The 46987-nt window shown below is 66.9% G+C and carries 50 protein-coding genes and 1 pseudogene; 33 read left to right on the top strand and 18 right to left on the bottom strand.

The genetic code is table 11. The features are described 5' to 3' along the window. Nucleotides 1-356, top strand: a pseudogene (locus GORHZ_RS06705) (PrsW family intramembrane metalloprotease); the annotation flags it as partial. Here GORHZ_RS06705 and GORHZ_RS30760 read toward each other — a convergent pair. After that, entirely contained in the window at nt 357-494 is a 138-nt protein-coding gene (locus GORHZ_RS30760; RefSeq protein ID WP_157205093.1) for a hypothetical protein, read from the bottom strand. A 265-nt stretch (nt 495-759) separates the two neighbouring features. On the opposite strand from GORHZ_RS30760, the gene GORHZ_RS06700 reads away from it, so the two are divergent. Further along, the gene (locus tag GORHZ_RS06700) at nt 760-2502 is read left to right on the top strand and encodes a SulP family inorganic anion transporter (protein WP_006331445.1); all 1743 of its coding nucleotides are present in this window, start codon (nt 760-762) and stop codon (nt 2500-2502) included. Nucleotides 2503-2681: 179 nt separating this feature from the next. Further along, nucleotides 2682-3182, top strand: a complete 501-nt coding sequence (locus GORHZ_RS06695) for a nitroreductase/quinone reductase family protein (RefSeq protein WP_083877208.1) — start codon at nt 2682-2684, stop codon at nt 3180-3182. Between the two features lie 105 nt (nt 3183-3287). Here the strand turns inward: GORHZ_RS06695 and GORHZ_RS06690 are convergent, their stop codons facing one another. After that, a complete protein-coding gene (locus GORHZ_RS06690; RefSeq protein ID WP_006331443.1) occupies nt 3288-3965 on the bottom strand; it encodes a TIGR00266 family protein in 678 nt (225 codons plus the stop codon). 115 nt (nt 3966-4080) lie between these two features. Next, nucleotides 4081-4695 carry a dihydrofolate reductase family protein gene (locus GORHZ_RS06685; RefSeq protein ID WP_006331442.1) on the bottom strand — a complete coding sequence of 205 codons (615 nt, stop codon included), beginning with the start codon at nt 4693-4695 and terminating at the stop codon, nt 4081-4083. 200 nt (nt 4696-4895) lie between these two features. Here GORHZ_RS06685 and GORHZ_RS06680 point away from each other — a divergent pair, with 200 nt between their 5' ends. The 3 genes from GORHZ_RS06680 (at nt 4896) to GORHZ_RS06670 (ending at nt 7482) form a co-directional block, all read left to right on the top strand. Then, nucleotides 4896-5165 (top strand): type II toxin-antitoxin system Phd/YefM family antitoxin, encoded by a 270-nt coding sequence (locus GORHZ_RS06680; protein ID WP_006331441.1) that lies wholly within the window; start codon nt 4896-4898, stop codon nt 5163-5165. Further along, the gene (locus GORHZ_RS06675; protein WP_006331440.1) at nt 5155-5589 is read left to right on the top strand and encodes a type II toxin-antitoxin system VapC family toxin; all 435 of its coding nucleotides are present in this window, start codon (nt 5155-5157) and stop codon (nt 5587-5589) included. Before GORHZ_RS06680 ends, GORHZ_RS06675 begins: the two co-directional genes overlap by 11 nt. Before the next feature lie 231 nt (nt 5590-5820). Continuing rightward, a complete protein-coding gene (locus GORHZ_RS06670) occupies nt 5821-7482 on the top strand; it encodes an alkaline phosphatase D family protein (protein ID WP_006331439.1) in 1662 nt (553 codons plus the stop codon). Nucleotides 7483-7508: 26 nt separating this feature from the next. Here GORHZ_RS06670 and GORHZ_RS06665 read toward each other — a convergent pair whose 3' ends face one another. Beyond that, nucleotides 7509-7679: a hypothetical protein gene (locus tag GORHZ_RS06665; RefSeq protein ID WP_006331438.1), complete on the bottom strand. Its 171-nt coding sequence runs from the start codon at nt 7677-7679 to the stop codon at nt 7509-7511. Here GORHZ_RS06665 and map point away from each other — a divergent pair, their 5' ends adjacent. From map to GORHZ_RS06645, 4 genes are all read left to right on the top strand, one after another. Beyond that, entirely contained in the window at nt 7680-8450 is a 771-nt protein-coding gene (map, locus tag GORHZ_RS06660) for a type I methionyl aminopeptidase (protein ID WP_006331437.1), read from the top strand. 167 nt (nt 8451-8617) lie between these two features. Continuing rightward, nucleotides 8618-8893 carry an SHOCT domain-containing protein gene (locus GORHZ_RS06655; RefSeq protein WP_006331436.1) on the top strand — a complete coding sequence of 92 codons (276 nt, stop codon included), beginning with the start codon at nt 8618-8620 and terminating at the stop codon, nt 8891-8893. Continuing rightward, complete coding sequence (locus tag GORHZ_RS06650; protein WP_040530466.1) at nt 8890-10353, top strand: multicopper oxidase family protein; 1464 nt, start codon at nt 8890-8892, stop codon at nt 10351-10353. The genes GORHZ_RS06655 and GORHZ_RS06650 overlap by 4 nt, the downstream gene beginning before the upstream one ends. A gap of 47 nt (nt 10354-10400) precedes the next feature. Then, nucleotides 10401-11642 carry a wax ester/triacylglycerol synthase domain-containing protein gene (locus GORHZ_RS06645; RefSeq protein WP_169330661.1) on the top strand — a complete coding sequence of 414 codons (1242 nt, stop codon included), beginning with the start codon at nt 10401-10403 and terminating at the stop codon, nt 11640-11642. Nucleotides 11643-11679: 37 nt separating this feature from the next. On the opposite strand, the gene GORHZ_RS06640 is transcribed toward GORHZ_RS06645, so the two are convergent. Further along, the gene (locus GORHZ_RS06640) at nt 11680-12195 is read right to left on the bottom strand and encodes a putative immunity protein (RefSeq protein WP_006331433.1); all 516 of its coding nucleotides are present in this window, start codon (nt 12193-12195) and stop codon (nt 11680-11682) included. 367 nt (nt 12196-12562) lie between these two features. Here GORHZ_RS06640 and GORHZ_RS06635 point away from each other — a divergent pair, with 367 nt between their 5' ends. Beyond that, nucleotides 12563-14218: a DUF6777 domain-containing protein gene (locus GORHZ_RS06635; protein ID WP_006331432.1), complete on the top strand. Its 1656-nt coding sequence runs from the start codon at nt 12563-12565 to the stop codon at nt 14216-14218. A gap of 66 nt (nt 14219-14284) precedes the next feature. On the opposite strand, the gene GORHZ_RS32190 is transcribed toward GORHZ_RS06635, so the two are convergent. The 5 genes from GORHZ_RS32190 to GORHZ_RS06615 form a co-directional block, all read right to left on the bottom strand. Beyond that, nucleotides 14285-14827 carry a hypothetical protein gene (locus GORHZ_RS32190; protein ID WP_006331431.1) on the bottom strand — a complete coding sequence of 181 codons (543 nt, stop codon included), beginning with the start codon at nt 14825-14827 and terminating at the stop codon, nt 14285-14287. Further along, entirely contained in the window at nt 14824-15300 is a 477-nt protein-coding gene (locus tag GORHZ_RS32185) for a bile acid:sodium symporter (RefSeq protein ID WP_006331430.1), read from the bottom strand. The genes GORHZ_RS32190 and GORHZ_RS32185 overlap by 4 nt, the downstream gene beginning before the upstream one ends. Before the next feature lie 8 nt (nt 15301-15308). Then, nucleotides 15309-16034, bottom strand: coding sequence for a cation efflux transmembrane domain-containing protein (locus GORHZ_RS06625; RefSeq protein WP_051998778.1), 726 nt, complete (start codon nt 16032-16034; stop codon nt 15309-15311). Between the two features lie 86 nt (nt 16035-16120). Beyond that, complete coding sequence (locus tag GORHZ_RS06620; RefSeq protein ID WP_006331428.1) at nt 16121-16642, bottom strand: hypothetical protein; 522 nt, start codon at nt 16640-16642, stop codon at nt 16121-16123. A gap of 154 nt (nt 16643-16796) precedes the next feature. Next, on the bottom strand, nt 16797-19367 hold the full coding sequence (locus GORHZ_RS06615; RefSeq protein WP_006331427.1) for an ATP-binding protein: 2571 nt from the start codon (nt 19365-19367) through the stop codon (nt 16797-16799). Nucleotides 19368-19500: 133 nt separating this feature from the next. Between GORHZ_RS06615 and GORHZ_RS06610 the strand changes: the two genes are divergently transcribed. Then, nucleotides 19501-19776: a DUF4242 domain-containing protein gene (locus GORHZ_RS06610; protein ID WP_006331426.1), complete on the top strand. Its 276-nt coding sequence runs from the start codon at nt 19501-19503 to the stop codon at nt 19774-19776. A gap of 118 nt (nt 19777-19894) precedes the next feature. Next, the gene (ilvD, locus tag GORHZ_RS06605) at nt 19895-21637 is read left to right on the top strand and encodes a dihydroxy-acid dehydratase (protein WP_006331425.1); all 1743 of its coding nucleotides are present in this window, start codon (nt 19895-19897) and stop codon (nt 21635-21637) included. 39 nt (nt 21638-21676) lie between these two features. Here ilvD and GORHZ_RS06600 read toward each other — a convergent pair whose 3' ends face one another. Then, nucleotides 21677-22108 (bottom strand): PPOX class F420-dependent oxidoreductase, encoded by a 432-nt coding sequence (locus GORHZ_RS06600; RefSeq protein ID WP_006331424.1) that lies wholly within the window; start codon nt 22106-22108, stop codon nt 21677-21679. A 238-nt stretch (nt 22109-22346) separates the two neighbouring features. Between GORHZ_RS06600 and GORHZ_RS06595 the strand changes: the two genes are divergently transcribed. The 3 genes from GORHZ_RS06595 to GORHZ_RS06585 all read left to right on the top strand — a co-directional run bounded on the left by GORHZ_RS06595 (nt 22347) and on the right by GORHZ_RS06585 (nt 23788). Then, nucleotides 22347-22658, top strand: a complete 312-nt coding sequence (locus tag GORHZ_RS06595; RefSeq protein ID WP_006331423.1) for a DUF3303 domain-containing protein — start codon at nt 22347-22349, stop codon at nt 22656-22658. A 94-nt stretch (nt 22659-22752) separates the two neighbouring features. Then, on the top strand, nt 22753-23112 hold the full coding sequence (locus GORHZ_RS06590) for a hypothetical protein (RefSeq protein WP_157205092.1): 360 nt from the start codon (nt 22753-22755) through the stop codon (nt 23110-23112). A 91-nt stretch (nt 23113-23203) separates the two neighbouring features. Continuing rightward, entirely contained in the window at nt 23204-23788 is a 585-nt protein-coding gene (locus GORHZ_RS06585; protein WP_040530462.1) for an FKBP-type peptidyl-prolyl cis-trans isomerase, read from the top strand. A 6-nt stretch (nt 23789-23794) separates the two neighbouring features. Here GORHZ_RS06585 and GORHZ_RS06580 read toward each other — a convergent pair whose 3' ends face one another. Together GORHZ_RS06580 and GORHZ_RS06575 are read right to left on the bottom strand one after the other, a co-directional pair. Continuing rightward, nucleotides 23795-24232 (bottom strand): VOC family protein, encoded by a 438-nt coding sequence (locus GORHZ_RS06580; RefSeq protein ID WP_006331420.1) that lies wholly within the window; start codon nt 24230-24232, stop codon nt 23795-23797. Between the two features lie 53 nt (nt 24233-24285). Next, nucleotides 24286-25509: an oxygenase MpaB family protein gene (locus GORHZ_RS06575; protein ID WP_040530460.1), complete on the bottom strand. Its 1224-nt coding sequence runs from the start codon at nt 25507-25509 to the stop codon at nt 24286-24288. A gap of 160 nt (nt 25510-25669) precedes the next feature. Here GORHZ_RS06575 and GORHZ_RS06570 point away from each other — a divergent pair, with 160 nt between their 5' ends. Genes GORHZ_RS06570 through GORHZ_RS06550 form a run of 5 tightly spaced genes read left to right on the top strand, consistent with a single transcriptional unit; the run spans nt 25670 to nt 29778 of the window. Beyond that, nucleotides 25670-26335 carry a TetR/AcrR family transcriptional regulator gene (locus GORHZ_RS06570; RefSeq protein ID WP_006331418.1) on the top strand — a complete coding sequence of 222 codons (666 nt, stop codon included), beginning with the start codon at nt 25670-25672 and terminating at the stop codon, nt 26333-26335. 47 nt (nt 26336-26382) lie between these two features. Further along, complete coding sequence (locus tag GORHZ_RS06565; protein WP_040530458.1) at nt 26383-27444, top strand: ABC transporter permease; 1062 nt, start codon at nt 26383-26385, stop codon at nt 27442-27444. Continuing rightward, complete coding sequence (locus GORHZ_RS06560) at nt 27441-28283, top strand: ABC transporter ATP-binding protein (RefSeq protein WP_006331416.1); 843 nt, start codon at nt 27441-27443, stop codon at nt 28281-28283. Before GORHZ_RS06565 ends, GORHZ_RS06560 begins: the two co-directional genes overlap by 4 nt. Next, nucleotides 28280-29146 carry an ABC transporter ATP-binding protein gene (locus GORHZ_RS06555; protein WP_006331415.1) on the top strand — a complete coding sequence of 289 codons (867 nt, stop codon included), beginning with the start codon at nt 28280-28282 and terminating at the stop codon, nt 29144-29146. Before GORHZ_RS06560 ends, GORHZ_RS06555 begins: the two co-directional genes overlap by 4 nt. Beyond that, nucleotides 29146-29778, top strand: a complete 633-nt coding sequence (locus GORHZ_RS06550; RefSeq protein ID WP_040530477.1) for a TetR/AcrR family transcriptional regulator — start codon at nt 29146-29148, stop codon at nt 29776-29778. The genes GORHZ_RS06555 and GORHZ_RS06550 overlap by 1 nt, the downstream gene beginning before the upstream one ends. Before the next feature lie 23 nt (nt 29779-29801). On the opposite strand, the gene GORHZ_RS06545 is transcribed toward GORHZ_RS06550, so the two are convergent. After that, nucleotides 29802-30926 (bottom strand): LuxR C-terminal-related transcriptional regulator, encoded by a 1125-nt coding sequence (locus GORHZ_RS06545; RefSeq protein ID WP_006331413.1) that lies wholly within the window; start codon nt 30924-30926, stop codon nt 29802-29804. Between the two features lie 119 nt (nt 30927-31045). On the opposite strand from GORHZ_RS06545, the gene GORHZ_RS06540 reads away from it, so the two are divergent. Then, the gene (locus GORHZ_RS06540) at nt 31046-32071 is read left to right on the top strand and encodes a methyltransferase (protein ID WP_051998775.1); all 1026 of its coding nucleotides are present in this window, start codon (nt 31046-31048) and stop codon (nt 32069-32071) included. Here GORHZ_RS06540 and GORHZ_RS06535 read toward each other — a convergent pair. Next, on the bottom strand, nt 32046-33011 hold the full coding sequence (locus tag GORHZ_RS06535; protein ID WP_006331411.1) for a hypothetical protein: 966 nt from the start codon (nt 33009-33011) through the stop codon (nt 32046-32048). The two genes, GORHZ_RS06540 and GORHZ_RS06535, sit on opposite strands and share 26 nt — an antisense overlap. A gap of 93 nt (nt 33012-33104) precedes the next feature. On the opposite strand from GORHZ_RS06535, the gene GORHZ_RS06530 reads away from it, so the two are divergent. From GORHZ_RS06530 to katG, 5 genes are all read left to right on the top strand, one after another. Beyond that, nucleotides 33105-33719, top strand: a complete 615-nt coding sequence (locus tag GORHZ_RS06530) for a LysE family transporter (protein WP_245551360.1) — start codon at nt 33105-33107, stop codon at nt 33717-33719. A gap of 44 nt (nt 33720-33763) precedes the next feature. Then, complete coding sequence (locus GORHZ_RS06525) at nt 33764-34651, top strand: MBL fold metallo-hydrolase (RefSeq protein WP_040530456.1); 888 nt, start codon at nt 33764-33766, stop codon at nt 34649-34651. A gap of 91 nt (nt 34652-34742) precedes the next feature. After that, complete coding sequence (locus GORHZ_RS06520) at nt 34743-34967, top strand: dodecin (RefSeq protein ID WP_006331408.1); 225 nt, start codon at nt 34743-34745, stop codon at nt 34965-34967. A 79-nt stretch (nt 34968-35046) separates the two neighbouring features. Beyond that, nucleotides 35047-35490, top strand: coding sequence for a Fur family transcriptional regulator (locus tag GORHZ_RS06515; protein WP_040530454.1), 444 nt, complete (start codon nt 35047-35049; stop codon nt 35488-35490). Between the two features lie 35 nt (nt 35491-35525). After that, nucleotides 35526-37760, top strand: coding sequence for a catalase/peroxidase HPI (gene katG / locus GORHZ_RS06510; RefSeq protein WP_006331406.1), 2235 nt, complete (start codon nt 35526-35528; stop codon nt 37758-37760). Between the two features lie 90 nt (nt 37761-37850). Here the strand turns inward: katG and GORHZ_RS06505 are convergent, their stop codons facing one another. Continuing rightward, on the bottom strand, nt 37851-38393 hold the full coding sequence (locus GORHZ_RS06505) for a dihydrofolate reductase family protein (protein WP_006331405.1): 543 nt from the start codon (nt 38391-38393) through the stop codon (nt 37851-37853). Nucleotides 38394-38642: 249 nt separating this feature from the next. Here GORHZ_RS06505 and GORHZ_RS06500 point away from each other — a divergent pair, with 249 nt between their 5' ends. From GORHZ_RS06500 to upp, 3 genes are read left to right on the top strand one after another with little or no spacing between them, the layout of a single operon-like run. After that, nucleotides 38643-39926, top strand: a complete 1284-nt coding sequence (locus GORHZ_RS06500; RefSeq protein ID WP_006331404.1) for a GTP cyclohydrolase II — start codon at nt 38643-38645, stop codon at nt 39924-39926. Further along, nucleotides 39923-41176, top strand: coding sequence for a URC4/urg3 family protein (locus tag GORHZ_RS06495; protein ID WP_006331403.1), 1254 nt, complete (start codon nt 39923-39925; stop codon nt 41174-41176). Before GORHZ_RS06500 ends, GORHZ_RS06495 begins: the two co-directional genes overlap by 4 nt. 18 nt (nt 41177-41194) lie before the next feature. Continuing rightward, entirely contained in the window at nt 41195-41824 is a 630-nt protein-coding gene (gene upp / locus GORHZ_RS06490) for a uracil phosphoribosyltransferase (RefSeq protein ID WP_006331402.1), read from the top strand. Between the two features lie 19 nt (nt 41825-41843). On the opposite strand, the gene GORHZ_RS06485 is transcribed toward upp, so the two are convergent. Both GORHZ_RS06485 and GORHZ_RS06480 read right to left on the bottom strand, forming a co-directional pair. Then, complete coding sequence (locus GORHZ_RS06485) at nt 41844-42551, bottom strand: CPBP family intramembrane glutamic endopeptidase (RefSeq protein ID WP_006331401.1); 708 nt, start codon at nt 42549-42551, stop codon at nt 41844-41846. Nucleotides 42552-42609: 58 nt separating this feature from the next. After that, nucleotides 42610-43344, bottom strand: coding sequence for a glucose 1-dehydrogenase (locus tag GORHZ_RS06480; RefSeq protein ID WP_006331400.1), 735 nt, complete (start codon nt 43342-43344; stop codon nt 42610-42612). A gap of 127 nt (nt 43345-43471) precedes the next feature. Between GORHZ_RS06480 and GORHZ_RS06475 the strand changes: the two genes are divergently transcribed. The 3 genes from GORHZ_RS06475 to GORHZ_RS06465 form a co-directional block, all read left to right on the top strand. Beyond that, entirely contained in the window at nt 43472-44548 is a 1077-nt protein-coding gene (locus GORHZ_RS06475) for an NAD(P)H-dependent amine dehydrogenase family protein (RefSeq protein ID WP_006331399.1), read from the top strand. Nucleotides 44549-44689: 141 nt separating this feature from the next. After that, a complete protein-coding gene (locus tag GORHZ_RS06470; RefSeq protein ID WP_006331398.1) occupies nt 44690-46483 on the top strand; it encodes an alpha/beta hydrolase in 1794 nt (597 codons plus the stop codon). Between the two features lie 19 nt (nt 46484-46502). Continuing rightward, a partial coding sequence (locus GORHZ_RS06465) for a helix-turn-helix transcriptional regulator (protein ID WP_006331397.1) occupies nt 46503-46987 on the top strand: 485 nt, incomplete at its 3' end.

Here is a 46987-nt window from a genome sequence, read left to right as displayed (position 1 = left end):
GCATCCAGTTCGGTGTCGGACCAGTCCTCTTCGTCCTGTTCATCGTCGAGATCATCGCGATCGTCATCGCCTACCGCTGGACCGTTGGGCGCGAACGCGGCTGGCTGCGCGACATGCTCGCTCCCGAGGTCGATGCCGGGGTGATCACCCCTGAGGAGTTGAACGCTCTCGCAGGATCACGCAGGCAACGCCGGAAATACATCAAGTCAAAGGACAACAACCTGACGAAAAAGCAGGCGAAGAGCGTCTTCGTCGCGACGACGGACCTCGCAGAGGCGATCGCCAAATCCGGGGCGACCGAGACCGAGGACGTCGGTTTCGCGCGGTCGGAGATCGCGAGAGTGCGAACCATATAGTCAGGGAACGAGTCGACGCACCGCCGCCACCCGATCCTGGGTGGCCTGAACGTCGACGGCCGCGCCGACGGGTGTGGCCCCGATGCCGATCAGGTGATCACCGGCCAGGTGGCGAGAATCGAGGCGATGCGCGAGCATTGTCCGACAAGACAGTAGCGATCCTGGCAGATCAGGGGGTCCGACCGTGGCCGAGCATCTCGCTAATCGGAAAGACGGGAACGCACGTCGATCCATACTTGCCGCTGTCGAGGGCGCGTCGACTCCGTGGCCGGCTTCATCGAGCCGGCCGACCGCATCGCGTTGTTCGACAACGACGGCACCACCCAAACCCAGCGGCACCCCTGGGACCTGACCTGAGCCACGAACCGCTCGAGCGGCAACAACGACTACCGGGGGATGCTCGATGACCGACAGCGACGACAAACACGACGGCGACGGTCGGGTGCGCGCACTCGCTCGGTCGGTCACGGTATTGGAAGGCATCCGGCCGTATCAGCGGTCGCGGTTGACCGGGGACGTGATCGCGGGCATCACGCTCGCGGCGCTCGCCATCCCTGAGGTCATGGGCTACACGCAGATCGCGGGCACACCTGTCATCACCGGCTTGTACACGATCCTCATCCCGGCCGTGGTGTTCGCGCTGCTCGGGTCGTCCCGGCATCTCGTCGTCGGGGGTGACTCTGCAACCGCCGCCATCCTGTTCGCCGGCATAGCCGGGCTCGGAATCTCGGGCCTGAACCCGGGTACCGACGAGTGGGTCGCGTTCGCGGGCCTGGCCGCGCTCATCACCGGCGGGTTGTTGTTGCTGGCGCGCGTCGCGCGGCTCGGCTTCCTCGCCGACTTCATCTCCCGCACGGTGCTCGTCGGATTCCTCACCGGCGTCGGCATCCAGGTCGCCCTGGGACAGTTCGCGGGGATGCTCGGCGTGGCCTCGCCGAAGGTCGACCTCGACCAGGTGAGTGGCACCGTGATCAAGTTCTACGACACACTCAAGGAGATCCCCGACGCGTCGGGTGCCACCGTCGCAGTGTCCGTGGCGGTCATCGCGATCCTCGTCGTCTTCGAACGGTGGATCCCGATGATCCCCGGTGGGCTCGTAGCCGTGGTCGGGTTGATCGCCGTCAGCTGGGGGTTCGATCTCGCATCGCACGGCGTGTCGACGCTCGGGTCGGTACCCAGTGGCCTGCCGCCCCTCGGTCTGCCGAGCGGAGTCGGCGCCGATGACGTCATTCCGCTGCTGGCCACGTGCGTCTCGATGTTCCTCGTCATCCTCGCCCAGAGCGCGGCGACCTCGCGGGCCTACGCCGTGAAGTACAAGGAGCATTTCGTCGAGAACACCGACCTCGTCGGTCTTGGTGCTGCCAACCTGACGGCGGGCCTCAGCGGCGCCTTCGTCGTCAACGGGAGCCCGACCAAGACCAAGATGGCCGAGGAGGCCAAGGCCACAAGCCAGATCGCGATGCTCGCCATGGCCGCAACCGTCGCCATCGTTCTCCTCTTCCTCACCAAGCCACTGCAGTACATGCCGAACGCGGTGCTCTCGGCGGTCGTGTTCGTCATCGGCATCAAGCTCATCGACGTCGCCGACATGCGCGCGATCTACCGGCTCCGCCGCAACGAGTTCTGGATCGCCGCCCTCACCGCCGCCGTCGTCGTCGGGGTCGGTGTGGAACAGGGCATCATCCTCGCTATCGTGCTGTCGGTGCTCCTGCACGTGAAACGCCATTACAGCCCCAACGACGCTGTCGTGTCCCGGGACGCACAAGGACATCCGGTCCTCTCGCCACCGACATCGGGCACCGTCAGCGAACCCGGTCTGGTCGTGTACCGCTTCAGCGTCGGCCTCTTCTACGCAAACGCCGCCCGGTTCGCCGAAGAGATACTCGCCCTCGTGGACACCGCTGAACCACCGAGGTGGCTGATCCTGCTCGCTGACGGCATCGACGACATCGACTACACCGGCGGCAAGACCGTCCTCGAGACCGCCGACCAACTCGCACAACGAGGCATCACCTTCGCCATCACCGACGCGACCGACCACATCCGCCACGAACTCGACCGCTTCGGTGTCACCGCCAAGATCGGCGAGGGCCGCTACTACCAATCCCTCGACGACGCCTTCACCGCATTCCACACCGCCACTTAGGCTTTCGACGTCGGCTTGTCAACGGCCCACTGATGTGGTCGGCTCGTCATGATGAGCGAACTGCCGATCGCTCGATCGCAATCGATAGGGGAACTCGTCGCGGTCGCTCCTCGCGTCGCCGGACATAGAATCCACACGGGCTACCCTGGTCGCAACCCCACTCCTGGAACCGGAACGCGATGACGAGCGGAGACCACGACGTGAACAGCGAGACTCCGTCCAAACCGCCACGGCTGCCACCACGCTGGTTCATCCGAACAGCCTGGGCGACACATCGTGGCCTTTACCGCCTCAGCAGAGGCCGACTAGGTTTGCGGCGCCCGCGCCCGGACCGTTGGGGAATGATGTCGCTGACCTGCACCGGTCGTCGCACGGGACGGCGCCGGACGGTGATACTCGCCTACTTCGAGGACGGCCCCAACATCATCACGATGGCGATGAACGGCTGGGCGGCGCCCGAACCGGCGTGGTGGCTCAACCTGCAGGCGAATCCGGAAGCCGTTGTGCAGTTGCCTGATCGCCAGGTCTCCGTCCACGCACGCTCTGCCAAAGGTGATGAGCGCGAACGCCTGTGGGGACTGTGGCGCGAGGTCGGCGATTCTGTCGACGAGTACGCGAAGCGCCGCCCGGAGGAGACGGCGGTCGTCGTGCTCGAGCCGATTCCGAGTCAAGCTCGGTAGAAGCACACCGGACAACTCCGCCCGGGGCGCGTCGGCACAGGAGAGGTCGTCGCAGGCGTACAACCGACGTTGGCCACCGCGGACAGTGGTCAACAGCAACCACAATCAGGAGTTGGAGCGCTGCGGGTTGACCTCCCTGATCCACTCGATCAGGTCGTTGCTCGACCGGGTCTGCAGCCACACACGTCCGGGACCGTGGAAGTCGGTCACGAGGCCCTCGCCACCGAGCAGCGTCGACTTCCAGCTGCCCGCCTTCCGCACCTTGTACTGCACCGCCTCGTCGAAGGCCACCACGTGGCCGGTATCAAGCGTCAGCGTCTCCCCCGCGGCGAGTTCGGTGGCCACGATCGCCCCGTAGGACGACAACAACAACCCACCCGCACCGGTGCAGCGAAGCAGAATCAACCCCTCACCGCTGAAAAACGACTTGTGCCCGCCCCACTTCGAATCGACGTCGACGCTAGGGTCCGACGCGATCCAGGATCCGGACTGCACCAGCAGCGGCATCCTCGCGTCGAGGCTGAGCGAGGTCATGTCCCCCGGCAGGGTGGCGGCGACGCCGACTTGCCCCCCGGAGCCGGAGTGGAAGTCGTTGACAAAGAAACTCTCCCCGCCAAGGCTTCGACGCAGCCCCTTGAAAAAGCCGCCCCGGGTCGAGGTTTCGATTTGTATGTCGCCGCGGGTCATCGCCATCGCCCCGGCCTCGACCCGGACCGAGCCCCCGGGCGGAACGGTGATCGTGCCCATGGCAAAGGCAGGTCCGGCACTGATGGCAACATCCATGACGTTCTCCTCGACTTCCGACTGTCTACGACGCTTCCGGGCATCCACAGTATCCACAACGGCCCCAGGAATGCCGAACGCCGCGCCCCGGGGCACACTGCCTACGGTCACCACGTCATCGAACGACTCGGTAGCGCAGGTGCGCAACACTTGGGGCCTCGAGCACCCGGACCAGTTCGAGTGCGGGCTTTCCCGCCTCGAACCCGTCGAACAGCCGCTCACCCGAACCGAGTATCACCGGACTGATCTGCAGATCGATCTCATCGACCACGCCCGCCGCGATCGCCTGCCGGGCGCACGAGGCTCCACCGGCGATCGAGATGTCGCCTCCACCCGCAACCGCCTGGGCCTGGGCATAGGCCGACTCGATCCCGCCGGTCACGAAGTGAAACGTGGTCCCGCCCTGCATCTCGATCGGGTCGTGTGGGTAGTGCGTCAAAACGAACACCGGGCAGTGGTAGGGCGGGTCGTCGCCCCACCAGCCCCGCCAGTTCGAGTCCCCCCATTCGCCTCGAATTGGGCCGAACATGTTGCGGCCCATGATCGTCGCCGCGATGCCGTCCATCATGTCGGAGGCCACCTGCCGATTGACGGGATGGTCCTTGGCGGGGCCAAGGTGCCAATGATGAAGCGCCTCGCCGCCGGCGCCGAGTGGCTGCTCCTCGCTCTGGTCGGGCCCGGCCACGTAGCCGTCGGCAGAGATCGACATCGAGAGATTGGTTCTGGACATCCGTCCTCCATCCGGTGCGGTCACACGAATTGCATCAATGCAGACTGCCGTGACCGGCAAGACTCATCGTTGACCCCACAAGTCGAGGACTACGCGGGGTTCCGCATCGACTCTTCACATCGTGTCATCCCACGCACCTCGGGGCACGCGACCAGTTTGGGCGTTCTATCGCGCGGGAACACAGTGCTACCATGTAGCACATGAGCGCTCAACGCGAGGTCAGCCAGCGGGACCTTCGCATGCGGTCGAAGGAAATCATGGATGCCGTCGAGCGCGGCGACTCATTCGCCGTCACCCGCGACGGGCATCAGATCGGCGAACTGATCCCCCTCCGGCGTCGACGTCGTTTCGTTTCACGCGCCGATTTCGCGCAAGGATCGCAATTGGCACCGTTGGTCGACATCGACACCTTCCGAGCTGACCAGGACGCCGCCTACCATCACGCGCTCTTCGACCCGTATGACCGTTGACCCGACTCGCGGCCTGCTCGACACGAACATCGTCATCCTGCGGCACGCCATCAACCCTGATGAACTCCCCGACGAAATGGCCATCAGCGCCATCACCCTGGCCGAGTTGTCAGCAGGCGTACACCTCGTCCGGGGCGACGATGCCGGTGCCATCGAGGAGCGAGCACGACGTGCCGATGTGCTGCAGCGAACTGAGAACGAGTTCGACCCCATTCCGTTCGAAACGGAATCCGCGCGAGCATTCGGGCGAATCAGCGCCGCAGTCCAGGCTCGGGGCCGGACTCCCCGACGTCGGATTGCCGACCTCATGATCGCATCGATTGCCGCCGCTGCAGAATTGCCGTTGTACACCTCAAACCCGGCAGATTTCGGAGGGTTGGAGAGGATTGTCCGGATCGTTCCAGTAACACGTCCAGCCTTGTGACAATCGCGCGCCTGCGACAGTCCGTGGATGGGACGACATGTAGAAATCGTCACTGCGAACGACAGGACTGACCCCATCGCAGTTGCACTGCCCGCGTCAGCGGTGGGTTTCAGCCTGTTGGCGACCGCGCGCAGCTTGCTGCGGTTGGCCAATGGGTAGGACAGCACGCCCACCAGGTTCCGACCCGAGCCGCGGCCGGTCGTTCACAGCAACGGCACCTACGCTGGTCCGATGTCTCTCGTTCTCGGGCCGGTACTCCGCCACGTCGACGACACTTCGGCAGTCATCTGGGTACAGACCGAACACGCCGCCGAGGTGGAGGTGCTCGGCAGCCGCGCCGGCACCTTCGAGGTGCACGGCTGTCACTACGCGCTCGTGACGGTTCGCGGGCTGGCCCCGGACTCGACGACGCCGTACCAGGTCAGCATCGACGGCTCACCGGTGTGGCCGCAGCCGGACTCACCGTTTCCGGCCAGCGTCATCCGCACCCGTGGCCCGGCAGGCACCGATCAGACCCGAGTCGTGTTCGGATCGTGCCGTTTTCCCCGATCCGACGATCCCGATCTGGATGCCAAACTGGGTGTCGACGCACTTGACTCCTACGCCGTGCGGTTGGCAACGCTGCCGCACGCCGAGTGGCCTGACGCGCTGTTCCTGCTCGGTGATCAGGTATACGCCGACGAACTCACCCCACGCGCCCGCCGCAACCTCGCCGGGCGACGACGCTCGGCCGATCACCCCGCCGACGAGGTGGTCAGCTTCGACGAGTACGAGAGCCTCTACCGACATGCGTGGGGCGACCCCGAGATCCGCTGGATCCTCTCCACGGTTCCCACCGCGATGATCTTCGACGACCACGACATCCGTGACGACTGGAACACCTCCGCCGCGTGGTGCGAAGAGATCAACCGCAAACCGTGGTGGCGCGAGCGGATCCGAGCCGGTCTCGTCTCGTACTGGGTGTACCAGCACCTCGGCAACCTGAGTCCCGCCGTGCTGGCGGACGAACCCGACTACCAGGCGGCCCTCGCCGCCGATGGCGATCGGTGGCCATACCTGGTCGATCTCGCCGACCGCGCCGACACCGAGGTCGACGGACGTAAGGGGCTGAGGTTCAGCTTCCGCTGGGACCTCGGACGTAGCCGGTTGATCATGATCGACAGCCGAAATGGTCGCGTGTTCGCCGATGGCGACCGGAAGATGCTGAGCGACAACGAGTTCGACTGGGTGGCCGGGCAACTTGAGAACGCTGCCGCCGAGGTGGACCATCTGATGCTCGGATCATCACTCCCCTGGCTGCTACCACCAGTCCTCGGCAATGCCGAGACTGTCAACGAGATCGCCGCCGGTCGCGCCGGACGGCGCGCATGGCTGGCCGAACGGATCCGGCAGGCCGCCGACCTCGAACACTGGGCAGCGTTCGGCGACTCGTTCCTGCGGCTCAGCACACTCATCCGGGAGGTGGCGACTCAACCGTCGCCCGGGCCGGCGACCGTGACCGTGCTGTCGGGCGATGTCCATCACAGCTATGCCGCACGGGCCGACTTCGGAGCCTGCACGAACTCCGTTGTGTACCAACTCGTGTGCTCGCCGGTGCACAACCACGTGCCGGCGTTCGTCAAACCCCTGTTCGTCTTCGGATGGTCCCCCCTGCTGGGGCGTCTGACGGGCCGGTGGGCACGGCATCGGGGTGCCGCGCCGTTGCCGATGTCGTGGACGAGGTCTGCCGGCCCACTATTCGGGAACACCATCGCCACTCTCGAACTGACGGGGCGCAACGCCCGAGTGCTCTTCGAACAACCCCGGGACGGCGCAGCGCTCGCGATCGTCGCGGACCTGTCGCTGACCGGACACACCACCGCAACGTCGTCGGCGGCCCGCCCAACACACTGACCAGCAAACAAAGCTGTGACAACCCACTATCCGGTCCGTTGTAGGTTCAGCTCGGGAATACAGATCTGGGCGAGGTCCTCGAGGGGCACCTCCAGCACGGCTGCCAGAGCGGCGACCGTGGTGAAGGCGGGCGTCGCCAGGCGCCCGGTCTGGATCTTGCGGTATACCGGATCGCCGATCGAGCGAAGGATGGACACGTGGTGGAGTTGAAGACACCGAAGGAGATCGAGGCGATGGGCACCACCGGCGACTTCATCGCCGAACTGCTCGACGACCTACATGCGCGCGCGTTGGTGGGCGTCAATCTGCTCGACCTCGAACACCGTGCCCGGCAACTGATCGCGGAGCGCGGTGCGGTGTCGTGCTATTGGGATTATGCACCGTCGTTCGGTCGCGGCCCGTTCCGCAACGTCATCTGTCTGTCGGTCAACGATGCGGTGCTTCATGGCCTGCCGCACGATTACGTTCTGCGCGAAGGGGATCTGCTGAGCATGGACATCGCGGTCTCCATCGACGGATGGGTGGCGGACTCGGCCCGCAGTCTCATCGTCGGCACCCCTCGACCCGAAGATCAGCGGTTGATCGAGGCCACCGAACGGGCCCTCGCCGCCGGTATCGATGCCGCACGTCCCGGCCGACACCTCGGCGACATCTCCGCCGCGATCGGCGGTGTCGCCGCCGACTACGGCTACCCGGTCAATACCGAATTCGGCGGGCACGGTCTCGGCCGAACCATGCACGAGGACCCGCACGTCCCCAATCTCGGGCGGGCCGGACAGGGCATGCGGCTGAGACCGGGCCTGACCCTCGCGCTCGAGCCCTGGCTTGCCGGAGGTACCAACCAGATCGTCTACGACCCCGACGGCTGGACCATCCGATCCGCCGACGGCTCGCGAACCGCCCACAGCGAACACACGATCGCCGTCACCGACGACGAACCCCTCATCCTGACTCAGCGCGCATGCTGACCCCGGTCACCGGGCTGAGACGGCGCCGGCGGACGGGTCACCACCCCGACGATCGGTGGTTCCCGGGCGTGAACACCTCGACGCGTACGATGACCCGTATACCCCTATAGGTATCGACAAGGGTGCGCAGTGAGGCGTGAAGCACCAGGAGAGGTGGGTGACGACGAATGATGGGGAGTTCGGACGGGACGGGATCCGGCCTGGGCTGGCTCTGGATGGTGTTTCTGATCGTCGGGATAGGCCTGCTCGTCTATGTCGCGGTCCGACTCGCCATGCGCCGCAACTCAGGATCGACGGCCGCCCCGGAACCTCCACCGACCGGCCTTTCGCCGGCACCGGACGCCGGAGAGTCGGCGCGCCGGATTCTCGAGGAACGGTATGCGCGCGGTGAGATCGACACCGAGGAGTTCAACACCCGCATGCGTATTCTGCAGGGCCGATGACCAAAGAATTCTCGCGACGGCAGGCCTTGACCCTCGGGGCGCTCGGCGTCGGCGCGGTCGCGGTCGGTACAACGGGGCTCGTCGTCGGGTCGCGCTCCTCGACGTCGTCGTCATCGAACTCATCGTCGGGCAGCTCGGGCACGACCTGGACCGAGCCACCGGTGCTCAGCTCCGAAAACGGCGTCCTCGAACTCGATCTGCGATTGGGTGCGACCGACGTGACCATCGACGGCACGACGGTGCGCATGCTGAGCTACAACGGGTCGGTGCCGGGTCCGACCCTGCACGTACGCCCGGGCGACAGTCTGCGAATCCACCTGCACAACGGGCTCGACGAACCCACCAACCTCCATACCCACGGGCTGGTCGTCTCCGCGGTGGGCAACAGCGACAACCCGTTCCTGCGGATCGCCCCCGGCGAGACGTTCGACTACGAGATCGACCTGCCCGACGACCACCCGGCCGGGGTCTGCTGGTATCACCCCCACCACCACGGCATGGTTGCCGACCAACTGTTCGCCGGGCTGTACGGGGCGATCATCGTCGACGAGGACGACTGGGCCACAGTGCCTCCGCGGGTCGTCGTGGTCTCAGATGTCACCGTCGTCGACGGGCAGGTCGCCGGCGTCTCCGGAGTGGAACGGATGCTGGGACGCACCGGCCAGACGCTGCTGACCAACGGGCAGGTCACTCCCGCGCTGCGCGCCCCGGCTGGTGGGCGTGAACGACTGCTGGTGGTCAACGCCTGCTCGAGTCGGTATCTCGACCTGGAGCTCGCCGGTCTGGATGCCCAGCTGCGCGGCCGAGATTCGGTCCGGTTGGCGCAGCCACGGTCGACGCAGCGGGTGGTGCTCACGCCCGGTAACCGGGCTGATCTCGTGATCACGGTGCCGTCATCGCCGGTCGAGCTGACCGCCGCCGCCTACGACCGCGGTCAGGCGGGGATGGGCATGATGGGTGGACAATCGGCCGTCTCCCCCGAGGCCACGGTGCTGTCGATCGTGCCCGATGCCGAGGCACCGGCCTCGGTCGTCGCCGACGCATCAACCACGCCGCGACCGGACCTGCGCGTCGCCGCGGTGGACGCCACTCGCACCCTGACGATGACCATGGGCGGCATGGGAGGTGGGGGCGGGATGCGGTTCCTGATCGACGGTCGCGCGTTCGACCCCAATCGCGTCGACCAGACGGTGCGCGTCGGCACCGTCGAGGAGTGGACGATCGTCAACCAGTCCCCGATGAATCATCCATTCCACCTGCACATCTGGCCGATGCAGGTGGTCCGCGGAGCGGATTCCGAGGTGCAGACCGTCGACGTCCGCGATGTCGTCGACGTCCCCGCCCGCCAGTCGGTCACCGTCCGCATCTCCTTCGACCGGTTCCCCGGAAACACCCTGTACCACTGCCACATCCTCGACCACGAGGACCTGGGGATGATGGGCGTGATCCAGGCCCGATAACGACGATCGCCCGCCGAAGATCGTCCGTGTCGGCGCACAATGAGACCGTGACCGCCATACGTCGTCCCGACGACGAGATCATCGCGCCGACCGACGTCGCGAACCTGGTATTCGACTCCGCGGACCGGGTGAACGCCTTTGTATTGGCCGGGCACCTGGGGCCCGGCGGGTTCGTCCGGCCCGACGGCAGCATCGATCTCGACCGGGCACGGACGGTACTCCTCCCCCGCGCCGCGGCCGTACCGCGTTTTCGACAGCGGGCCGACACGTCTGAACGCGTGTGGCGCTGGCGGGAGGCCGCCGTCGACCCCGCTCGCCACATCCGGGTGGTCGAGGCGGCCAGCCTGGAGGAGTTGTGCGCAGGTCTGTTGACCACTCGGCTCGACCACGCGTATCCGTTGTGGGAGATCGTGTTGGTTCCGCGTCTCGGCTCGGGCGGCGCCGGGATCGTCATCCGCATCCACCATGCCGTGGCGGACGGACTCGCCTCGGCCGTACTTGTTGCCGCACTTGCTGATACGGCACCCGTCGCCGCGGGTACCGGCGCGAGACACCTCGAGCATGTCGGGGCCGTCCGCGCACGAGTCGGGCAGTTCCGGCGCGTGGTCGCCGGTCCCAAGGTGCCGCCGAGTGCACTGCTCGGCCCGACCGGCGGGCCTCGTTCGGTACGGTTTGTCGACGTCGATCTCACGGCCTTCCGGGCCGGCGTCGCCGAGGCCGGCGGCACGGTCAACGACGGGGTCCTCGCCGCGGTGGCCGGTGCGGTGGTCACGACACTGAGCTCGCTCGGCGAGAACCCGCCCGACTCGGTCGCGGTGTCCGTTCCGGTGGGCCTCAAGCGGCGCCGTGGCGAGGGCAATGCGATCGGGGCCGCGCTCGTGCCACTGCCGCTCGGTATCGATGATCGTGTCGAGCGCATTCGCGCAATCCACGCCAGTGCCGGACCAGCGATCACCGATGCTCGGCATGCCGGCACGTTCCCTCCGATGCGCAGCCGATGGATGATGCGCCGTTTCGACCGCTACAGCCGGAGCCAGCGCACGATCGGCCTCGTCACGAGCAACGTCCCAGGACCGGACAGCAGGATCGTGTTCGACACAGCGCCTCTTCTCGACATGCACGGGGTTGGGACGCTCGGCGGCAACGTCCGCATCAGTATCGTCGCTGCGTCGTACGCCGGTGTGCTCGGCTTGGGCATCAATACGGCGGCCGCGATCCCCGCCGACACGCTGGCCGACGCGCTGACGAAAGAACTGACCGCGATCGCGGCGCCGGACACGCACGGCTGAGCGACCGTCGCTCGAGTGGGTTCTGCGCACACGGTGATCAGACGTCGAAGACCGACCAGCAGATGTCGTTGCGCAGGCGCTGATCATCGAGCACGAGGTCACGGATCGCGTCGGGGAGCTGGTCGCGCTGCCACTGACACTCCCGACGTCCGGCGCTGTCACCGTCGCCCGGTGGTGCCGCGGCGCGGGCGGCCTTGATGGCGTAGGCGGCCGCGCCGAGCTCGTGCGCCGCGACGTGGGCGACGGCCCCTGCCTGTCCGGCGGCGTAGGCGGCGAAACGAGGTGCCCCACGCAGATCCCGGGCCGCACCCATCGCATGACCGCCCGCCGCCCGGGCGTCCATCATCATGACCTCCCCGCGCACCCAGCCGCGGATCTGCTCAATCGCGCGACGCGGGCGCGGATCCTCCGGTTGTGCCTGTTCGAACAAGCCCAGGACATGCTCGGCGCAAACGGCCGCCCACACGGCGAGCAACCGATGGTCGGAATCGGTGAGAGTCCCTCCGCGGCGGATCGTGATGAAGCGCGGATCACGCTCCCGCGGCAAAATCATCGACGTCGCCCCTGGGTCGTATACCGGGCCTGTGGCGACCCCCGGTTCGGGTGCTCTTCCCCGGTGGTTCGCTTTATCGAACTCACTCGTTACGGCCGTGTAGTCCGAACGGGTGGTTTTGCGCCGCGCACCCCTTTTGTGCTGGTCATGGCTTGCCGGAGGTCGATGGCCACCAGAATACTCGTCACCGGTGGCACCCCCGGATCTCGTCGTCACCGTTTCACCCGCCTGGCGTCCACAGAATGCCCCGTAGGAGCGTGACCGATGTCCGTACTACCCACCCGGCCCCCCAACCTATCCGTCGGGGTCCTTCGGCGCGTTCCCCCCACCGCCCCAACCGAAGAACCGTCGCCCACTGACCATCGCGTTGGCCGCGATCGTTCTCGTCCTGGCGCTGATCGTGGCCACGGGTGTGGTGTTGGTGGTCAAGGCCCGCAACGGCGACATCAGGATTCCCGGTCTGACGCTGAACGCGGCGAACGATCCCGGCGACGACCCGTTCACCGCGCCGGTCCTGGTGACCAACGCGGATCTCCCCGACGCCAACCGCCTCCCCGCCCAGGTCGGCGCACCCGACAACGGTGCGCGGACCGTCAATGGCACCCAGGCAGGCCTGTACGCGTCCACCGGGAGCGCCACCTGCGACACCGCGGCCCTGAGCAACCGGCTGATGTCCTCCCCGGACACCGCGCGGGCGTGGGCCGGCGTGTTCGGTATCAGCCCGGCGTCGATCCCGTATTACCTGAACACGCTGACACCGGTGGTGCTGACCGCCGACACCTGGGTCACCAACCACACCTACGGCGGCGGTGGCGCGCACCCGTTCCAGTCCGTTCTGCAGGCGGGTACCTCGGTCTACGTCGACGGGGCCGGTGTGCCGCGTGCGGTGTGTAGCTGCGGCAACCCGCTGGCGCCGCCGGCCGCCGCACCGATCGGTGGGTACCGGGTCATCGGGTCACCCTGGCGCGGTTATCGCAGCACCACCGTGACCCGAGTGGCGTACGAGAATCAGCACGTGACCGTCGTCAACAACACGACGACCGTCGTGCCCGCCGCGCCCACTCCCGCCGCGGGCACACCGAACACCGCACTGCTCACGCTGGTCAACCTGTTCACCAGTCAGCTCACCGAGCAACGCATCGGCGGCGGCCTCAATCTGACCGGCGTTCCGCCGCTGACCGAACAGCTGCCGACTGCGGCCGCACTGAACACTGCATACACACCCGACAGCGAGGACGACGCCACCGCCAACGGCCTCGAACGCGCGGGCAGCACGCAAGCGGCCGCCGAGGTCGACGAACGTGCGGTCGCGAACAACGGTGTGCCCGAGGGTGCACCGGAGTCCTCGGCGGTCCGGTCAGCGGCGGCCGAGTCAGCAGCGGCCGAGTCGCCGTCCACGCCCGGCGACGTGCCGTCCTCGGTCATGGCCGCGCCGCCGTCGACGCCGGCCGCGGAATCCACCTCGGCCGTACCGGGCACCACGACGACAGAGACTTCGGAGAGTTCCGAGACGTCACAGCCACCGTCGCCGACCTCGTTCAGCGGTGTCGGTGATCGCATCGGCAGCTTCGGTTTCGATCGCGACGGCAGTTCGGTGTCGTGCACCGTGCCCGCCACGCCCGACGCCTCGCTCCTGCAGCTGAGCTGCAGCGACAGCGTCTCGCGGTCGGTGTCCGCCGGGTCGCTGACCCGCAGCGCGGTCACGTCGGCAACCGACGCGCACGGTGTCTGGGTGCTGTCGCTCACCGAAGCCGGCGGGTCGAAGACGGTGGCGGTCAGCAGCGCGATGTGGGAGACCATCCCGACGTCCACGGTTCCGACGACCACTGTGCCGACGACCACCGAGATCCCGACCACCACGGAGGTCCCGACCACCGAGGCTCCGACGACCACAACCGAGGAACCCACCACGACGACCGAGATCCCGACGACCACCGAGGAACTCGTCCCGCCGGCACCGGCACAGCCCGAGGCCGGCCTCGAGTTGCCGTCGACGACAACGACGACGACACCGACGAGCTGAACCGGTCGCCGCGACCATTCGCCTTCGCCTCTGGTGGGGCGGATGGTCGCTGCGGCGTCCGTCGCGTCACCGACGAGTATCAGGCCCCTGGGCACTCGGCTGCGGAAGCAACCGCGGGACGAGACGCACATACACAACCATCCCGATGACCTCCACCAGGGTTTGGGTCACCACGACCGCGGCTGCGAGTTCGAGCCCGGCCGGCAGCGCCAGGGCCAACGGCAACACCACCAGCGAGTTGCGTGTCGCCCCGGAGAAGACCACCGCGCGACGAGCGGGAGTCGCGAGTCCGAACATACGCCCGACCCCGATGCCGGCGACCGGCATGATCGCCAGGAAGAGCACATAGAACGGCACCACGGCTGCCACCTCGGACAGGCTGTCGTCGACCTTGGGGAACTGGGAGGCCACCACGAGCGTCAGGACCAGCATCATCAGCGGCACCATCGTGGTGGACGCGCGCAGGGAGAATCGTTGCCCGGCCGGATGTCTCGCCGACCACCACTGGGTCAGCCATGCGAGAGTGAGCGGGATGACGATCAGCACGACAAATGCCTCGACGAACGGGCCCACCTCGACGATGTCGGCCAGCTCCGAACCCAGAATCAATACCAGGAACAGCGCGGCAGCACTGCCATCTGGAGCAACAGCAGCGCAGGGGTGGCCGCCAGCAGACGATGGTTGTCGCCACCGGCCAATCCGGAGAAGACGATCACGTAGTCGACACACGGGCACAACAACACCAAGAGCACCCCGATGCGGACCGCCTGATCGGACGGCAGGAACCCGAACATGGCCGCCACCACGACCGGCACCACCACGAAATTGACGGTCAGCACCGCCGCCATGAACCGGACGTCGCGCACCGCCGCCACCAGGGTGCGCGCCGGAACCTGCAGGAACGTGACGTACAACAAGGCCGCCAGCGCTGGGTTGATGGCATGCTCGAGAACCGTTGCACCACCGGGGATCCCCAGCCCGATCACGGCGCCGGCACCGATGGCTGCCACGTAGAGCACGACCTGATGACGCTCCAGCACCGCCGCCACCGACGACACCCGATCCCCCGGCCCCGACTGCATCGGGTCAGTCACTCTGATGCGCAGTGCCCGTGCGAGTCACCGTCGCAGCACCGACCCGCATCGTCTGTGGTCGTGACAGCCGACGGCGCACAACAGGCGTCGCCCTTCCATGCGTTGACGCCCTCGCGCACTGCGACGGCCGCAATCACCAGCGCCGCAATGGGATCGGCCCACGACCAGTCCAGCCAGCTGTTGAGGACCAAGCCCACCAGCAGTACCGCCGACAGGTACGTGCACAGCAGTGTCTGTTTGGAATCCGCGACCGCGGACAGCGAACCGAGTTCTCGACCGGCACGACGCTCGGTCCACGACAGCACCGGCATCACGATCAGGCTGACAGCGGCCAACGTGATTCCGATCGTCGAATGCCGCGCCTGCTCCCCCAGCCCCATCAGCGATCGGATCGCCTCCACGCTCACATACAGCGCCAGCGCGAAGAAGGAGAACGCGATGAAACGCAGCGCCGCCTTCTCCCGGCGTTCCGGATCGGCACCGGCGAATTGCCAGGCAACCGCGGCCGCCGAGGACACCTCGATCACTGAATCAAGCCCGAATCCGATCAGCGCTCCCGACGACACGCGCGCGCCCTCACCGATCGCGATCGCAGCCTCGACGACGTTGTAGCCGATCGTTGCCGCTACCAGCCACCGGATACGTCGCTGCAGGATCTGCCGGCGCTCGACCGACGTCGGCCCACGGCCGATCGGTCCGGTGTCTCGATGACCGGCGAGCATATCCATAGCGCTGACAGTACGGCGACTGATCGGTTCAGGGGAACCGCGCCCATGCCATGCCCCTCTACACGGGCACGTGCGCCGCGTCAGTAGTTTCTCGCCACGACCGGGCTCGTCGCATACCGGTCCCCGCCCTGCGCGTAGTTGAGGTGCACCTGGGCGTAGATCTCGTCGGTGTCGTCGAACGGATTGTGGTCCTCGTCCATGTACTCCCGCGGAACGAGCATGATCTTCAGGTAGTGCAGTCCCTCGTCGGTGGCGAGGAGGTGACCGCCCGGCATGGTCCCGGTGCCGGTGACGTAGCGCTCGAACACCACCGCGTCGTTGGCACCCGGGTCGTCGGCGCGCAGGGTGTACGTCACTCCCCCGGCGCGTTGGTCGTTCATGTACTTGATGACGGTGTCCGCGTCGATCCGGCTCATCGGGAAGACGCCTTCGATGGTGACCCTGATGTTGGAGGTGTCGGGTGCATAGACCATCAGGCGGGCGCCCGTCGCCGGCGGGGCGGCCACCGCCGACCCGACGGACGTGGCGGTCGCCAATCCGGCGGCGATGGCGACGGCGGCGATCGTCGCGCCGGCTCGTCGGATGCGGGATGTGTGACTCATGATCTGCTCCTGGCGTGGAATTGATGATGCGAACCCGAGCTGTTCCGGGGACGTGTCATCAGCATCCGGTCGGTGGGCACCTTCCCGAATCGGGAAAACCTCCCCACGTTGCGGCACCATCGCCACGCGCCACGTATGGGGAGTCGTCGTCGGATCAGCCGATCAGACCGAACTCGCGTCCGCGACGCACCGCCTCACGACGGTTCGGCACCTCGAGTCGGGTCAGGATCGCCGACACGTGATGGTCGACCGTCTTCGCCGAGAGGTAGAGGCGTTCGGCGAGTTCCGCGTTCGTGAGGCCCTCGCCCATCAGCGCGAGAACCTCGATCTGGCGTCGGGTCAGTCCAGCGGCGTTGGCCATCGTCGAAGGTCGCCGTCGCGCCGGGACCGCAGACATCCCGGCCACCCGCAGGTCGCGACGGATCTTTGCGGCTGTCGCGTGCGCGCCCAGCCGATCGAGGGTCTCCAGTCCCCTGCCGACATCTGCTGGGTCAGCGGTCTCGGTACATGCCACCGCCGCGTCGAAGGTCAGACCCAGTTCGGCAAGCTGCTGTGCGGCCGCACCGACATCACCCGCGAGCCACGCCGCGCACGGCGCCGCAATGCCCACGGTCGCCACATCGATACCAATCCGCTTCAGCCAGACGGCCAGGTCTCCTCTCGCCCACTGCAATCCGTCTCCGTCGTCGTCGGCGAGCCGCGCGAACTCGGCGATCCGGTCATCCGGAGACCCGGTCAGCCACATCTGCTCCACGAGTGCGGCCGCCGCCGGAACCAATCGCAACGATTCCCCGTACCGGACGGCCAACGCCCAGGCACTATCCAGATCGTCACGGCCGCCACTGTTCGATCGCAGCTCGACGAGTCCGCGGATCAGGAGCGGCGATGGTCGCGCCAGCGGAGCCGACGGACCGTCGAGCACCGTCGTGGAATCGTCCAGAGCCTCCTCCCAACGGCCGCTCAGGAATTCGAGTCGCCCGCGCGTGGCGACCTGCCAGACCCGGCAGACCGGGAGATCGCTGTCGACGGTCATGTCGATACTGGTGGACAGCAGGTCGGCTGCCGCCGCCAATCGTCGGTGCTCGACATCGAAATAGGCCAGGTTGCTGTAGCCGCTCGAATGGACCTCGTCGAGGTGTTCGGGGGCACGCGCCAGCACGTCCAGGATGTGCCGACGCCCGGCGGAGTCACCGGAGGCGACGTCGCAGAGTCCGTCGACGATGGCGATGCGTGCCCGCAGTGTCGGGTCGTCGACGATCTCCGACACCCGCCGGGCCTGCCCGACGTATTGCCGAGCCTCCTGGACCGATGCCGACTGCACTGCCAGGAACGCACGCATCGCGTAGGCGTGGCCGAGTGGCGGCCCGATGCGGTCGACCGCGTCATACACGCTGATCGCCTGGGCGACATGCCGATCCGCGGCAGCACGGTCGGCGTTGTACCACTCGTAGATGGCCAGCGCGTTGTGGTCGGCGCTCACGCCGTCCACATCGTCGGCGCGCCGGCGTAGCTCGAGTGCCGATTCGCACGCGTCGATCGCCTCGTCCAGGCGATCGATCAAATAGAACTCCGCCGCGAGCGACTCCAGCAGCTCGGTGTCGTCGGCGTCGTTTCCGCGGCCGGCGGCCAGCGCCGTCCGGAAGAACTCGGCGCTCTGCTGATGCGCACCCGAACGTGCTGCGACGCGACCGGCCGCGGCCGCGGCCGCACGGACCCGAGCGCGGTCCCCGGCACCCTGCGCGTGGTGGACGATCGTGGCATGGTCGCCGTCGCCGACGGCGTCGTAGGCGGCGATCATCCGGCGGTGGAGCGACGTCTCGGCCCCGGGCGGGATCACATCCGCGACGGCGAGCCGGCACAGGTCATGCCAGAACGCGACACCCCGCGCCGTACGGCGCACCAGATGCGCCCCGCCCAGCCGCCCCAGGGCGTCTGCCGAGGCACCCAGCTCGGCCATCACCGGACCCGGCACCGATCCGGGCGAACACGCCAGCAGGTTCAGCACGTCCCAGCACGCGGCGTCCAGCCCGACGGTGCGGGCCAGGATCGCATCGCGCACGGTCGCCGGCAGGTCGTCGCCATCGTGGTCGAGCAGTTCGGTCACAAAGAAGGCGTTACCGCCGCTGAGGTTGTGCAGGGCCACCGGATCCAGGGGCCGGTCACCGACGAGCCGGGCCACCGCGTCGACCGAGAGTGGCTGCACGGCAATCGATGTGGCCGACGAGGATCGTGCGACGTCACCCAGGAGAATCCGCACCGGGTCCGCGGGACCGGGTGATTCGTCGCGCCGGGCGATGATCACCACCAGGGTCGTGCTGTCGCGGATACGCCGCATCAGGTGCCGGAGGAAGTCGGTGGTCCCCTGATCGGCCCAGTGTGCATCGTCGATGACGAGCAGTGTTGGCGTGGACGCGAGATCGGCGCTCACCGCGTCGAAGATGTCATAGGAGTGTTCGGCGCGGTACAGCGTGCTGCGAGTCTCCGGAGACAGAGCATCGACGACGTCGAACAGCGGGCCCAGCGGGCGCGGCGTGACCAGCGGATCGCAGGCCCCCCACAGCACCCGGAACCCGCCGGAGGACTGGCGCACGAACTCTTCGACGACGACCGTCTTCCCCGCTCCTGCCTCACCGGTCACCATCACGACGCAACCTTCACCCGCACGCGCCCGGTCGGCGTGTGCCACGAGCGCCGCCAGCTCTTCGTCGCGCTCGATCAGAGCCACACCAGACGATAGGCACCAACTCGAGCGGCACACAAGGGCAGCGAAGATGGGTGGCTTCTCCCGATGTCGGTGGTGTGCGCGACGAGCGACGCTGGTCAGGCACACCCACTCCCCGAGAAAAGGAGAATCCGTCATGAAAACCTTCGTCATCGAACGTGACTTCCCCGGCGCCAAGGAACTCGACGCGACCGCGCTCGCCGAGATCGCACGCGTCTCCAACGCAACCGCGGAATCTCTCGGTGTCCCGTACAACTGGGTCACCAGCTATGCCGCGGGCGACAAGGTCTACTGCGTCCACCAGACCGCGGACGAGGCGACCGTGCGCGAGCATTCCCGGCGAGCCGGTTTCCCGTGCACGACGGTCACCGAGGTCGCATCCGAGTTCGGCCCGCAGACCGCGGGCGACTGATCGCGTCGGCGAACCCACACTCCGGGGTGGCCCAGCCAGTCACCCCGGAGTGTGGTTCGCGTTGGCCGATTCCGCGTCACAACGGACGAACCCCCCCTCGTGGACCTAGTGTGACTTCATGGGGTCTGACTTCATGGACATCAGAACAGGTTCGGCGCCGGTTGCGGACACCGAGATCGACGTCAAGCCTCGCAGCCGCGATGTCACCGACGGACTGGAGAAGACCGCGGCCCGCGGCATGCTCCGCGCGGTCGGCATGGGCGACGACGACTGGGACAAGCCCCAGATCGGCGTCGGGTCGTCGTGGAACGAGATCACGCCCTGCAACCTGTCTCTGGACCGCCTGGCCAAGGCGGTCAAGGACGGCGTCTTCGAGGCCGGCGGCTACCCGCTCGAGTTCGGCACGATCTCGGTCTCCGACGGCATCTCGATGGGACACGAGGGCATGCATTTCTCGCTGGTGTCGCGTGAGGTGATCGCCGACAGCGTCGAGACGGTGATGAGCGCCGAACGGCTCGACGGCTCGGTCCTGCTGGCCGGCTGTGACAAGTCGCTGCCGGGCATGCTCATGGCTGCGGCGCGGCTCGATCTCGCCAATGTCTTCCTCTATGCGGGCTCGACGATGCCCGGCTACGCCACCCTGTCGGACGGATCCGAACACCAGGTGACGATCATCGACGCCTTCGAGGCGGTCGGCGCCTGCGCGCGCGGCCTGATGAGCCGCGCGGATGTGGACACGATCGAACGCGCGATCTGCCCGGGCGAGGGCGCGTGCGGTGGCATGTACACCGCCAACACCATGGCCAGTGCCGCGGAGGCGCTCGGCATGTCCCTGCCCGGCAGCGCCGCACCCCCCGCCGCGGACCGGCGCCGCGACCGATACGCCCGCCAGAGCGGTGCCGCGGTCGTCGGACTGCTGCGACACGGGATCACCGCCCGCGACATCTTGACGAAGGCGGCGTTCGAAAATGCCATCGCGGTGGTGATGGCATTCGGCGGATCGACCAACGCCGTCCTGCACCTGCTCGCGATCGCCCACGAGGCCGATGTCGATCTCTCCCTCGACGACTTCTCCCGCATCGGCGCCCGCGTTCCCCATCTCGCCGATGTCAAACCCTTCGGCAAACATGTGATGACCGATGTCGATCGCATCGGCGGGGTACCCGTGATCATGAAGGCCCTCCTCGACGCCGGACTCCTACACGGCGACTGCCTGACCGTGACCGGAAAGACGGTGGCGGAGAACCTCTCCGAAATCGCCCCACCCGACCCCGACGGTCGCGTGCTGCGTGCGACGACCGCACCCATCCACCCGACCGGAGGGATCACGATCCTCAAGGGTTCACTCGCCCCGGAAGGGGCCGTGGTGAAGTCCGCGGGGTTCGACTCCGACGTCTTCGAGGGCGTCGCACGGGTTTTCGATCGCGAGCGCGCCGCCATGGATGCCCTCGAGGACGGCACGATCACGGCCGGCGACGTCGTCGTGATCCGTTATGAGGGTCCGAAGGGTGGCCCCGGTATGCGCGAGATGCTGGCCATCACCGGGGCGATCAAGGGCGCCGGGCTCGGCAAGGACGTCCTGCTGATGACCGATGGGCGCTTCTCCGGCGGCACCACCGGCCTCTGCGTCGGGCACGTGGCGCCCGAGGCCGTCGACGGCGGCCCGATCGCATTTGTTCGCGACGGAGACCGGATCCGCCTCGACGTCGGTTCAGGCACACTCGACCTACTGGTCGACGAGTCCGAATTGCGCACGCGTGCAGAGGGTTTCAGTCCGCTTCCGCCCCGATACACGCGCGGGGTGCTCGCCAAGTACACGAAGCTGGTGACCTCGGCGTCACGGGGAGCGGTCTGCGGGTAGGTCACCGACCATCCGGGTCGACCGACGTCACGATCCTCCTCACCTCAGTTTGGCACCGTAGACGTGCTCGATGCGTAGCGCCATCAGGACCCGACGATCGGCAACCATGACCTGTCGGTACTCGTCCCAGTCGGGATGTTCGCCTGCCGCTCGTCGGTAGTACTCGACGAGGGCGTCGACCTCGGGGCCGTTCGGATCAGCCCCGGGCCCGGTGAGCGTCACCGCACCCTCCGCGGTCGCCCAGGTGTAATGGTCGGGTCCGGTGTATTCGATCACGGCCCGTGGGTCTCGCCGTAGATTCGCGGTCTTCGCCCGACCCTCGGCAATCGAGACGTAAATGGTGTCACCGTCGCGGTCGTAGACCGAGGTCACCGGTGACAGCTGCGGAAGCCCGTTCGCCTTGATGGTGGCGAGGATGGCGATCTTCGTGTCAGCGATCAGGGAACGTGGGTCGAACTCGGTATCGGTCATGTTTATGCCAACCCCGCGGCTACCGACCACATTCCACCTGCCGGAGCACCTCGTCCGATCGCGGAGCACATCACCACGGCGGCAGGTTCCCGGCGATGTGACGGATCCGTTGCCAAACCTCGCGACTTTCACAGCAGGGTTCCGTTCACATCAGGCCGAGAGGACACTTGAGAGAGTGAGGTTGAATACCGTTCCCGCGCAAGACAGTAGATCAATGATGATTCTTTAGGAGAACGAAATGAAGTACGTAATCTCGTGGACGACTCGTGCCAACGGCTCGGAAGAAGACAATGACGCGTCGTTCCGGCGCGCCCTCGCCCTGTTCTCGAAGTGGCAGCCACCGGAAAGCGAGACGTTCCATCAGTTCGTGGGTCGACTCGACGGCAACGGAGGGTTCGCCGTCGTCGAGACCGACAATCCGACGGACGTGCTGGAGGGGGCCGAAAAGTTCGGCACCACCAACGAATTCCAGGTGTATCCCGTCATCGACATCAACAACTGGGTGCAAGTGGCACAGGAGGGAGTCGACTTCCGAGAATCGATCAGCTGAATCGCACCGAACTGCGCATGATCGTGCCTGGGACCGGGCACGATCGACAGGATCTCACCCAGCCGACGACGTCGGGATGGTGAACGATGGTGACGTGACACCTTCCATCCAGCCGAAGACGGTGATCAACATCGTGCGAGCGGACACCGACGCCCTCATCGGCGCCACCACCGTCTCGCGCCGCATCCATGAGGTCGCCCCCGAACGCGGGGTCACGCTCGAGGTGTTTGTCTTCGCCTCGGCGCAGCGTGCTCTCACCGACGAACGACGCGCCGAGTTCAACGCCGCCATTGATGACCTCATCGCGTCGGGCGTGCCGGTCAGCGCCTGCCTCAACTTCGCACTGAAACTCGGTGCGACCGATCCTCTCGCCCATCGCGGCATCCAGCTCGAAGCCGCCCGCGAGGCGTATCTGCGCTACACCCTCGAAGGTGCAACAGTCATCACCATCTGAGCGGCCACCACCTCGGCACCGACCGACGACTCCAGCGGCGGCGCCTGTGGAGATCACAACCAGCCGAACCGCCTTCTGTAGCGTTGACCGAATGAACTCGCGCTTGATCGCCGCACTCGCCGCCTCCACCCTCGCATTCACGCTCGCCGCCTGTGGCTCCAGCTCGGACAGCACCGAATCAACGGCACCCGAAACGTCTGCGACCGCAGCTGCCGCCTCGTGTCCGACGACCGCCCCCGAGTCCGGCGGTGAGGCCGAATGGACCTACGAGGGTGCCACCGGCAAGGTCGCGGTCACCGGGTCGACCGACACCACCGCGCCGATCATCGACGTCACCACACCGTTCAGCGTGACCGAGACACAGGTCCACACTCTGCAGGCGGGCGACGGACCCGTGGTGGCCGACTCGGCGACCGTGTCGGTCTGCTACGTGGGTGTCGACGGCCGCGACGGCTCGGTCTTCGACAGCAGCTACGAGCGCGGAACCCCCGCCGATTTCCCCCTCAACGGAGTCGTCGCAGGCTTCCAGAAGGCCATCGCCGGACAGACGGTCGGCTCCACCGTCGCGGTCGCCATGACCCCGGCCGACGGCTACCCGGAGGGCAACCCGGCCGCGGGGATCGAGAAGGGCGACACACTGGTGTTCGCGATAAAGATCCTGTCCGCGCAGGGCTGACCCGGTTCAGTCGAGGCAGAACTCGTTGTCCTCCGGATCACCCAGCACGATGTGTCCACCCTCCAGCGGTGGCGCCGGCTCGTGCCGGGCGATCCGGGTGGCACCGAGGCCGACAAGGCGGTCGCACTCCTTTTCGAGCGCGGCCATGCGCTCATCGCCGGCCAGACGGGGCGCAGCCCGAACATCCAGGTGCACACGGTTTTTCGCCGTCTTGCCTTCTGGGACCCGTTGGAAGAACAACCGAGGTCCGGCACCGGACGGATCCACGATCGCCGACGCGTCGTTTCGCCGCTCCGCCGGCACACCCAACGCGTCGAGCGCCGCATCCCAGCTGTCGAACCCCGGTGGCGGGTCCTGGAGTCGGTAGCCGAGCACCGACGCCCAGAACGCGGCCAGCGCCGCCGGATCCCCGCAATCGAAGGTCACCTGGATCTCACGAGTCATATCCTCACGATCGCACGGATTCCGGACTGTTCGCGTCCTCGATCAGAACGACCTCACCCGTAGTGCGGATTGTTGGCGGCAGGAATCGTGATGTTGATCGGCATCCGGAGTTCGGACATGTAGAACAGCACGAACTGTCGTAGGAACTCGTCGAACAACCAGTAGGCCTCTCGGGGCATTCCGACATTCAGAAGCCCTTCGCGCACCGCCACATATGGCCCCCAGGCCGTTTCGAGCAGGGGCCCCCACACAGGTTCGCGCGGGATGTGGAGCCAGTCGGCGATCTTGTCCCCCAACATGAATCGCGTGATCGCCCCCAGGACGGGCCTGCTCATCAACGTGAGATCCAGGTTCATCCCGAGGTCGAGCAGGATGTCGGAGAGTTTGATCCCCTCCGTCGTCGGGGCCAGGATCGGGTCGAGCACCTGCCGGGCCTGCGCGTCGGCAGCATTCCACGATTTGGGGATGTACTGATCCTGGACACCGAGCATGTGCGCGGTCACCTGCCAAGAGTGCAGGAAGCCCGCTGATTCGTCGGCGGCGGTCGGCACATTCCACTTCTTCAGATTGCGCATCACCGTCGTCGGCAAGCTGTGCCAGGTGACCATGATGTCGGCCTGGCTGATCGGGATCTCCTCGGATGCCACGTGACTCCACCACGGTGACCTCGGCAGGATATGGCGCACGGATGCATGCGCCAAGCGGGTCTTCAGACACGTCACGATCATCTCGCCGTCGGGCTGATAGGCGTTGAGTGAACCGATGTCGTAGCCGAGTTTCGCGGTCTTGGTGATGCGGTCCTTCATGTCCGCGCCACCCTGTGAGTAGTACACGGCCCGGGCCTCCCGCGGGATGACCGTACTCATCATCCCACTGGCGAATCCGTACAGCACCCCCAGATAAGTCCCCCTCTTCTGGTTGAACTTCACGGCCGCCGCCAACTTGTCGTGATCGGTCCATGACGGCAGCCGGCGCGCATGTTCCATGAAGTCACGCAACTCTGACGGAAGCCCGGCGGGTAAGGGCTGTCCGTTCTTGGTCCACGCGCGCAACAGCTGATTGACCCGCGGAATCTCACCGCGGTCGAGCAACCTCGCCACCACCGGATCGGCCTCGACGTCCCAGACACCCCTCGGATCTGCGCCGCTGCCATAACCGGGGACCGATGACGCAGGCGACCATGTCCACGGCGTCGACGGCGCGACCACCGCCAACGCGCCGGCAGCCCCCGCCACACCGCCCGCCCTCAACAGGTTCCGCCTACTGAAATCTTCCATTTCTGCAGCTCCCGACCAGTCACAATATGGAATTGATGCAATGAAACATGATGTGTTTCATTGCATCATGCATAGCACGTTGTGATGGCACTCACAAGAGGTGGGGATTGTGGCGCCGGATCCGCGCGACAGTTGTTTCCGCTAGCGTGAGGAAGTGCCGATGGATCCAGCACCCACCGCCCCGACGACGACAGCGAAGTCGTTGCTCGAACGTGCCTACACCGACGCGATCACGCGAACCGACGACGGCGACCGGACCCGCGCCCGACTGCTGGACGCAGCCTTCGACCTGTTCTCCCGATCGGGCATCCAGCGCACCTCCATGGAAGAGGTCGCGCGGCGGGCCGGGCTGTCCCGGATCACGCTCTATCGCAAGTTCGAGACGAAGGACGCGCTGGTCGAACAACTCATCGTGCGGGAGTTCCGGCGCTACTTCGTGCAATTCCTCGAAGACGTGCAGCCTGCACGCACCGCAGCCGACCGTGTGGTCGCCGGATTCGTCAGCTCGCTGGGTGCCATCTCGGGCAACCCGATCATCAGCGGCCTCCTGGAAACCGACCTGTCCCTGCTGGTCGGTTCGCTCATCGGCGATGACGGCGGCATGGTGTCCACGGTGCGACAGTTCGTCGCAGGGCAGCTGCGCAGCGAGCAGGAGGCCGGCAACGTCTCCCCCGACCTCGACGTCGACATGGTCGCCGAGATGATGGTGCGCATCTCGGCCTCTTTCCTGACCATCCCGAGTCAGCTCGTGGACCTGTCCGACGACGATCAATTGGCCGCCCTCGCGCGACGATTCCTCGTTCCGATGCTCGAACCGCAGAATTAATTCAACGTCCGTTGACTTCTGGGGGTGAGGGCTCGTACCCTGCCCTTATGCGTGCAATGATCGTCAAGGAGTTCCGCGAGCTTCGGCGCGATCGCCGCACGCTCGCACTGCTCATCGTGCTACCGCTGTTGTTGCTGGTGATCTTCGGCTACGCCGCGAATTTCTATGTGTCCTCGGCGAAAACGGCGGTTACCGGCCCGGGGGCCGAGCAGGTGGCCGCCGCCCTGCCGCCCTACTTCGACGTAACCGTGATCGCGCCCGGCGACACGCGAGACGACGCCGAAACCATGCTGCGCGAACGCAAGGTCGACGTGGCACTCGTAACCGGACAGGACGTCACGGGGTCCTCCCCGGTTCTCGCCCTGGTGGACGGGTCGAACCTGTTCTCCGCACAGTCCACGGTGTCGATCCTCAACAAGTCCGGCGGAAGCGTGACAACCGAGGTGCTGTTCAACCCCGAGCTGAAAACCTCCTGGGTGATGATCCCCGCCATCATCGGCCTGATTCTGACCTTCATCGGAACCATCGTCACCAGCATCGGACTCGTCCGCGAACGGGAGGCGGGGACGCTCGAGCAGCTGGCCGTCATGCCGATCAAACCGAGTCAGGTCATCCTCGGCAAGATCACCCCGTATTTCCTGCTCGCCTCGCTGGACATGATCGTCGTCACCGCCCTGGGCATGCTGCTGTTCGATGTCCCGTTCAACGGCAACGTTGCGGTGTTCGCGCTGGGCGCAGCCCTGTTCCTGTTCGTCGTGCTGGGTCTCGGCGTGTTCATCTCGACGGTCTCCCAGACGACCGGCCAGGCCATCCAGACCGCGTTCTTCTTCCTGTTACCGCAGATCCTGCTGTCGGGCATGATCTTTCCGCTCGACGCGATGGCCGCCGGGGTGCGCTGGATCGGCTACCTGCTCCCCCTGACCTACTTCACGATGATCTCGCAGGGCGTCATGCTGCGAGCGGCACCGATCGAGTCGCTGTGGTTGCCGCTGACCGTGCTGGCGGCAATGGCGGTGATCGTCTTCACCGGCGCCACACTGCGGTTCCGTCGCGATCTGGCCCCCGGTGTGTCGCGCTCGCATTCTGATGACACCGTCGACGCGGCATGAGTGCCTACGTCCGCTCCGCCACCGTCCGATTCGGCGACACCGTCGCCCTCGACGGGGTGTCGGTGAACGTCCCGTCGGGTCAGATCGTCGCAGTGGTCGGCGGCGACGGCGCGGGCAAGTCCACGCTGCTGCGCACGCTGGCGCGCGAGGTCGCACTCGACGCCGGCACGATGAGCGCGCCGGACAAGTCCGACCTCGGACTCCTGCCGGCGGGCCCCGGTAGTTGGGCGGCGCTGACGGTGCGACAGAACCTGGAGTTCGTCGCCGGGATCTACGGCAGGTCGGGCTCCGACGCCACCGCCCGCATCGACGAGATGATCGCGCGTGCCGGACTGACCGGAGCCGCCGACCGGACCGCCTCGGCCCTGTCCGGAGGCATGCGCCGCAAACTCGCCGCCGCGATGGCGATGATCCACCGTCCGTCGCTGCTGCTGCTCGACGAGCCGAGTACCGGGGTCGATCCGGTGAGCCGAATCGATCTGTGGCGCATGATCTCCGAGGCCGCTGCCGACGGTGCGGCGGTGTTGATGTCCACGACCTACCTCGATGAGGCCGAGCGCGCCGGGTATCTGGTGGTTCTCGAGCGCGGCCGCATCCTCGCGCAGGGTTCCTACGACGATGTGCACCGCGGCTTCACCGGCACCATCACGCGGACCGCGGACCCGGTGCGCCCGGAATGGTCGTGGCGTCGCGGGCACGAACGGCACGAATACTGGCCGCCGGGCGCCACCCCGACCAACTCCTCGACGGTCGACCCTGATCTGGAGGACATCGTGATCGCACTGTCGCTGCGGCGGATGCTGTCGACCGAAACCGGTGTTTCCGAGGTCGCCCCATGAATACCGGGATCATCCGCTCGCACGATGTCACTCGCCGCTTCGGCGATTTCACCGCGGTCGACACCGTGACGATGAATGTCGAACCCGGCGAGGTGGTGGGCCTGCTCGGCGCCAACGGCGCCGGCAAGACCACTCTCATCCGCATGCTGCTCGGGCTGCTGCGACCCAGCAGCGGTGCGGTCACCCTCTTCGACGGACCGCCCGACCGATCGCGTCGCGCCCGACTCGGCTACGTCCCACAGAACCTCGGGCTCTATCAGGACCTCACAGTCGCCGAGAACCTCGCGTTCTCGACGGGCACCTATGGCGTGGCGGCACCGGAACTCCCACCCGATCTCCAGGCGTCGTCGGACACGCTGGTGGGTGCGCTGCCCCTGGGCGCGCAGCGCCGCGTCGCCTTCCTCGCCGCACTGGCCCACACACCGGTGGCGCTGGTCCTCGACGAACCCACCTCCGGGGTCGACGCGCTGTCCCGGGCCCGGCTGTGGGACACGATCCGCGCCGAGGCCGACCGAGGGGCAGGGGTTCTGGTGACCACCCACTACATGGAGGAGGCGCAGGAATGCGACCGCCTGCTGCTCATGTCGAACGGGCTGCTGGTCGGCCAGGGCAGCGAATCCGACGTCATCGGTGACACGCGCGCAGTCGCGGTCACCACCGACGACTGGGCGCAGGCGTTCGGCGCGCTCAACGCGGCCGGGGTTCCGGTGATCCTCTCGGGCCGATCGATCCGCGTCGCGGACACCGATCCCGATGTCCTGCACCGTGTCCTCGCCGATGCCGGGATTCCGGCCACGGTCCAACCGGTCGCGGCCACGCTCGAAGAGCGGATGCTCGTGCTGGCGCGAGCCGCCGATCAATGATGGCCGGCCGGACCCGGGGCCGGCCTCGGCTGGGTGCCGACGAACCCAACCGACGCGAAGTCATCCTCGCCGCGGCGCGGGAACTGTTCGCCGACCGGGGATTCGAGCGAACGACGATGCGGGCCATCGGATCCCGCGCCGGCGTCGACCCGGCACTGATCCACCACTACTTCGGCAACAAGGACGCACTCGTCGTCGAGGCATTGCGTCCCGATGTCGATCCCGCCGAGGTCTTCGGGGGCCTGTCGGCGTTCCTTCCGCAGCCGGGCACCGAGTTCATCACCCGGGTGCTGCACGTCTGGGAGGACGACGGACCTCGCCGCGACCGGGCCGTCGCACTGTTGCGGATCGCGGTGACCCATCCGGAGATCGGCGAGGCCCTCAGCGTGTTCTTCCTCGGGATCGCGCACACGGCGCTGGGCGAGTGCGTCTCCGACGACCAACGTGACCTCCGGCTGGCCCTGATCGCGGGTCAGATCGTCGGTCTCGTCTTGTTGCGGCACGTGATCCGGCAGCCGGACATCGCCGGGGCGGGCCTCGACGATCTCGCGGTCCGCGTCGGACCCGTCATCGACCACTATCTGTCGGCGCAGGACCCCGACGTCTCCGGTCTCCGTGACGCTGCGCGGTGAGCCTGCCTCGAAGTTCGGAATACTCAGTCCACGATGGCGTTGACCGACCAGCCGGACGGCGCCCCGGCGAGCGGCTCCCATCGTGGCGCGTAGTGCTCGAGGAACACCTGGCCGACGAGTTCGCCGCGGCTGCGGACCCCGGTCTTGGCGAAGATCGACTTGAGGTGGTCCTGGACGGTATATGGGGAGACACTCAGCGTATGCGCAATGTCCCTGGTGGAGCGGCCCTGGATGCACAGCAGCGTGACTTGGGTTTCACGCTGTGACAGCCCGTAGGCGAGGGCGATGATGGGCGCCACGTCGTTCGGGGTGGCGGGTTGGATGATGACGGCGGTGCGCTCGACGGCACCGGACAGTCGGGTTCCGTACAGCAGCAGCCATGTCCCGGACCGCGTGCACACACGCGAGCGGGCCGCCAACTCGACCGGGTCGGTGCCCGGGGCGATCGCGCGGGCCCGCGCGGCGACGGACTGGACGGTTTTCGATTCGATTGCTGTTGTGGGGGTGGGGATTTCGACCATTTCGGCAATCCATCGCTCGGCGGCGGGAGATACCGATTCCGCCTCACCGTTCTCGTCGAACACGACCACCCCGGGTCCGTGGTCAAGACGAGTGGAGGTGGCGGCGATTCGGTTCAACATCGCGCGGCGAAGCCCATCGGCGATGGGTGCGGCCAGCCACGCAATGGTGCGCACATCGTCGTCGGTGAACCAGGGCTGATCGGCGTCTCGCAGAAATGCGGCTGCACCCCAGTAGGTTCCGTTCGACACGAAGGAGACGCGCAGCTCGTCGCCGATGCCGTACGCAGCGTGCGAACGGTGGCGCACGCTGCGCGTGAGATCACCGTGAGTGTCGATGCTCAGCGCACCGGCAAGTCTGCCACTGTGCGCGAGAAACGACCATTTGTCGACGTCCTCGACCACATATTCGTGGTAGGCCAGCCACGAACCCGAGCATTCGATCCGGCAATTCATGCTGCCGGTGAACAACACCGTCCCGGGGTCGACGGTATGCCAGCAACTGCGTTCGTAGGCAATCACCCGGCTCAGTTCGTGACCCACGGCAGAACAGAACCCGACCCAATCGAGTCCTCGCTGCGACACCCGAGCGATGCCGTCGCGGGTGCGTAGTGCCAGATTCGTACCCACCCTCGAAGCCTACCGCCGCGCGTCGGCTCTGATGGTCCCAGAATTATGGGATCGTCGTGGTGGTCGTTTCCCACAGTCCTGGGATAGCGGTAGTCCGTACCGGGGTCGAGGGTGAAGTCATGACTACCAACACAATTCATCCGCGGTACACCGAGCGATCTGCTCATGATCCCGCATTGATCTTCCAACTGGCGTCGGGATTCATGGCCGCCAAGCATCTCTTCGCCGCCAGCGAGCTGGGGATTTTCGAAGCCTTGGGCGAGGGTCCCGCCGATCTCGACCGCCTCGCCGCCCGCACCGGGCTGACCCGCCGTGCGACCAGGATCAGCGCCGATGCGATGGTCTCGGTCGGGTTGCTGGAGCGCCACGGCGACGTATACGAGAACACCCCGACCGCCGATGCGTTCCTCTCCGGGGCCACGCCCGCCGACATGCGGCCGCTGCTGCGGTTCTGGGACAAGATCAGTTTCCCGTCATGGATCGACCTGGCCGGTGCGCTGGCCCGCGGTCCGGCCTGGGAGATCTTCGACCTCGACGAATCGCTGCAGCCGATCGCCTCCGCCGGGATCGAAGCCTTCCAGGCGGGACCGTCCCAGGCCCTGCCCGACACGGTCGACCTGACCGACCGGCACCGGCTGCTCGACATCGGCGGCGGCACGGGCTCGTGGTCGATCTCGCTGACCGGGCGGTACCCGCACCTGGAGGCCACGGTCTTCGAGCTTCCCGCGGTTGCCGCGATTGCCAATGAACGCATCGCCGGCGCGATGCTCGGCAACCGAATCCGGGTGCGGGCCGGTGACGCGTTGACCGACGAGCTGCCCACCGGCTTCGACACCTTTCTGATCGCCAACCTCGCGCACTATTGGTCGCCGGAAACCAATCGCACTCTGCTGCAAAGGATTCGAAACGTGGCCGAGCCTGGTGCGCGACTACTGGCCGTCGATTTCTGGACCGATCCGACCCACACACAGCCGTTCGCCGCCGCGCTGATGGCGGGCGAGTTCGCCGTGCACCTTCGCGACGGTGACGTGTACAGCGCGGACGAGTTCACCGAGTGGCTCTCTCACACCGGGTGGCGGTTCCTCGACCACAAACCCCTCGCCGGACCGATGAGCGTCATCATCGCCGAGGCCGCGCCTGCCTGAGTGCGGCCGACCCGGCACGCCGACGATCAGCGCGTGCCGTCGGTCCCCCAAGGTCATCGAGCAGACGGCGCGCCTCGTCGAGGCGGTCGCGTGAGTCCCGGACGACCTGCGACGCCCGCTGATGCTCCTCGTGGGCCGCCTCAACCACCTTGCGGGCGAATCGGAGCTCATCGTCGCAACGCGCCAACTCGGCGCGCAGCGACTCGGCCCGCTCGGCGAGTCCCGCGACCCGTTCCTCGGCGGCATCGAGTTCGTGTTGGCGTCGCGCAACAGCTGTGTCCGCGTCCCGGGCCACCGCTTCGGCCGTCGACACGGCGGACCGGGCCACCTCGATCTGTTCGGCCGAGACTGCCCGTTCTGCCGAGACTGCCGGGGACCCCACGGTCTCCGAAACCTCACCGGCGGAGACCGAGTCACTGCGAGACCCGGAATCGTCGTCGGACTGCTCGGGCACCACGAACACCGCGGCGGGTCCGAATCCGCTGTACTCGGCTGCCGCGGCAAGCCGGCCACGACGGACGGCGTCGGCAACACGATCATCGGCGAGGGCGGCGCGTAAGGTCTGCGTGACCTCCCGGGCCGCTGCCTCGCTGAACGTCGCCTCGTGCACGCCGGCGACCTTCGCCACCGCCGCCACCGATCGAGTGATCAGTTCTGCTCTACGGGCCGACAGGGTCCGCAGCAACTCTGCCGACGCGCGGCGCTGCGCACCCGCGAGTTCGGATCCGAGAGTGAGGAGATCGTCGACACCGTCCGGGTCCGCCCGGGCCCATTGATTGATCGCCCAGGCGGCCAGCGTGGGCCGCCGCAGTTGTGAGACGCTCTGGGCGAGTCCACGTTCCCCGTCGCCGCGCAGCTTCTTGGCGAACTCGCCTCGTCGGCGAACGAACTCGCGCGGGGGAAGACCATAGAGTTCGTCGGCGATCCGCTCGAAGTCCACTATCCGACCTCCCGCGGCCCTCACACCGGGCCGACCGGGTACCGGACTGTGTGTCGGCCGCCCTTGTCTCGTTACTACCCTCGTCGCGTGCAGATGTCGACCTGGCTGGCGTTGTTGACGGCGTGCCTACTGATCAGCTTCACCCCCGGAGCGGGCGCGATCAACACCATGACCAACTCGCTCAACGTGGGGTTCCGGCGCGCCATCTGGGGAGTCCTGGGACAGCAGGCCGCGCTGATGATCCAGTTGCTGATCGTGGCGGCGGGGCTCGGTGTGGTCATCTCGCAATCACCCGCTCTGTTCGCCGTCATCCGCTACCTGGGGGCGGCCTACCTCGTCTACCTCGGTATCCGACAGTTCCTCCGTCAACCGGATGTCTCCGATGAGGTGACGATGGTCCTCGCCGCCGAGTCGCGGTGGTCGATGTTTCAGCGCGGGCTGTGGGTGAACCTGCTCAATCCCAAGGCGATCGTCTTCCTGTTGGCGTTCGTTCCCGGTTTCATCCGTGCCGACGGTTCCCTGGTCCATCAGTACGCGATCGTCGCCGCCACGATCGTGATCGTGGACATCGTCGTCATGTGGTTGTTCTTCGCTGTCATCGCGCGGGGTTTCCGTCGTGTCACCCGGAGCGCACGTGGGCAGCGGAACCTCAACCGGCTATTCGGGTCGCTTTTCATGGCCGTCGGGATTCTCCTCGCGGTCGCATGATTACGCTGAGACCATGCGTGACCGTGAATCGATGGCCTGACCCGATGGCTGCTTTCGCCGAGGAGCACTACGACCGGGTCACCGTGCTGGCCTCCGGTCATCGGGGCGTGTATCCCTACGGCAACACCGTGGTGGTGCGGGGCTCGGAGGCCACACTCGTCGTCGACCCGTCGCTCGAGGTAGACCACGACCCGGTCGGTACCGATGTGGTGATGATCAGTCACGCGCACGAAGACCACATCGCCGGCCTCAAACACTTCCGGTCGGCCATCCGCGCGCACACCGCCGATGTCGACGCCGTCCGGTCCCTCGCGGCCCTCCTCGACGGCTATGGCCTCACTCCGCAGGAACGTCTCGCCGTCGGGCGCGACATCGCCGACCAGTTCGATCTCCCAGACGGATTCCCGGACACGGCCGGGGTCGAGGCGGGTCACGTCTTCGACCTCGGCGACGTCACGGCCACGGTGATCCACCTTCCCGGCCACACCCCCGGTCACTGTGGAGTGCTGGTCGAACCCACCGGGTTCTTCTACATCGCCGACATCGACCTGACCTCGTTCGGACCCATGTACGGGGATGTCGGTAGCAGCGTCGACGATTACCTGGCGTCCCTGGACCGCGTCCGGAACATCGACGCCCGCTGGTACGGCACCTTCCACCAGAAGGGCGTCGTCGAGGGCGCCGAGGAGTTGGGTCGCCGACTCGACGACTTCGCGGCGGTCATCAGACGCCGCGAGGAACGGCTGCTGGAATTCCTCGATCGTCCCCGGTCGGTGGCCGAGATCGTCACTCATCGGCTCGTCTACCGCCCGCATGTGCAACTGCCCTTCGTCGACGCGGTCGAGCGACGCACCGCGCAACTGCACCTCGCGCGGCTGATGCGGCATGCACAGGTCGTCGAGACCGACGACGGGACGTTTGTCCGGACCTGAGGCCGGCCACGAGACACACGCTTGTGACGAGCCGGCGGCGGTCTACGCAAAGCAACCCGAAACACCCTGCGTGCGTGCAAGGATCGGGACCATGAGCGAGCACACATATCGAGTCATCGAGGTCGTCGGCTCCTCGCCCGACGGAACCGATGCCGCCATCGCGAATGCGATCGCCCGGGTCGCCCAGACCACCCGCAACGTCGAGTGGTTCGAGGTCGTCGGCACCCGCGGCCACATCGTCGACGGCGCGGTTGCACACACCCAGGTGACCCTCAAGGTCGGGTTCAGAATCGACCCCGCGGACTCCGACGGATAACAGGCGGGCGACCTCCGAATCTGGCACCGATTTGGAGCAAAGTCTTGACTGAGTCCAGAAAAGCGGCACAATTGTGTGCGTGCCGTCACACTCCGAGTACGCAGAGCGGTTGCGTAATGCGGACCTGCGGGTAACCCGCCCGCGGGTTGCCGTACTCGACGCCGTGAGCGCACTGCCCCACGCCGACACCGACACGATCGTCGGTGCGGTCCGCGCCGGACTTCCCGAGGTCTCCCGGCAGGCGATCTACGACGTGCTCCGCGCGTTGACGAGCGCCGGCCTGGTCCGCCGCATCCAACCATCCGGTCACGTGGCCCGCTACGAGTCACGTGTCGGCGACAACCACCACCATGTCGTCTGCCGGTCCTGCGGGATCATCGCAGACGTCGACTGCGCCGTCGGAGAGGCACCCTGCCTCACACCGTCGGACCCGCAGGGCTTTGTCCTCGATGAGGCCGAGGTCATCTACTGGGGCCTGTGCGTAGACTGCTCGTCCCCTCGCACTTCGGGATCACGCCCGTGATCTCAGCTTGAATCACCACTCCCGGAAGGAATGTCGTGACCGAGGAAAATCCCGCCCAGGCCGCTACGCACCCGCCGATCGGCGAGGCGAACACAGAAGCCGGTGAAAGCGGCTGTCCGATGCGGATCAAGTCTCCCGTCGAGGGAGGAGGCAACCGTGATTGGTGGCCGGACCGCCTCAACTTGAAGATCCTGTCGCACAACCCCGACGTCATCAATCCCATGGACGCCGATTACGACTACGAGGAGGCGCTGGGAAGCCTCGACGTCAATGCACTGGTCGCTGACCTGAAGTCGGTCATGACCGATTCGCAGCCGTGGTGGCCGGCCGACTTCGGTCACTACGGCCCCTTCTTCATCCGCATGTCCTGGCACGCGGCCGGCACCTACCGGGTCGAGGACGGTCGTGGTGGCGCCGGCACCGGTATGCAGCGGTTCGCACCGCTGAACAGCTGGCCCGACAATGTCAGCCTGGACAAGGCACGTCGCCTCCTCTGGCCCATCAAGAAGAAGTACGGCAAGGCACTCTCATGGTCGGATCTGCTGGTCCTGGCCGGCAACGTGGCCATCGAGGACATGGGTCTGCCCACCAAGGGTTTCGCGTTCGGGCGTCCGGACGAGTGGGAACCCGAGGAGGTCTACTGGGGTTCGGAGGGCGAGTGGCTGGGCACCGACGCCCGGTACTCCGGTGAACGTAATCTCGAGAACCCGCTCGCCGCGACCACGATGGGCCTCATCTACGTCAACCCCGAAGGGCCGGAAGGCAAGCCGGACCCCTTGGCGGCAGCCCAGGACATCCGTGACACGTTCGGGCGGATGGCGATGAACGATGTCGAGACCGCTGCACTCATCGTCGGTGGCCATACTTTCGGCAAGACCCACGGCAACGGCGACGCCGAGCTCCTCGGGCCGGAGCCCGAGGCCGCACCCATCGAGGAGATGGGCCTGGGGTGGCACAACCCGCAGGGCACCGGCGTCGGCGCCGATGCGATCACCAGCGGCATCGAGGTCATCTGGACGACCACACCGACCGCATGGGACAACACCTTCCTGGAGATCCTCTACGGCTACGAGTGGGAACTGACCAAGAGCCCCGCCGGCGCCTACCAGTGGAAGCCCAAGGACGGCGGCGGAGAGGGCACCGTTCCGAATCCGTTCGGTGACGGCACCACTCACCCGTCGATGCTGACCACCGACCTCACGATGCGGCTCGATCCGGCTTTCGGTGAGATCACCCGACGCTGGCTCGATCATCCCGAGGAGCTGGCCGAGGAGTTCGCCAAGGCGTGGTTCAAGCTGCTGCACCGTGACATGGGTCCGGCGATCCGCTACCGCGGCCCCCTGGTTCCGTCCGAGACCTACCTGTGGCAGGACAACGTCCCGGCCCAGGAGGGCGAGGTCATCTCCGACGCCGACATCGATTCGCTCAAGAGTCAGATTCTGTCGTCCGGATTGACGGTGCCCCAGCTGGTTTCGACGGCGTGGAAGGCGGCGTCGACGTTCCGTGGCAGCGACTACCGCGGTGGCGCGAACGGCGGCCGGATCCGACTGCAGCCGCAGGCGGGCTGGGAAGTCAACGAGCCCGACGAGCTCGCCCAGGTGATCTCGACGCTGGAGCGAATCCAGGAGTCGTTCAATGCCGAGCCCGGCGCGCAGGTCTCGTTCGCGGATCTGGTCGTGCTCGCCGGCGTGGCCGGCGTGGAGAAGGCCGCCAAGGATGCCGGTTTCGACGTCGCAGTGCCGTTCACCCCGGGCCGCACCGACGCCACTCAGGAGATGACCGACGTCGACGCGGCCGTCTATCTCGAGCCCCGGGCCGACGGGTTCCGCAACTACGAGGGCAAGGGGCTTTCGCTCTCCGCCGAGTACCTGCTCATCGACAAGGCGAACCGTCTCACCCTCTCGGCACCTGAGATGACCGTGCTCATCGGCGGCCTGCGTGTCCTCGGCGCCAACTACAAGGGCTCCACACTCGGCGTGCTGACCGATCGACCCGGACAGCTGACGAACGACTTCTTCGTCAACATCCTCGACATGGCGACCGTCTGGGCTCCGTCGTCCGCCGACGACGGCACCTACGTCGGCAAGGACCGCACCTCAGGTGCGGAGAAGTGGACCGGCAGCCGGGCCGACCTCGCCTTCGGATCGAACTCCGAATTGCGTTCCTACGCCGAGGTCTACGCCGAGGACGACTCGAAGGAGAAGTTCGTCAAGGACTTCATCGCCGCGTGGGACAAGGTGATGACCCTCGACCGGTTCGACCTCGACTGAGATGCCGACCTGACTCCGTTCCTCCCCCGCCCCTGTGATCCGTGCCCCAGAAGTCGGTGACGAACACAGGGGCCCGGGGGAAGAACGGAGTCAGTCGGGTGGGCCGTAGTTGACGTGGACCACCCCGTTGTCGTAGACGTCGCTGCCCAACAGCGACAGCGTGCGCTCGGTTGTGTCGTCTGACCACAGTCGCGCGCCGGAGCCCAGAACGATCGGGTAGATGAACAGGTGCAGTTCACCGATGAGTCCATCGGCGAGCAGCGCCCGGACGAGCGTCCCACTGCCCGAGACGTAGATGTCGCCGTCGGTCTCGTCGACAATCTGGCGGATCTTGCGCGGGTCGTAGGGTCCGGTCACGGTGGAATGGGCCCATTCGACGGTCGGCGTCCTGCTGGCGACGACGAGCTTTTCCGTGTCGTTGAAGAACGGCGCGCCGGGATCATCATCGGCGGTGCGAGTCGACCATGCCGGCGCGAACATTTCGAAGGTCGTGCGACCCAGCATGATCCTGCTCGACGCGGCGCACATTGCACCGATGGTCTCGCCCATCCGTGGATCAAAGCCAAACTGGGCGGTCCAGGCGGGGTTCTCGAAGACCCCGTCGAGCGAGATGAACTCGTGAACCGTGATCACGTTATGCCTCCTGTTGATGAGTGGTGCGTTCGGCAACGTACCCGTATTGACTCCGACGGTCGGGCGAAATCATCGGACCGCGTCCGGCGCAACTCCTTGCGCACAGTGCGACACACCGGCCCCGGCAGGCCCGTCTCACCCGGCTGAACTGGTCATCCGGCACCATCGCGGAATTGTCGTTATGCTGGCGCTTTCCAGTGGTCGACTGCGGCAGTCGCCGGGGTCGCCGAGGACGGACGGGAGCTGATCATGACCGCAGACCTGAGCCCGAATGCGCTCACACCGGGGCCGACCCCGGCTGTCCGCCACATCCGCCTGACGTCCCACAGCGGCGGCCTCGACGCGCGCACCATCAGCTGGGGAGCCTCGACCGCCGCCGAGCGCGGGCCGGTGATCGGCACGACCTCGCGCCGGTCGGATCGCAACGTCATCGGCACCCACAGCGGGTCCTACAGCGTTTACCGCGCCCTCGCGGTTGCGGCGGGTGCCCTGTCGCGTGAGCATCGCGCCGACCTCACCAACACTGCACCCACCGACGTCATCGGCCCGTACCCCCAGTGGGCCGACCCCGACGCGATCGTCAGCCTGGACCCGTGGGGCGCGATGACGGCCGAGGCGTTCGCCGACGATCTCGCCGCCGGGCGCGACATCCGGCCCACCATCGCCGTCACCAAGGCCCACGTCGCCCTGCCGGAGATCGCCGAGGCCATCGCGAAGGGACGCCTCAAGCCCGACGGCCGGTTCCTGCTGGAGTCCGGTGCGGCGCTGGTCACCAAGGCCGCGGTCGAACCGGTCTGGCACCTGCCGAGCGTGGCCCAGCGGTTCGGGTGTTCGGAGGCCGACCTGCGTCGTGTCCTGTTCGAGGAGACCGGTGGCATGTACCCGGAGCTCGTCACCCGCTCGGACCTCGAGGTCTTCCTGCCGCCGATCGGCGGTCAGACCGTCTACATCTTCGGCGACCCCCACGATCTCGCGAATCCCTCCGTGGAATTGACCGCTCGGGTCCACGACGAATGCAACGGCTCTGACGTCTTCGGGTCCGACATCTGCACCTGTCGTCCCTACCTCACCCACGCGATCGAGGAGTGCATCCTCGGCGCCCAACGTGGTGGGGTGGGTCTGGTTGCGTACTCACGCAAGGAAGGTCGCGCGCTCGGCGAGGTGACCAAGTTCCTCGTGTACAACGCCCGCAAACGTCAGGAGGGCGGTGACACCGCCGACCAGTACTTCGCCCGCACCGAATGTGTCGCGGGCGTTCAGGACATGCGTTTCCAGGAACTGATGCCCGACGTGCTGCACTGGCTCGGCGTGCGCAAGATCCATCGGCTCGTCTCCATGAGCAACATGAAATACGACGCGATCACCGGCGCCGGTATCTCGGTCGGCGAACGGGTCAACATCCCCGACGACCTGATCCCCGACGACGCCAGGGTGGAGATCGACGCCAAGATGGCCGCTGGTTACTTCACTCCCGGACCGGTTCCCGACGCCGCCGAACTCGCCAGGGCCAAGGGCCGAGGACTGGACACGTGAGCATCGGGGCCGGCCCCGCGGTGACCGATCACCGGGCCGACGCGCCGTTCGCGGCGGTCGATCGTCTGCGCCGCACCGCGGCGATCCGGGAACGGGCCACACAACTGCTCGCCCGTGCCCGGTCCGGGGAGTCGCGCTGGTTCACCGTCGACGACGACGCGCTCGTGGCGGCGGCCGATACCGTCGCCGACGTGACCCGTCGGCGTTACCCGGACCTGACGATCCCGTTCCACAGCCGATGGCGGCATTTCGAGGCCGCGGGGGTGGATCGTCTTGCCGGAGCCGATGATCGGCTGCCGCGCGACGCCGCCGAGCGCGCCCGCACCCTCATCGACCTGGCCGTCGTGAGTGTGCTGCTCGACGCGGGTGCCGGACCGGACTGGAGCTTCCACGAAGCCGACACCGATCTGCGCATCGCCAGATCCGAGGGCCTGGCGGTGGCGAGCTGGCACGGATTCCTCGCCGGGGTCTTCTCCGGCGATCCGCAGCATCCGCTCCGCGTCGACGCCACCGCAATGCGGGCCATCTCCACCGAGTCGCTGCAACGCGTGTTCCAGGTCGACACCGCCAATCGGATCGTCGGGTTGGAGGGCCGCGCCGCGCTGTTGCGTCGGCTCGGTGACGCCCTCGCACGGCAGCCGGACGTATTCGGCCCCGAGGGCCGACCCGGTCACATCTACGACACGGTGATCGCGTCCGAGGCGCCCGAGGCACACGACATCCTCTCCCTGCTGTTGCGCACCCTGTCGGGGATCTGGCTGTCGGACAACATGATCGACGGCATCCCGGTCGGTGACTGCTGGCGGCACGACGCGGTGCGCGGCCCCGGCGCCACCGACGGCTGGATGCCGTTCCACAAGCTGTCGCAGTGGTTGACCTACTCGCTTCTGGAGCCGTTCGCATGGTCGGGCGTCGAGGTCGGCGGCATCGACAAGCTGACCGGGTTACCCGAATACCGCAACGGTGGGCTCCTCCTGGATACCGGAGTACTCCGGCTGCGTGATCCTCTTCTCGCCCAGCACATCTGGACCGTCGATGACGAACTCGTGGTCGAGTGGCGAGCCGTCACCGTCGCGCTGCTCGACGAGGTCGCGCCGCTGGTGCGCGGCGCACTTGGCGTCGGCGCCGATCGACTACCGCTCGCGTGTGTCCTCGAAGGGGGCACCTGGGCGGCGGGACGCGCGCTCGCCGGACGGCTTCGGGGCGGGCTACCACCACTGACGATCGACAGCGACGGCACGGTCTTCTGAACGGACAAGGACGGACACATGGACGACGTGGTTCTGATCGATCATCCGCTGGTACAACACAAGTTGACCCTGATGCGCCGGAAGGACACCTCCACCAACGATTTCCGCCGGCTGCTCAACGAGATCTCCACCCTGATGGCATACGAGGTGCTGCACGACATCCCGATGCATCCGGTGACGATCGAGACGCCGTTGGAGACGATGACGGCCAACGTCATCGACGGCAAGAAGGTGGTGTTCGCCTCGATCCTGCGGGCCGGTACCGGCATCGTCGACGGCATGCTGACCGTCGTCCCGGGGGCCCGGGTCGGGCACATCGGGCTCTATCGCGATCCCAAGACGCTCGTCGCCGTCGAGTACTACTTCAAGATGCCCGGCGACCTCGCCGAACGCGACGTCGTGGTGGTCGATCCGATGCTCGCCACCGGGCACTCCGCGGTGGCGGCGGTCGATCGGATCAAGGAATACTCGCCGCGGTCGATCAAATTCGTCTGCCTCCTGACATGTCCGCAGGGCATCGACACGCTGCGCGCCGCACACCCCGACGTACCGATCTTCACCGCGGCCGTCGACCGGGGACTCGACGAGCACGGCTACATCGTCCCGGGTCTCGGCGATGCCGGAGACCGGATCTTCGGCACCACCTGACCTGGAGCCCGCCGCAGGATCACCTCGGCAGGTGCCAGGCCACCGCCGCGCCGAGTGCACCGGTGGCATTGAGTGCCCAGTGAAGCGCCACGGGCGCCAGCAGACTCGTGGTGCGCCAACGCAGCCAACCCAGGACGAGTCCGGCCGCTGCGGTCGCCGCCACCGCACCCGCGATCCCGGCGATCTGCGCCGCCACCCCCGAGCCGAGCACGTCGCTGAGGCCCTGGTTTCCGGAGGTCAGTCCGAGCGACGAACTGACGTGCCAGAACCCGAACAGGATCGCCCCGAGGGTGAGGGTCCCCCGCACCCCGAACAACCGCCCGAGCGCACCCTGCAGCACACCGCGGAACATCAGTTCCTCCGGTAACACCGTCTGCAACGGGATCACCACCAGCGCCGCGAGCAGCGCGGACGACGCACTGTCGTACCGGTCGTTGAGGAAGAACTGGCGTGTCGCGGGAATGGCCACCGCCACCGACACGATCCCGAACACGGCGACCGCGGCGCCCAGCGCGTAGATCACGCCCGCGCGGAGCTCGGAACGACTGAGCCCCATCTCACGCCACTGCAGACCGGCCAGCCGGGTGCCGATCGCCAGCAGCACTGCCGCGACGGGAACGGCCAACAGGTTGGCCCACCGTGAGGTGAAGTGCGCGATCACGTTGGTGGCCACCAACGTGGCGATGACGCCGATCAGCAGCCACACGGATCGGGTTCGCGACGGCACGCCCGTACTCTGCCATGCGCGAGGAGCGCTCGCTGCGCCAATCGCCGAGAAGTACCGATCAGTTGTGGGGGACGTCGGCGGTCAGCCCGCCGTCCATCACGAACTCCGTCCCGGTGGCGTACGAGGATTCGTCGCTGGCGAGGAACACGATGAATGTGGAGACCTCGCTCGACTCCGCCGCGCGGCCCAGCGGGGTCTTGACGATGTCTTCCGGCAAACCCTCGGTCATCGGCGTCCGGATCATGCCGGGGTGGATGGAGTTGACCCGGATGTTGTGCGGGGCCAGTTCCAGCGCGGCCGATTTGGCCAGCCCGCGTACACCCCACTTGGACGCCACATAACCATGCGCCCAGGGGCTTCCGCGCAGTCCCTCCACCGACGACACGTTGATGATCGATCCGCCGCCCGCCGCCATCATCGGCTCGACCGCGGCCTGCATGCCGAGGAAGGTCCCGGTCAGGTTGACGTCGAGAATCTGCTGCCACTTGTCGAGGCGGAACTTCTGCAGCGAACTGCCGTTGACGATGCCGGCGTTGTTGACGAGCACGTCGAGCTTGCCGAACTCGTCGACCGCCGTGCCCACCGCCGCGGCCCAGTCCTCGGGCGAGGTCACGTCGAGGTGGACATACCGGGCGGCAGCACCGAGTTCGTCGGCCAGTGCCTTGCCCTCGTCGTCGAGGATGTCGCCGATGACGACCTTCGCGCCTTCCGCCACGAGCATCCGCGCATGTGATGCCCCCATGCCTCGAGAACCACCGCTGATCACCGCGACCTTGTCGTCCACACGTCCCATGGCGAGCCAGGTTACCTGGTCAACGCGCAAATGAGAACAGGTTCTACCGTGGTGCCCGACATCGTGCTCTACTGATATGGACACTAGTCCGGACAAATGTTCACCTGACCAGCGCGAGGAGCGAACCATGGCCATCCGAGTGGCGCACGTCGGAACCGGAAACGTCGGGAGCCTGGCGCTGCGGCAGCTCATCGCCGACCCTCGTTTCGAACTCGTTGCGCTGTGCGTGTCGTCGCCGGAGAAGGTCGGCAAGGACGCGGCCGAACTCGCCGGGGTCGACGGCGACACGGCCGGCGTGACGGCCACCGACGACCTCGAGGCGATCATCGCGGCCGACCCCGACTGTGCGGTCTATTGCGCGATGGGCGACACCCGTCCGATCGAGGCGTACGACGACTGCCTGCGCCTGCTGGGCGCCGGCATCGACGTGGTCGGGTCGGCACCCGGCTCGCTGCAGTATCCGTGGGGCGTGATGCCCGACAAGGCGATCACCAAGCTCGAGACGATCGCGGACAAGAACGAGGCGAGCATCTTCATCACCGGGGTGGATCCGGGCTTCGCCAACGATCTGATCCCGTTCGCCCTGGCCGGGACGTGTCAGCAGATCGAGCAGATCCGCTGCATGGAGATCGCCGACTACGCCACCTACGACGGTGCCACCGTGATGTTCGAGGTGATGGGGTTCGGGAGGCCGATGGACGAGACCCCGATGCTGTTCGTGCCCGGCGTACTCGGCCTGGCGTGGGGTACCACGATCCGCCAGCTGGCGGCCGGGCTCGGCGTGACCGTCGACGAGATCGTCGAGCGCTACGAGGAACAGGCCGCCCCCGAGGCCTTCGAGATCGCGTCCGGGCACGTCGCGGCGGGCACCCGGGCGGCGGTGCGTTTCGAGATCGTCGGCATGGTGTCCGGCAGACCCGCGATCGTCGTCGAACATGTGACGCGGCTGCGCGAGGATCTCGGTGAGTCCTGGGCCCGACCGGCGCAGCCGGGCGGGTGCTACCGCGTGGAGATCGTCGGCGAACCCTCCTACCGCGTCGACATCTGCCCGACCAGCGCACACGGCGATCACAATCACGCGGCGATCGTCGCGGCGGCCGGACGGATCGTCAACGCGATCCCGGCGGTCATCGACGGTCCGTCGGGGATTCGTACCACCCTGGATCTCCCGCTGGTCACCGGGACCGGCACCTATATCGGGTAATGGCTGCGGCACGTCGGTTGGCACTCGTTCGACGCCACCGAACTCGACGCCGAAATCCGCCCGAACGGACGGGCGTTGCCACGCCGCGGGTCGAACGGTGGGCTGATAGCGTGAGTGCTCCCACGACCGCAGGAGCAGACGGTGACATCTGGCGAGGACAGATCCGAGGCGACGACCGACCCCGCACCCACTCCCGACGAGGCACCCGCCGCCGCTGAGACGAGCGTGCAGACGGAGACGACGGACACGACGACCGAGGACGAGCAGGCAACCGCACCCACCTCCGAGAAGGCGGCAGGCTGGTGGGCACGGCAGCTGCAGCGGGTCTCGTTCGCCGGTGCAATCATCGCGCTGATCGACCTCTGGTTCTCGATGACCCCGTCGCTCCTACCGCGCGGCCCCCTGTTCCAGGGCATCGTCGGCGGCGCATCCGCGGCCGTCGGCTACCTGCTCGGTGTCTTCATCATGTGGCTGGCGCGTTTCCTGATCTCGCGTGATCGCCCGTGGCCGAGCGCCGCACGACTCGCGTGGCTGATCCTCGCCGCCGTCGGGCTGATCGGCACCGTGATCATGCTGGCCTTGTTCATGCGTTGGCAGAACGAGCTTCGCGACCTGATGGGTGTGGAGCACCTGGACTGGACGGCGTACCCGATCATCGCGGTGATCGCCCCGATCGTCTTCCTGCTGCTGATGGCGCTGGGCAGGTTGTTCGCCTTCGGTGTCCGCTCGGCGGTCCGGCTGTTGAACCGGTTCGCGCCACCACGGATCTCCGCGGCCGTCGGCGCCGGACTGGTGATCGTGCTGACCTTCTTCATCCTCAACGGCGTCGTCGCGAAGTATTCGATGCAGTGGCTCAACGCCAGCTTTGCGGCGGCGAACGAGGAGACGAAACCCGACAACGCGCCGCCCACCAGCTCGCTGCGCTCGGGCGGGCCGGGTTCGCTGGTGACCTGGGAATCGCTGGGACGTGAAGGGCGTGTATTCGTCTCCCGCGGACCCGACGTCGGTGCACTGACTCTGTTCAACGGCGCACCGGCCACCGAACCGATCCGCGTCTACGCCGGCCTGAAGTCGGCCGACAGCATCCGCGAGACCGCCGAGCTCGCCGCCGACGAACTCGTCCGCACCGGCGGGCTGGAACGCCAGGTCGTCGCGGTCGGTTCGAGCACCGGCAGCGGGTGGGTGAACAAGGCCACCGTCGACTCGCTGGAGTACATGTACAACGGCGACACCGCCATCGTGAGCATGCAGTACTCGTTCCTGCCCAGCTGGCTGTCTTTCCTCGTCGACAAGGAACGCGCGCGTCAGGCCGGCCGGGCGTTGTTCGAGGCGGTGTCCGAACGGGTGCGGTCGGTCCCCGAAGCGGATCGACCGAAGCTGGTCGTGTTCGGTGAGAGCCTCGGATCCTTCGCCGGCGAGTCGGCGTTCGGCACCATCCCGACGGTCGCCGCGCGCACCGACGGTGCGTTGTTCAGCGGCCCGACGTTCAACAACACGTTGTGGAACGACACCACCTACGATCGTGACCAGGGATCGCCGCAACGTCTGCCCATCTACGACGACGGAGCCCAGGTCCGGTTCATCGCCGACGAGAACGATCTCTCCCGGCCCGACGCCCCGTGGGACTCGACGCGGATCGTCTACCTGCAGCACGCCAGCGACCCGATCACCTGGTGGAGCCCGAGGCTCATCCTCAACGAGCCGGACTGGCTCAGAGAACCTCGCGGCAGTGACGTCCTATCTGCCACTCGGTGGATCCGGTTCGTGACCTTCCTTCAGGTGTCGGCGGACATGGCGGTGTCCACAAGCGTCCCGGACGGACACGGCCACGACTACCTGTCGGCGATCCCGTACTCGTGGGCGGCGATCCTGCAACCGCCCGGCTGGACCGAGGCGAAGACCCAGGCGTTGCTGCCGCGCCTGACCCGTGACTGACCGGCGGATACTGACTCTCATGAGCGACATCGGGCGCGACCGCATCCGCGAACTCCTCGACGCAGTGCTCGCCGACGACCAACGCAGTCTCGACGAGATGGCCGCCGGAGCGTACGCGTCCCCGTTCCATTTCAGTCGCCAACTGACCCGCCACACCGGCGAGTCCCCGGTGGCGCTACGGCGCCGTGTGTTGCTCGAACGCGCCGCCTGGCAACTGCAGCGCGGGGCCTCGGTGACCGATACCGCGTTCGCCGCCGGGTACGACTCGATGGACGGTTTCGCGCGGGCCTTCGCACGAGCCTTCGGTCATCCGCCGAGCCGCTCCGGGGCGCGAGCCGACCGTGGGCACTGGCTGCCGTCGCCGAACGGCATCCACTTCCATTCCCCGACGGTGCTGTACGTCGACAGCGGGACGACGTCCGAGGAGTCCGCCGGCGACGTACTGGCCCTCATGGTGCGCCATGACCTCGACGACATCGGCACGCTGCTGGAGGCCGCCAAGGA

Origin of the sequence: Gordonia rhizosphera NBRC 16068, assembly GCF_000298195.1 — a bacterium.
Lineage (GTDB): Bacteria > Actinomycetota > Actinomycetes > Mycobacteriales > Mycobacteriaceae > Gordonia > Gordonia rhizosphera.
Note: the sequence above shows the minus strand (reverse complement) of the source record. Positions and strands in the feature narration are given on the sequence as shown.

Bases quoted from the DNA above. Each gene is read 5' to 3' on its own strand.
- GORHZ_RS30760 (WP_157205093.1), bottom strand. From the start codon at position 494: ATGCTCGCGCATCGCCTCGATTCTCGCCACCTGGCCGGTGATCACCTG.
- GORHZ_RS06700 (WP_006331445.1), top strand. From the start codon at position 760: ATGACCGACAGCGACGACAAACACGACGGCGACGGTCGGGTGCGCGCA.
- GORHZ_RS06695 (WP_083877208.1), top strand. From the start codon at position 2,682: ATGACGAGCGGAGACCACGACGTGAACAGCGAGACTCCGTCCAAACCG.
- GORHZ_RS06690 (WP_006331443.1), bottom strand. From the start codon at position 3,965: ATGGATGTTGCCATCAGTGCCGGACCTGCCTTTGCCATGGGCACGATC.
- GORHZ_RS06685 (WP_006331442.1), bottom strand. From the start codon at position 4,695: ATGTCCAGAACCAATCTCTCGATGTCGATCTCTGCCGACGGCTACGTG.
- GORHZ_RS06680 (WP_006331441.1), top strand. From the start codon at position 4,896: ATGAGCGCTCAACGCGAGGTCAGCCAGCGGGACCTTCGCATGCGGTCG.
- GORHZ_RS06675 (WP_006331440.1), top strand. From the start codon at position 5,155: ATGACCGTTGACCCGACTCGCGGCCTGCTCGACACGAACATCGTCATC.
- GORHZ_RS06670 (WP_006331439.1), top strand. From the start codon at position 5,821: ATGTCTCTCGTTCTCGGGCCGGTACTCCGCCACGTCGACGACACTTCG.
- GORHZ_RS06655 (WP_006331436.1), top strand. From the start codon at position 8,618: ATGATGGGGAGTTCGGACGGGACGGGATCCGGCCTGGGCTGGCTCTGG.
- GORHZ_RS06650 (WP_040530466.1), top strand. From the start codon at position 8,890: ATGACCAAAGAATTCTCGCGACGGCAGGCCTTGACCCTCGGGGCGCTC.
- GORHZ_RS06640 (WP_006331433.1), bottom strand. From the start codon at position 12,195: ATGATTTTGCCGCGGGAGCGTGATCCGCGCTTCATCACGATCCGCCGC.
- GORHZ_RS32185 (WP_006331430.1), bottom strand. From the start codon at position 15,300: ATGCAGTCGGGGCCGGGGGATCGGGTGTCGTCGGTGGCGGCGGTGCTG.
- GORHZ_RS06625 (WP_051998778.1), bottom strand. From the start codon at position 16,034: ATGCTCGCCGGTCATCGAGACACCGGACCGATCGGCCGTGGGCCGACG.
- GORHZ_RS06620 (WP_006331428.1), bottom strand. From the start codon at position 16,642: ATGAGTCACACATCCCGCATCCGACGAGCCGGCGCGACGATCGCCGCC.
- GORHZ_RS06610 (WP_006331426.1), top strand. From the start codon at position 19,501: ATGAAAACCTTCGTCATCGAACGTGACTTCCCCGGCGCCAAGGAACTC.
- ilvD (WP_006331425.1), top strand. From the start codon at position 19,895: ATGGGGTCTGACTTCATGGACATCAGAACAGGTTCGGCGCCGGTTGCG.
- GORHZ_RS06600 (WP_006331424.1), bottom strand. From the start codon at position 22,108: ATGACCGATACCGAGTTCGACCCACGTTCCCTGATCGCTGACACGAAG.
- GORHZ_RS06595 (WP_006331423.1), top strand. From the start codon at position 22,347: ATGAAGTACGTAATCTCGTGGACGACTCGTGCCAACGGCTCGGAAGAA.
- GORHZ_RS06585 (WP_040530462.1), top strand. From the start codon at position 23,204: ATGAACTCGCGCTTGATCGCCGCACTCGCCGCCTCCACCCTCGCATTC.
- GORHZ_RS06580 (WP_006331420.1), bottom strand. From the start codon at position 24,232: ATGACTCGTGAGATCCAGGTGACCTTCGATTGCGGGGATCCGGCGGCG.
- GORHZ_RS06575 (WP_040530460.1), bottom strand. From the start codon at position 25,509: ATGGAAGATTTCAGTAGGCGGAACCTGTTGAGGGCGGGCGGTGTGGCG.
- GORHZ_RS06570 (WP_006331418.1), top strand. From the start codon at position 25,670: ATGGATCCAGCACCCACCGCCCCGACGACGACAGCGAAGTCGTTGCTC.
- GORHZ_RS06565 (WP_040530458.1), top strand. From the start codon at position 26,383: ATGCGTGCAATGATCGTCAAGGAGTTCCGCGAGCTTCGGCGCGATCGC.
- GORHZ_RS06560 (WP_006331416.1), top strand. From the start codon at position 27,441: ATGAGTGCCTACGTCCGCTCCGCCACCGTCCGATTCGGCGACACCGTC.
- GORHZ_RS06555 (WP_006331415.1), top strand. From the start codon at position 28,280: ATGAATACCGGGATCATCCGCTCGCACGATGTCACTCGCCGCTTCGGC.
- GORHZ_RS06550 (WP_040530477.1), top strand. From the start codon at position 29,146: ATGGCCGGCCGGACCCGGGGCCGGCCTCGGCTGGGTGCCGACGAACCC.
- GORHZ_RS06540 (WP_051998775.1), top strand. From the start codon at position 31,046: ATGACTACCAACACAATTCATCCGCGGTACACCGAGCGATCTGCTCAT.
- GORHZ_RS06530 (WP_245551360.1), top strand. From the start codon at position 33,105: ATGTCGACCTGGCTGGCGTTGTTGACGGCGTGCCTACTGATCAGCTTC.
- GORHZ_RS06525 (WP_040530456.1), top strand. From the start codon at position 33,764: ATGGCTGCTTTCGCCGAGGAGCACTACGACCGGGTCACCGTGCTGGCC.
- GORHZ_RS06520 (WP_006331408.1), top strand. From the start codon at position 34,743: ATGAGCGAGCACACATATCGAGTCATCGAGGTCGTCGGCTCCTCGCCC.
- GORHZ_RS06500 (WP_006331404.1), top strand. From the start codon at position 38,643: ATGACCGCAGACCTGAGCCCGAATGCGCTCACACCGGGGCCGACCCCG.
- upp (WP_006331402.1), top strand. From the start codon at position 41,195: ATGGACGACGTGGTTCTGATCGATCATCCGCTGGTACAACACAAGTTG.
- GORHZ_RS06480 (WP_006331400.1), bottom strand. From the start codon at position 43,344: ATGGGACGTGTGGACGACAAGGTCGCGGTGATCAGCGGTGGTTCTCGA.
- GORHZ_RS06475 (WP_006331399.1), top strand. From the start codon at position 43,472: ATGGCCATCCGAGTGGCGCACGTCGGAACCGGAAACGTCGGGAGCCTG.